Annotated in this window: 48 protein-coding genes (1 of these 48 only partly in view); 26 read left to right on the top strand and 22 right to left on the bottom strand. The window is 71.1% G+C overall.

From position 1 onward, the window contains the following. The 9 genes in view from U1T56_RS12405 to atpD are tightly spaced (at most 12 nt apart) and all read right to left on the bottom strand, a layout consistent with a single transcriptional unit that may run on beyond the window. Positions 1–735 carry the 5' portion of a F0F1 ATP synthase subunit gamma gene (locus tag U1T56_RS12405; protein ID WP_418159795.1) on the bottom strand. The gene continues 111 nt to the left of window position 1, outside the view, so only the first 735 of its 846 coding nucleotides appear in the window; it begins with the start codon at positions 733–735; its stop codon lies beyond the left edge, outside the window. After that, positions 735–2270 (bottom strand): F0F1 ATP synthase subunit alpha, encoded by a 1536-nt coding sequence (locus tag U1T56_RS12400; protein WP_418159794.1) that lies wholly within the window; start codon positions 2268–2270, stop codon positions 735–737. The genes U1T56_RS12405 and U1T56_RS12400 overlap by 1 nt, the downstream gene beginning before the upstream one ends. Beyond that, the gene (locus tag U1T56_RS12395; RefSeq protein WP_418159793.1) at positions 2155–2997 is read right to left on the bottom strand and encodes a F0F1 ATP synthase subunit delta; all 843 of its coding nucleotides are present in this window, start codon (positions 2995–2997) and stop codon (positions 2155–2157) included. Before U1T56_RS12395 ends, U1T56_RS12400 begins: the two co-directional genes overlap by 116 nt. Positions 2998–3009: 12 nt before the next feature. Then, positions 3010–3255, bottom strand: coding sequence for a F0F1 ATP synthase subunit C (locus U1T56_RS12390; RefSeq protein ID WP_418159792.1), 246 nt, complete (start codon positions 3253–3255; stop codon positions 3010–3012). 4 nt (positions 3256–3259) lie between these two features. After that, on the bottom strand, positions 3260–3940 hold the full coding sequence (locus tag U1T56_RS12385; protein WP_418159791.1) for a F0F1 ATP synthase subunit A: 681 nt from the start codon (positions 3938–3940) through the stop codon (positions 3260–3262). Then, complete coding sequence (locus U1T56_RS12380; RefSeq protein WP_418159790.1) at positions 3937–4197, bottom strand: N-ATPase subunit AtpR; 261 nt, start codon at positions 4195–4197, stop codon at positions 3937–3939. Before U1T56_RS12380 ends, U1T56_RS12385 begins: the two co-directional genes overlap by 4 nt. Further along, positions 4194–4475: an AtpZ/AtpI family protein gene (locus U1T56_RS12375; RefSeq protein WP_418159789.1), complete on the bottom strand. Its 282-nt coding sequence runs from the start codon at positions 4473–4475 to the stop codon at positions 4194–4196. Before U1T56_RS12375 ends, U1T56_RS12380 begins: the two co-directional genes overlap by 4 nt. Continuing rightward, a complete protein-coding gene (locus U1T56_RS12370; protein ID WP_418159788.1) occupies positions 4472–4891 on the bottom strand; it encodes a F0F1 ATP synthase subunit epsilon in 420 nt (139 codons plus the stop codon). The genes U1T56_RS12375 and U1T56_RS12370 overlap by 4 nt, the downstream gene beginning before the upstream one ends. Next, entirely contained in the window at positions 4888–6306 is a 1419-nt protein-coding gene (gene atpD, locus U1T56_RS12365; RefSeq protein WP_418159787.1) for a F0F1 ATP synthase subunit beta, read from the bottom strand. The genes U1T56_RS12370 and atpD overlap by 4 nt, the downstream gene beginning before the upstream one ends. Before the next feature lie 510 nt (positions 6307–6816). Here atpD and U1T56_RS12360 point away from each other — a divergent pair. Further along, positions 6817–7356, top strand: a complete 540-nt coding sequence (locus tag U1T56_RS12360) for a hypothetical protein (protein WP_418159786.1) — start codon at positions 6817–6819, stop codon at positions 7354–7356. A 420-nt stretch (positions 7357–7776) separates the two neighbouring features. On the opposite strand, the gene U1T56_RS12355 is transcribed toward U1T56_RS12360, so the two are convergent. Both U1T56_RS12355 and U1T56_RS12350 read right to left on the bottom strand, forming a co-directional pair. Then, positions 7777–8019, bottom strand: coding sequence for a hypothetical protein (locus tag U1T56_RS12355; RefSeq protein WP_418159785.1), 243 nt, complete (start codon positions 8017–8019; stop codon positions 7777–7779). 130 nt (positions 8020–8149) lie between these two features. Beyond that, entirely contained in the window at positions 8150–9559 is a 1410-nt protein-coding gene (locus tag U1T56_RS12350) for a S8 family serine peptidase (protein ID WP_418159784.1), read from the bottom strand. A gap of 407 nt (positions 9560–9966) precedes the next feature. Between U1T56_RS12350 and U1T56_RS12345 the strand changes: the two genes are divergently transcribed. Next, positions 9967–10350, top strand: a complete 384-nt coding sequence (locus U1T56_RS12345) for a hypothetical protein (protein WP_418159783.1) — start codon at positions 9967–9969, stop codon at positions 10348–10350. Positions 10351–10437: 87 nt separating this feature from the next. On the opposite strand, the gene U1T56_RS12340 is transcribed toward U1T56_RS12345, so the two are convergent. Next, the gene (locus U1T56_RS12340) at positions 10438–12657 is read right to left on the bottom strand and encodes a BTAD domain-containing putative transcriptional regulator (RefSeq protein WP_418159782.1); all 2220 of its coding nucleotides are present in this window, start codon (positions 12655–12657) and stop codon (positions 10438–10440) included. Between the two features lie 228 nt (positions 12658–12885). Between U1T56_RS12340 and U1T56_RS12335 the strand changes: the two genes are divergently transcribed. Further along, on the top strand, positions 12886–13386 hold the full coding sequence (locus U1T56_RS12335) for a hypothetical protein (protein WP_418159781.1): 501 nt from the start codon (positions 12886–12888) through the stop codon (positions 13384–13386). A gap of 126 nt (positions 13387–13512) precedes the next feature. Here U1T56_RS12335 and U1T56_RS12330 read toward each other — a convergent pair whose 3' ends face one another. Continuing rightward, positions 13513–14664 (bottom strand): MBL fold metallo-hydrolase, encoded by a 1152-nt coding sequence (locus U1T56_RS12330; protein WP_418159780.1) that lies wholly within the window; start codon positions 14662–14664, stop codon positions 13513–13515. A gap of 392 nt (positions 14665–15056) precedes the next feature. Here U1T56_RS12330 and U1T56_RS12325 point away from each other — a divergent pair, with 392 nt between their 5' ends. Continuing rightward, positions 15057–16388 (top strand): arylsulfotransferase family protein, encoded by a 1332-nt coding sequence (locus U1T56_RS12325; protein ID WP_418159779.1) that lies wholly within the window; start codon positions 15057–15059, stop codon positions 16386–16388. A 60-nt stretch (positions 16389–16448) separates the two neighbouring features. Here the strand turns inward: U1T56_RS12325 and U1T56_RS12320 are convergent, their stop codons facing one another. The 3 genes from U1T56_RS12320 to U1T56_RS12310 form a co-directional block, all read right to left on the bottom strand. Continuing rightward, complete coding sequence (locus U1T56_RS12320; protein ID WP_418159778.1) at positions 16449–16868, bottom strand: SPW repeat protein; 420 nt, start codon at positions 16866–16868, stop codon at positions 16449–16451. A 388-nt stretch (positions 16869–17256) separates the two neighbouring features. Further along, positions 17257–18219: a trypsin-like serine peptidase gene (locus U1T56_RS12315; protein ID WP_418159777.1), complete on the bottom strand. Its 963-nt coding sequence runs from the start codon at positions 18217–18219 to the stop codon at positions 17257–17259. A 257-nt stretch (positions 18220–18476) separates the two neighbouring features. After that, positions 18477–19742: an AGE family epimerase/isomerase gene (locus U1T56_RS12310; protein ID WP_418159776.1), complete on the bottom strand. Its 1266-nt coding sequence runs from the start codon at positions 19740–19742 to the stop codon at positions 18477–18479. Between the two features lie 207 nt (positions 19743–19949). Between U1T56_RS12310 and U1T56_RS12305 the strand changes: the two genes are divergently transcribed. Beyond that, positions 19950–20963 carry a hypothetical protein gene (locus U1T56_RS12305; RefSeq protein WP_418159775.1) on the top strand — a complete coding sequence of 338 codons (1014 nt, stop codon included), beginning with the start codon at positions 19950–19952 and terminating at the stop codon, positions 20961–20963. Between the two features lie 22 nt (positions 20964–20985). Next, positions 20986–22530, top strand: a complete 1545-nt coding sequence (locus U1T56_RS12300; RefSeq protein ID WP_418159774.1) for an FGGY-family carbohydrate kinase — start codon at positions 20986–20988, stop codon at positions 22528–22530. A gap of 59 nt (positions 22531–22589) precedes the next feature. Here the strand turns inward: U1T56_RS12300 and U1T56_RS12295 are convergent, their stop codons facing one another. Beyond that, a complete protein-coding gene (locus U1T56_RS12295) occupies positions 22590–23960 on the bottom strand; it encodes a selenium-binding family protein (protein WP_418159773.1) in 1371 nt (456 codons plus the stop codon). Positions 23961–24269: 309 nt separating this feature from the next. Here U1T56_RS12295 and U1T56_RS12290 point away from each other — a divergent pair, with 309 nt between their 5' ends. Next, positions 24270–25415 carry a PQQ-dependent sugar dehydrogenase gene (locus U1T56_RS12290; protein WP_418159772.1) on the top strand — a complete coding sequence of 382 codons (1146 nt, stop codon included), beginning with the start codon at positions 24270–24272 and terminating at the stop codon, positions 25413–25415. 7 nt (positions 25416–25422) lie between these two features. On the opposite strand, the gene U1T56_RS12285 is transcribed toward U1T56_RS12290, so the two are convergent. The 4 genes from U1T56_RS12285 to U1T56_RS12270 form a co-directional block, all read right to left on the bottom strand. Then, the gene (locus tag U1T56_RS12285) at positions 25423–25611 is read right to left on the bottom strand and encodes a hypothetical protein (protein WP_418159771.1); all 189 of its coding nucleotides are present in this window, start codon (positions 25609–25611) and stop codon (positions 25423–25425) included. Between the two features lie 11 nt (positions 25612–25622). Then, entirely contained in the window at positions 25623–26006 is a 384-nt protein-coding gene (locus tag U1T56_RS12280) for a response regulator (RefSeq protein ID WP_418159770.1), read from the bottom strand. A gap of 24 nt (positions 26007–26030) precedes the next feature. Then, positions 26031–28088, bottom strand: coding sequence for a PAS domain S-box protein (locus tag U1T56_RS12275; protein ID WP_418159769.1), 2058 nt, complete (start codon positions 28086–28088; stop codon positions 26031–26033). Between the two features lie 267 nt (positions 28089–28355). Then, the gene (locus U1T56_RS12270; RefSeq protein ID WP_418159768.1) at positions 28356–31508 is read right to left on the bottom strand and encodes a two-partner secretion domain-containing protein; all 3153 of its coding nucleotides are present in this window, start codon (positions 31506–31508) and stop codon (positions 28356–28358) included. Positions 31509–31905: 397 nt separating this feature from the next. Here U1T56_RS12270 and U1T56_RS12265 point away from each other — a divergent pair, with 397 nt between their 5' ends. Next, complete coding sequence (locus tag U1T56_RS12265; protein WP_418159767.1) at positions 31906–32727, top strand: glycoside hydrolase family 5 protein; 822 nt, start codon at positions 31906–31908, stop codon at positions 32725–32727. Between the two features lie 46 nt (positions 32728–32773). Here U1T56_RS12265 and U1T56_RS12260 read toward each other — a convergent pair whose 3' ends face one another. Next, positions 32774–33484: a GntR family transcriptional regulator gene (locus tag U1T56_RS12260; RefSeq protein ID WP_418159766.1), complete on the bottom strand. Its 711-nt coding sequence runs from the start codon at positions 33482–33484 to the stop codon at positions 32774–32776. A 106-nt stretch (positions 33485–33590) separates the two neighbouring features. On the opposite strand from U1T56_RS12260, the gene U1T56_RS12255 reads away from it, so the two are divergent. The 18 genes from U1T56_RS12255 (at position 33591) to iolD (ending at position 56738) form a co-directional block, all read left to right on the top strand. Then, a complete protein-coding gene (locus U1T56_RS12255; RefSeq protein ID WP_418159765.1) occupies positions 33591–34706 on the top strand; it encodes a sugar ABC transporter substrate-binding protein in 1116 nt (371 codons plus the stop codon). 73 nt (positions 34707–34779) lie between these two features. Continuing rightward, positions 34780–36318, top strand: a complete 1539-nt coding sequence (locus tag U1T56_RS12250) for a sugar ABC transporter ATP-binding protein (RefSeq protein ID WP_418159764.1) — start codon at positions 34780–34782, stop codon at positions 36316–36318. Next, a complete protein-coding gene (locus U1T56_RS12245; RefSeq protein ID WP_418159763.1) occupies positions 36315–38384 on the top strand; it encodes an ABC transporter permease subunit in 2070 nt (689 codons plus the stop codon). Before U1T56_RS12250 ends, U1T56_RS12245 begins: the two co-directional genes overlap by 4 nt. A 20-nt stretch (positions 38385–38404) precedes the next feature. After that, on the top strand, positions 38405–39181 hold the full coding sequence (locus U1T56_RS12240) for an SDR family oxidoreductase (RefSeq protein WP_418159762.1): 777 nt from the start codon (positions 38405–38407) through the stop codon (positions 39179–39181). 7 nt (positions 39182–39188) lie between these two features. After that, the gene (locus U1T56_RS12235) at positions 39189–40139 is read left to right on the top strand and encodes a 3-hydroxyacyl-CoA dehydrogenase (protein ID WP_418159761.1); all 951 of its coding nucleotides are present in this window, start codon (positions 39189–39191) and stop codon (positions 40137–40139) included. A 15-nt stretch (positions 40140–40154) separates the two neighbouring features. Then, the gene (gene kce, locus U1T56_RS12230) at positions 40155–41087 is read left to right on the top strand and encodes a 3,5-dioxohexanoate:acetyl-CoA acetone transferase (RefSeq protein ID WP_418159760.1); all 933 of its coding nucleotides are present in this window, start codon (positions 40155–40157) and stop codon (positions 41085–41087) included. A gap of 23 nt (positions 41088–41110) precedes the next feature. Then, entirely contained in the window at positions 41111–41983 is an 873-nt protein-coding gene (locus U1T56_RS12225) for an SMP-30/gluconolactonase/LRE family protein (RefSeq protein WP_418159759.1), read from the top strand. 635 nt (positions 41984–42618) lie between these two features. Then, entirely contained in the window at positions 42619–43215 is a 597-nt protein-coding gene (locus U1T56_RS12220) for an SCO family protein (protein ID WP_418159758.1), read from the top strand. A gap of 47 nt (positions 43216–43262) precedes the next feature. Beyond that, the gene (locus U1T56_RS12215; RefSeq protein ID WP_418159757.1) at positions 43263–45095 is read left to right on the top strand and encodes a multicopper oxidase family protein; all 1833 of its coding nucleotides are present in this window, start codon (positions 43263–43265) and stop codon (positions 45093–45095) included. Between the two features lie 121 nt (positions 45096–45216). Next, positions 45217–46236 carry a hypothetical protein gene (locus U1T56_RS12210; protein WP_418159756.1) on the top strand — a complete coding sequence of 340 codons (1020 nt, stop codon included), beginning with the start codon at positions 45217–45219 and terminating at the stop codon, positions 46234–46236. Between the two features lie 158 nt (positions 46237–46394). Continuing rightward, positions 46395–46955, top strand: coding sequence for a hypothetical protein (locus U1T56_RS12205; protein WP_418159755.1), 561 nt, complete (start codon positions 46395–46397; stop codon positions 46953–46955). A 40-nt stretch (positions 46956–46995) separates the two neighbouring features. Next, on the top strand, positions 46996–47931 hold the full coding sequence (locus U1T56_RS12200; protein WP_418159754.1) for a hypothetical protein: 936 nt from the start codon (positions 46996–46998) through the stop codon (positions 47929–47931). 62 nt (positions 47932–47993) lie between these two features. Beyond that, positions 47994–48836, top strand: a complete 843-nt coding sequence (locus tag U1T56_RS12195; RefSeq protein WP_418159753.1) for an endo alpha-1,4 polygalactosaminidase — start codon at positions 47994–47996, stop codon at positions 48834–48836. A 601-nt stretch (positions 48837–49437) separates the two neighbouring features. Further along, the gene (locus U1T56_RS12190; RefSeq protein ID WP_418159752.1) at positions 49438–50793 is read left to right on the top strand and encodes an ATP-binding protein; all 1356 of its coding nucleotides are present in this window, start codon (positions 49438–49440) and stop codon (positions 50791–50793) included. Positions 50794–50896: 103 nt separating this feature from the next. Further along, a complete protein-coding gene (locus U1T56_RS12185; protein WP_418159751.1) occupies positions 50897–52258 on the top strand; it encodes a sensor histidine kinase in 1362 nt (453 codons plus the stop codon). 11 nt (positions 52259–52269) lie between these two features. After that, on the top strand, positions 52270–53664 hold the full coding sequence (locus U1T56_RS12180) for a sigma-54-dependent transcriptional regulator (protein WP_418159750.1): 1395 nt from the start codon (positions 52270–52272) through the stop codon (positions 53662–53664). Between the two features lie 134 nt (positions 53665–53798). After that, a complete protein-coding gene (locus U1T56_RS12175) occupies positions 53799–54707 on the top strand; it encodes a MurR/RpiR family transcriptional regulator (protein WP_418159749.1) in 909 nt (302 codons plus the stop codon). A 183-nt stretch (positions 54708–54890) separates the two neighbouring features. Next, positions 54891–56738: a 3D-(3,5/4)-trihydroxycyclohexane-1,2-dione acylhydrolase (decyclizing) gene (iolD, locus tag U1T56_RS12170; protein WP_418159748.1), complete on the top strand. Its 1848-nt coding sequence runs from the start codon at positions 54891–54893 to the stop codon at positions 56736–56738. Positions 56739–56886: the final 148 nt, after the last annotated feature.

Here is a 56886-nt window from a genome sequence, read left to right as displayed (position 1 = left end):
GCCTTTCGCCGCCGCCGTCGTCTCGAGCCGTGCCGCGTTCTCGGCGGCGAAGCTCTCGGCCGCGGCGGCACACAAGGTGGCGAAGACGTACTCGGTCGCGAGCCGGGCGAGAAGGGTCGCGGGCGGCAGCGTGATCAGCGGCGGCAGGTGCCCTGCGGGGACCGCGAAGGCGCGCAGGTCGAGCGGCAGCAGCGGGCGGCGCACGACCTCGACCGCGCCGCCCGTTCCGGGCCGGGCGTGGACGAGATCGGCGCGCACGATCCGGCCCGCGGCGACCCGCGCGTAGAGCGCTTCGGCGAGCCGGTCGGCGACATGGGCGATCCGGCCGGCCTGGGTCGCCATGGCGAGCGCGACCGCGGGCGCGAGGCCGCGCTCGGCGAGCAGGACGGCACCGCGGCAGCCGGCGACGAGCAGCGTGGCGCTCGCGAGATCCGGCCCGGCCGCCTCGAGGATGCGCTCGCTGAAGATGCCGGCGAAGCCCTGCTCGGCGCAGAACAGGACCAGCGCGAGCGGCGGCGTCCCGCCCCGACCCGGCGGCGGCTCGCCGCCGTCCTCGAGCCGGAGCGCTGTGGCGATGGCACGGCCGACGAGCCCGGCATGGGCCTCGATCCCCGGCAGGAGCGCCCGCGCCTGCTGCAGCCGGGCGGCGGCGATGCCGCGCATCGCCGTCATCACCCCGCCGAGCTGCTCGACGCTGCGGATCCGCGCCGTGACCTCGGCGAGCCGGCCGCCCATCAGGCCGCGGCCCCTTCGGCCGGCCGCAGGCGGGCTGCGAGCCGGCGCAGCGCCTCGATCAGGACTGTGCGGTCTGCCGGCGGCAGCTCGCCGGTGCGCTCGAGAGCCTGCGCCACGCTGCCCGCCTCGGCGTCGAGCCAGCCCGGCAATGCCGTCGCGAACGCCGCCACCTGCTCGACCGGCAAGGAATCGAGCAGCCCCTCCTGCACCGCCAGCACCAGCGCCACCTCGTCGGCGAGGCGTTTCGGGGCATAAGGCGGCTGGGCGAGCACGGCGCGGATGCGCTGGCCGCGGCCGATCCGGGCCCGCACGCGCGCATCGACCATGCCGCCGAAGCGGGTGAACATCTCGAGCTCGAGGAACTGGGCGTAGTCGAGCCTCAGGCTCTCGGCGGCGCTCCTCAGGGCCGGGGCCTGGGTCTTGCCGCCCACCCGGCTGACGCTGCGGCCGATGTCGACCGCGGGCTTGTGCCCCTCGTTGAACAGCCGCATGTCGAGCACGATCTGGCCGTCGGTGATCGAGATCAGGTTGGTCGGGATGTAGGCGCTGAGATTGCCGGCCTCGGTCTCGGCGATGGGAAGGGCGGTGAGCGAGCCGCCGCCCTTTTCGGGTGCGAGCTTCGCCGCGCGCTCGAGCAGGCGCGCATGCAGGTAGAACACGTCGCCTGGATAGGCCTCGCGGCCGGGCGGCTGGCGGGTGAGCAGCGCCAGCTCGCGATGGGTCGCGGCATGGCGCGTGAGATCGTCGATCACGACCAGTGCGTGCCGCCCGCGATCGCGGAACCATTCCGCCATGGTGAAGCCGGCGAAGGGGGCGATCCACCGCAGGCCCGGAGCACGCGCGGCCTCGGCGACGACGAACAGGCAGCGCTCGGGCGCGCCGTGCGCCCGCACGGCCTCGATCACGCGCTGCACCGCCGCCGACTTCTGGCCGACGGCGACGTAGACGCAGACCACATCGCTCCGCTTCTGGGCGATGATGGCATCGGTCGCGAGCGTCGTCTTGCCGGTGCCGCGGTCGCCGATGACGAGCTCGCGCTGGCCGCGGCCGAGCGCGAAGAGGGCATCGACGACCAGCACCCCGGTCTGGACCGGTTCGGTGACGAGGTCGCGCTCGATGATGGCGGGGGCGGGCCGCTCGATCGGCGCGAAGCCATCGGCCGCCACCGGCCCGCCGCCGTCGAGCGGCCGGCCGAGCGGGTCGAGGATGCGGCCGAGCAGGCCGCTCCCCACCGGCACGTGCACGACCTCGCCCGTGCCGCGCACCACGTCGCCGGCCGCGACCCCCGCCACGTCGTCGAGCAGCACGCAGCCGATCGTGTCGGCATCGAGGGTGAGGGCGAAGCCGAGCTGGCCGCGCTCGAAGCCGAGGAGCTCGTCGAGCCGGGCGCCCGGCAGGCCGGAAACGAGGGCGATGCCGTCACCCACCTGCAGCACCCGGCCGATCTCGTCGATCCTGGGCTCGAGCGGGGTGGCGCTCACCCGGGCGCTGGCCCGCTCGAGCCAGCGGCTCGGAAGATCCGTTGCGATGGTCATCGCCGGTCAGCTCCGTCTCGATGCGCTCGAGGTCCGCGGCCCAATTGTTGCGGACCACGAGATGCGGGGCGCGCAGTTCCACGCCCGCGATCAGGTCGGGATCGACCCGGAAAGAGAGGCGCACGCCGTCGCGGCCGAGCGCTTCGGCCAGCAGCGCGGCGGCACGCTGCGCCTCGGCCTCGCCCAGCGGCGCGGCGGTGACGAGCTCGACCGGCTCGCCGGCGAGGCCCGCGCGCGTCGCCTCGGGCAGGCCCGCCACCGCCCGCTGCAGCCCGTCCAGGAACAGCTCGAACGTGGCCGCCGGCGGCAGACGGGCGAGCAGCCGGCGCGCGATCGCGACCGCGAGCCGGCCGGCCTCGGCCGCGAGCGCCGCTTCCAGCGCTGCGCGCTCATGGGCGATCCCGGCTTCGGCCTCGGCCCTGAGCCGGGCGATCTCGGCTTGTCCTTGCGCGAGGATCGCGTCCCGCTCGGCCTCGGCCGCCCGGCGCGCTTCGGCCAGCACCGCCTCGCGCTCGCGGGCGATGCCGGCACGGGCGGCGGCGAGTGCTTCCTTCTCCTCCAGCGCCTGCCGGCGGGCGGCTTCCGCATCCTCCAGGAGCCTCGTCGCCTCGGCCTGGCGGCGGGCGACGATGGCGACGACCGGGCGCCAGAGAAAGCGCTGCAAGAGCCAGAGCAGGACGAGGACGTTGATCGTCTGGAGAAGGAGCGTGGTCCAGTCGAGGTGCAAGGCCCTTCGCCTTCAGCGTGCGAACGGGTTCGCGAACAGGACGAGAAGGGCGACGACCAGGCAGTAGATCGCCATGGTCTCGATCATGGCGAGGCCGACGAAGAGGGTGCGCGAGATCGTGCCCGCGGCCTCGGGCTGGCGGGCGATCGCCTCCATGGCGGCCGCGACCGCCCGGCCTTCGGCCAGCGCCGGGCCGATGGCGCCGAACGAGACCGCGAGGGCCGCGGCCAGGATGCTGACGTGCGGGATCCAGTCCAAGGGCTCACTCCTTCGGGGGCGGCGCGCTCTCGCCGACGGCGCTGCCGATGAACACCATGGCGAGCACGGTGAAGATGTAGGCCTGGACGACGCCGGTGAGCGCGTCCAGCGCCATGAGCGGAACGGGAACGAGCAGGCCGGCGAGCGAGAGCACGATGCCGATCACGAACACGCCGCTCATCACGTTGCCGAACAGCCGGACCATGAGCGAGAAGGTGCGGGTGAAGGTCTCGACCAGGTTGAGCGGGGCGAGGAGCAGCGTGGGCTCGGCGAAGGTCGCAAGATAGCCGCGCAGGCCGCGGGCACGCACGCCGAACCAGACCGTGGCCGCGAACACGACCAGCGCCAGGGCGGCATCCGTCTCGAGACGGGCCGTGGGCGGCTCGATGCCGGGGATCAGGGAGGAAAGGTTCGCGGCGAGGATGAGAAGGAACAGGGTGCCGAGCAGCGGCAGGTAAGGCTCGGGTGCCGTCCGCATGGTCTCTTGGATCTGCTGCCGGAGCGCGTCCACCAGGAGCTCGAGCGCGGCCTGACGCCGTCCGGGCCGGAGCGCGAGCCGACGCGTGGCAACGAAGCTCGCGAGGACGAGGGCCGCCATCAGCGCCCAGGTGACGGCGACGGGTGCGCTGATCGCGACAGGGCCGAGCCGGAACAGGATCTCGGTCGCAAGTGGCGAGCCGTTCATGCCGTGGCTCCCGTGCCGCGGATCACGACGTGGCGCGCGAGCAGGAGGCCGAGGGCGGCGAGCAGCAGCGGCAGGGCGCCGTGCCGGGCGGCGAGGACGAGGCCCGCCCCGGTGGCGGCGAGGCGAAGGAGCTGCAGGCAGGCAGCGCGGGCGAGCGCGCTCCGGGCGAACAGGGCCGCGTTCGTGCGCAGGCCCAGGAAATGGAGCGATCCGAGCGCGAAGCCGATGCCGGCCCAGAGGAGGTCCGTGGCGCTCACGGGCTCTGCATCCGCTTCCAGGCCGACCAGCAGCCCAGGGCCAGGCCCAGGAACAGGAGGGTCGCGGCCCAGAACACGCCGGTGCCGAGTGCTCGGTCGAGCCAGCGGCCGATGAAGGCGCCGAGCAGCAGCGGAGTCACGATCGTCCAGCCCAGAACGCCGATCTGGGCGAGATGCCGGCCGAGGGACGGCCCGCCGCCGCTGCCGCGCGCCCGCTCCCGCCGGCGGCGCGCGGCTTCCGCGAGGCCGTCGGGCCGCCCCTGCCAGTCGCCGCTCATGACGTGCCCTTGTCCTGCGCGCCGCTGGGGCGGAGATAGCGCACGATCTGGCGCACGGCCTCGAGATGCATCCGCGTGCCACCGAGCCGGGCGGCGCGCTCGGCCTCGACCGCCTCGTGATAGCGGGCGAGAACCTCGTGCTCGAGCCGGTCGAGATCGTCGCCGACCACGGCATCGCGGGTGGCGATCGCGACCTCGCGGCCGCCGGTCACGGTGAGGACCCCCTGGCGCACGGCGCAGTGGCCGGTGCCGCCGTCGACAGCGCGCCAGCTCACGACCGAGACCGCGAGCACGGTCAAAAAATCGGCGTGACCCGGCAGGATGCCGAAGGCGCCGGTCTCGTCCTCGGCGCGGACCGCGACGACGTCGTCGCGGTCGGCCGCGACCGCGAGGGGGGTGGTGATCAGAAGCCTCATGACGCCCCGACCTCGGTCTGGGCCGCCTCGCGGGCGCGCGCCTCGTCGAGGTCGCCCACCATGTAGAGCGAGCTTTCGGCCCAGCCGTCGCATTCTCCCTCGAGGATGGCGCGGCAGCCCGCGAGGGTCCGCGCGAGCGGCACCGAGCGGCCGGGCTTGCCGGTGAAGGCCTCGGTCACGGCGAAGGGCTGGGTCAGAAAGCGCAGGAGCTTGCGCGCCCGCGCCACGGCGAGCCGGTCGGCGGCGCTCAGCTCCTCGGTGCCGAGCAGGGCGATGATGTCTTGAAGCTCGCGGTAATGCGCGATGATCTCGCGCACGCGCTGGGCGAGCGCGTGGTGCTCGCGGCCGACGACGAAGGGATCGAGCAGGACCGAACTCGAGGCGAGCGGATCGACCGCCGGGTACATGCCCTCCGCCGCCTGGGTGCGGCTCAGGACGATCACGCTGTCGAGATGGGTGGCGATCGCGGTCACGGCCGGATCGGTGAAGTCGTCGGCCGGGACGTAGACCGCCTCGATCGCGGTGATCGCCGCCCCCGCGACCGAGGCGATGCGCTCCTGGAGATCGGCGACCTCGCTCTCGAGCGTGGGCTGGTAGCCGACCCGCGACGGCAGGCGGCCGAGCAGCCCCGAGACCTCGCTGCCGGCCTGGACGAAGCGGAACACGTTGTCCATCAGGAGCAGCACGTTCTGCCGCGCCGCGTCGCGGAAATGCTCGGCGATGGCAAGGGCGGTGAGGCCGACGCGCCAGCGCGCACCCGGCGGCTCGTTCATCTGGCCGTAGACCAGGACGGTGCGGGGAAGCACGCCCGAGCGGCGCATGTCGAGCAGGAGCTCGTGGCCCTCGCGCGAGCGCTCGCCGATGCCGGCGAACACCGAGATGCCGCGATAGCCCGCGACCATGGCCCGGATCAGCTCCATGACCAGCACGGTCTTGCCCACCCCCGCCCCGCCGAACATCGCCGCCTTGCCGCCATGGGCGAGCGGGGTGAGGAGGTCGATCACCTTGATCCCGGTCTCGAACACCGTGGCGGTGCCGCTGCGGGCGGCGAGCGGCGGGGCCGGGCGGTGGATCGGGCGGCGCGGCGTGCCCGCGGGCAGCGGGCTGCCATGGTCGCCGGGACGGCCGGTGACGTCGAGCAGGCGCCCGAGCACGGCCTCGCCCACCGGCACGGTGATCGGCGCGCCGGTCGCGACGACGGGCATGCCACGGGCGAGGCCCGCCGTCGCCTGGAGCGCCACGGCGCGGACGGTGCGCGCGTCGAGATGGCTCTGCACCTCCAGCACCAGCGGCTCGGCCTGATCGGTGAGGACGTGCAGCGCCTCGTCGATGACGGGCAGCGGCAGGCCGTCGTCGAGCCGCACGTCGACCACGGCACCGCGCACGGCCACGATCCGGCCGCAGGGCTCCGGCATGACGCTCTTTCCCGGACGGTCCTTCGGGTTGCGGGAGCGATCCTATACGAGCGGCGGCCGACAGCCACCTTGATCCACGTCAAAGCAGTCCATCGCTGCAACCCTGCCCACCGCCTGATGCAAGACTGGAGCGCGTCCGAGGCCGCCATCCGAGAGTGTTTGCTACTTGTAGGAGACCGCTGATTTAGAGTGTAGAGACTTATGCTGGAATCGAAAATGTCCGGGATTATTCTAATGACTTGACCGATATTAAATGATCGGTAGGGTATGCGCGCTGTTGCAGCAGCCATCGCCAATCGTAAGGAGCACCTCGAAGGTAGAGATCGAAACACCGTCCACATTCGGTGCGGGACGACAGCCGCGAGCAGCGTATGGCTGCACGAAGCGGCGTTTCATGCCCGATTCCTCAATTTATAGCCAACGAACGACGTGTCGACAGCGGCCATCCATGATTGGCACGCCGTCCGATTCGTCTCTCAGGATCCACGACGCTTGAACGGGAGTAATTCGATGCTGCGTCGTTATTTCGGAATGCTGTCCGCAGCGGCCCTGATGCTGCCCGTCATCGCCGGCTCGGCCTCCGCTGCCAGCGCCGATCCTCCCCATCGCGGCCTGCCTTACGTGAAGCTCGCCGGCGTGGTCCACATCGAGAATCTCGGCGACAAGCCGCTGCGCGACGGCCGCTGGGCCGGAACCATGGGCCGGTCGCTGCGCCTCGAGGGCTTCCAGCTCGCCTCCGCGGGTCGGCTCGGTGGCAACACCCACCTCGAGTACATGTGCCACGTCCAGGATCTCGGCGATCTCCCGGCCCCGAATCAGTGGTACGCGCGAGGCGAGTTCTGCGGCACGCGCGGCCAGAGCAAGCGGCTCGAAGGGTTCGCGATCCGGGTGGCCGGCAGGAATGCCGCCCTCTACGACGTGCTCTACCAGTGCCACGTCCAGGACCTCGGCACCTCCGACGTGAAGAAGAACGGCGAGTTCTGCGGCACGCGCGGCCAGCAGAAGCGGGTCGAGGCGATGCGGGTCGTCGTGCTGAAGAACTGGTACTGAGCCTTCCCGACCGGGTCCGCCCCGATCGGCGGCGCCGCACGGGCGAAAGCCGCGCCCGTGCGGCGCTTGTCGCCTTTCACGGCACCACCCGCCCCGCGGGGCGGGCATCGTGACGGGCCGACACGTTTCGGCCTGGTCCTTGATCCGGAAGAGTTTCTGGAATTCGTTCGTGCAATTTCCGTCGACCCCACCGCCGATTCCCGCGTCGCGCCCGCCACAAGGGCGGCTGGGAATATTATCTGGAGCGGTGGTCGCGTACAAGAACGGCGCCGGAGCGGATGCCGGGAGGGCGGCGGTAGGGTTCGACGGCGAGCGGGAGTCGGGGGAAGGCACGGGGCGCGCTGCGCCCGACCCGAGCGCGGCGGCCATGACGGGCCGCTGCTTCGTCGCCTGCCGGTCCGCCGCGAAGGACGGCCGGCGTCACTGGACCTTGCTGTGCGGCGGCGGGACGTGGAAGCTGCGGGTCCGCTCGACGTGGGCGACACCTTCGATCGCCTGCAGCCTGGGCAGGGCCTGCTCGCTCAAGGAGCCCGCGACGGTCCCGATCGCCGCCATCTCGCTCTCGACCTGCAGGCCGGCGCGGCGCATCGCCTGAACCATGCGCGGGAAGTCCTTCAGCCGGCCTTCCTCGACCGACACCACCACGCTCACCTTATCCGCCATCGCCCGTCTCCGAACACCGCCGATCCCGACACGCGGCTGACCGATAGGTATCACCCGCCATGCCGGATAGGAAGTGCAGCGGGGGTTCGAGACGTTCCATGGCGCGGCGCCGCGACGGCACCGCGTGCGGCTAGGGTGCCTGCACCAGCCCGGCGCCCACGTCCCGCGCGGGCAGCGGCAGGCGGCGCGCGTTCTGCACGAGCAGTGCCCAGAGCGCGTAGCCGCGGGCCGAAGGGTCGGCCTCGGCGAGGAGCGCCGCGATCCCGGCGACGTGCGGTGCCGCCATGCTGGTGCCGTCGAGCGTGGCGTAGAGCTGTGCGCCGGGCCAGGCGGAGCGCACGGCGACACCGGGGGCGGCGACGTCGATCTGGCCGCCCCGCGGGTCGAGGCCGGCGCAGGAGAACCAGGCCACCTGCAGGTTCCGGTCCACGGCACCCACGGCCATGATCGAGGCGCAGTTCGCCGGATGGCCCACGGGGCGAACCTCGTCCGGCCGCCGGCTCTCGTTGCCGGCCGCGGCGACGAGGAGCGTGCCGCGCCGGAGCGCGCGTCGGCCGACCTGCTCGAACACGGCCGAGGGCGGATCGCCGAGCCGCACCGGTGCTCCCAGGGACAGCGAGACCACGGCGCAGCCCTGCGTCAGGGCCCAGTCGATGCCGGCGAGAATGCCGGCATCCTCGCCGCGGCCCCTGCTGTCCAGCACCTTGCCGGCGAGGATCTCCGCACCGCCGGCGACACCGTAACGGGGTGGCTGCCGCGGCGAGAGCGCCCCGCAGGCGGTGCCGATGCAATGGGTGCCGTGGCCGTGCCCGTCCTCGGGCCCCTCGCCGGCCACGAAGCTCACCGCCTCGACCGGCCGGCCGCCGAGATCGGGATGGCCGAGATCGAGCCCGGTATCGAGCACCGCCACCCGGACACCGCGCCCGCTCCAGGTCGAGAAGCCGGCGCGTGTCGCCTGCAGGCCCCAGGTGAACTCGGCCTCGGCGAAGGCCGGCGCTTCCGCCATCGGCGCGTCCGCGGCCGGCATGCCGCGCAGGAGCCGGCCCGTGAGATCGTTCACGCCGTCGCGGTAGCCGCGCAGATACGCGGCCGCGACGGCGCTCCCGGCCGCTCCGGCCTCGGCCGGGCCGCCGATGGGATGCTCCGGGATGCCCACGGCACCGTGCGGGAGGGCGTGGACGACCCGCTCGGGCTCGACCGCCAGGATGCCGGCGCGGGCATCGGCGGCGGCGAGGACCTGAAGCGCGTCGGGCGGGGCGTGCACCACGGCGACCCGCAGCTCGTCCAACACCAGCCCGTCGGCCTCGTCCAGCGCCGCGAGCGCCGGCCGTCCGGCATAATCGCCCGAGCGCGCCACGCGCAGCCCGGCGACGTTCCGGAGTACTGGCACGGCGGCGCGGTCCTCCTCCTCCGCCAGGAGGATCAGGAAGCGGCCCGTGCAACCGGGCGGTGGCGGCGGCTCGCGGACGTTGCGGGCACCGGCCGGCGTCTCTGCGGCCGCCCCGAGGGAGCCGCGGCGTGAGCTGGGGCTTTTCGGCATGTCGCCTCCCGAGGAAAGGGCCGGGAAAGCCGTGCCGGAGCCGGGTCGGGAACGGCTCCGGCACCGCAGCGCCAGCGTACGATGCTGGCGCGAGGAGCAGGCGTCCTGCCGCGCGCGCCGTCGTTCGGGCCGGGAGCGAGGGCAGAGGCCCGGCAGCCGGCGGCCATGCTCGGCCGGGCCCGCTTTCGCGTCGTCGCGCGCCGGGACGGTTCGGGTCGGGCATGGATACGCGCGTGATCCTCGCTAGCGGGCATGACGGATGTTCGCTGAATGTTCTCGTCATGAGTACCGGGAAGCGCTCGTAGCGTCAAGCGGCTCGAGCCGCCGCCATTCATAATTGAAAGATGATTGCGAACGCAGTAAATCTACCTTGTGGCGATAATGCATGGTCGTCGACGATGGATCGCATGGAGCATACGGGTGCTTTCGAACGGCTGCAGCGTTGCCTCGCGGCCTTCCAGCGGGCGACGCACGGAGCCGTCTCGATCCAGCTTCTCGTGACCTTCCTCGAGGTGGCGCGCGGAGAGGGCCGCACCCAGGTCGAGATCGCGAAAGCGATCGGGCTGCCCGAGAGCACGTCCTCGCGCCAGCTCCTCGACCTCGGCCCGTTCGACCGGAAGAAGCAGCCCGGCTTCGGCCTCGTGGACGGACGGATCGATCCCATGGACATGCGGGTGAAGCGCTACATGCTGACCCCGCGCGGCAAGGCGCTGGCCGAGATCATGGCCGCGCTGCTGGCTGGCGAGGCGCCGACCGCCCTCGCGCGCGAGCTCGCCGCGCTCGAAGGCTGAACTCTCTGTCCGGCGGCTGCCGGAAGGTCTGGAAGAGCAAGGGCGGGTGACGGAAAGCCGGCGAGCGCCGCGCCTGCTGCCGACCCGCTACGAATCGGGCATGCCCGCCCTGCGCACGCCGACATCGAAGGTCCGCTTGCGCAGCGCCGCAAAAGCGGGATCGTTGAACTGCGGCATGGCCGCCTCGATCGCTGCCAGCGAACGGAATTCCGGCCTCAGCCGCAGGTGCTCCGCCAGCGCCCGTTTCGCCTCGTCGAGGCGCTGGGCGAGACCGTAAGCGGCAGCAAGGTTCAGATGGATGTACCACAATCTGGGGCTGGAGGAACGGGCCTTCTCCAGCATCGCGATCGCCTCGGCCAGTCGCCCGGTCAGCAGATGAGCGGCGCCTATCAGCCAGAAACATTCGCCGATGTTCGGATCGCGCGGGCTGAGACGGATCGCGTGCTCCGCGAGCGGGATCGCCTGCTCCGGATGTCCGAGGGCGAGCAGCGTCGTGCCCAGCTTCAGGTAGGCGCGGGCGTAGTTCCGGTCGAGTGCGATCGCCGTGCGGAACGCGTCCGCCGCCTCCTGAAGGCGCCCTTGCGATCGGCGGACCTGCCCGAGCACGAAGTGCACCGTGGCCCGGTTCGGCTCCAGATCGAGCGCGCGCCGCAGCAGGGCGTCGGCACGCTCCCTGCTGGCCGGCGAGGCGCCCCGACCTTCCAGCACGTGCGCGAGCCCGGTCAGCGCGCCGACGGTGTCCGGGTCGGTGGTCAGGGCGCGCTCGAAGAGACGGCGCGCGTTCTCGAGATTCTCCTGCGAGTAGGGCCGGTCGAGCAAGGCCCAGCCATGCATCGCGTCGTCGAGCGCCTCGGGGCGGTTGCGGCGCTCGTGCTCCAGCCGGCGCCCTTCGGCTTCGATCAGCTCCAGCCGGAGCGTCGCCGCGATCCGGCCGGTCACCTCGTCCCGCAGTATCGGCAGACGGTCGCGCGCGTCCTCGAACCGCTCGGCCCAGAGCGTCCCGCCGGTGACGGCGTCGACCAACTGCACGTTGAGCTGCACCCGGTTGCCCGCTCGCTGCACGCTGCCGTCGAGCACGTAGCGGACCCCGAGCTCGCGGCCGACCTCGCGCACGTCGATGCTGCCGATCCGGCTCTTGTAGGTGACGGCCGTACGGCGGGCGATGACGAAGCTGTCGTCGATGCGCGAAAGATCGATCGTCACGTCGTCGGTGAGCCCGTCGGCGAAATACTCCTGCTCCGGGTCGCCGCTCAGGTTGTCGAACGGCAGGACGACGATGGAGAGCCGCGGCGCCGCAAGCGGGACCGCCTCCCCCTGACCGGTAGGCGCCGCACGCGTCGCCGCGACTGCGGTCGGCGCCGGCGGCGCTCTCCCCGGCCACCAGAGGCTCGCGCCGGCCGTGATCACCATCAGTGCCGCGAGCGGTCCCGCCAGCCTCGCGACCATGGCCTTGCCGCGGTCACGGGTGGGGCCTCTCGGGACCGTCCGCACGACCGTGGGGCCGCCCGGCCCGGTGCCGTGCCGGTCTGCGGCCGAAGCTGCCGGCGCGACCGTGCGGCCGGCGGGTGCCGGGCGAGGGTTCGCGCCGTGCGCACCTGCCTCCTCGCCGCAGGCGATGGCGTCACGGAGCGCTTTCGTATCGCCATCCGGCTCGACGCCGAGCTCGTCGGCCAGCAACTGCCGCCCGATCTCGTAGTGACGCAGGGCATCGGCCCGCTGGCCCAGCGCCGCCAGAGAACGCATCACCTGACGGTGGGCATCCTCGCGGAGCGGATCGAGCATCAGGGCCCGGCGCGCCAGCGCCAGCGCATGCTCGGGCCGGGCGGCCGCTTCGTCTCTCGCCGCGAGCGTCAGCAGCGCCTGCAGAACCCGCTCGAGCAGCTCGCTGCGGCGACCGGCCAGCCAATCCTCGAAAGCGGCGGATGGCGACCGCTCGCCAGCGAGCAGCGGCCCGCGATAGAGCTCGACCGCTTCGTCCAGCGATTCGCGATCGCCGCGCACGATCGCTGTCTGGAAACGCCCGACGTCGCTGACCAGCGAGGCCTTACCGAGGCCGATGCGGTCTTGCACGGCAACGATGAGGTCACGCCGGATCGCGGCTCTTCTCGCCACATAGACCGCCTGTCGCAGCGCGGCCCGCTGGTCCTGCTCGTCGCCTTCCGAACACAACAGCTCGGCGAGCGCGATGCGCGGCACCGGTCCATCGGCCAGGGCGAGGTACGCGAGCAGACAGCGCGCCTTCCGGTCCGGGACACGGACCACGCTCCGCTCGGCGCTGTACAGGCGAAACCCGCCGAACAGCTCCAAGACAAGGGCCATGCCCCTCTCCAAAGGAGGGGAACCCGAAACTTGTGGATTTTATGCCCCATGTCTGCAAACGGTCAAGGCCCGCCAGGGAGCCGATGCATCCACGTCGTTGGCACGACGGCGCGGCGACGGTTTTTCCGACGCGAGCGCGCGAAGCTCCATGCCTCGGGCCGCCCGCGGATCGATCGCCAGCTCGGCCCGCAACACATCCGGAGTCGGGAGCGTGTCATGCGTCTGAGACTGTCTGTCGTCGCATTCTGCCTTCTCGGCGTTGCATCGGCGCGAGCGGACTGGCTCGACGACCTCTGGAGCGACGAGGCCGTCGCCGAGAACGGCAATCCCTCGATCACCCTGCGCGCGCACGATGCCGACGTCGTCGTTCCTGCTGCCATTCTCGACGCGGCCTACAGCCAGGGATCGACGAGCCGGGACGTGGTGCTCGCGATTCTCCGGCGGTATGGGCCATGCTCGGATCTCCTCGATCTGAACAGGACCCACGAGCACCTCACCGTCCGGCTGTTCGTGCAGCGCGAAGTACCCCATGAGGACAGCGTGGTCGCGAACCAGGATGCCGTCATCGCCTGGGCACGCCGAGGAGGAGAGGAGAAGCCCGGCATGCCCAGGATCACGAAGGCGTTCGAGGTGGCGTCCGGCTTCGAGCGCGTCGTGCTGCGCTACACACCGGGCCTCAGGAACGCGCGCTGCGTGGCGGTCGAGCCGACGAGCTGACGGACCGCCTGCGGACGAGAACCGGCCCGCGCCCGCAGCGATGGTCCGGCCCGATGCCCGCAGGCCCGGGCTCCTTTCTCCTCCTGGCGGACGTCCCGAGCCCTTCGCCTCTCGTCGCGGGAGCCGTCAGGCGCCGAACACGAAACGCGTCCCGGTATGGGAGCGCAGGACCCGTCCCGGCATCTCGGTCCTGGCGATGTCGTAGAACGGCTCGCCCGTGCAGTGCATCGGCACGACGTAGCCGACGTCCATCCCCTTCAGCCCGGCCACGACCTCGCGCACATAGTCGTCCTGGTAAGGGGCGAGATGGAAGCCGCCCAGGACCGCGTGCACCTTCTGCACGCCCGAGACCGCCCGGGCCTGCCGGACGATGTTGAGCACGCCGCGATGGCTGCACGAGGTCAGCACGACGAGGCCTTTGCCCGCGAGGTTGTAGACCGTCGCGATCTCGTGCCGGAACTGATCCGGGATCACGGCCTGGCTCCGCTCGTCCTCGGGCAGCCGGTCGGCGTAGCAGCCGTGGCCGTGCTCGATGCCGACCTTCATCCGGCTCGGCGAGAGCACCTTCTCGAAGGTCGTGGCGGGCACCTGGCCGGTGGTGAAGGCGTGATCGGCGACGAGCGCCGGCCCTTCGGCGAAGGTCACGACGACATCGGCCTCCTCCAGCGCCTGTCTGTCCAGCGCGCCGAAATCGCCCGCTCGAGGCGGGGCGGTCCACTCGCGCGCGCAGAAGCACTCCTCGCCGCCGACATAGAACGGCAGCTTCGCGCGCAACCGGCCCCCGTTCTGCCGCAGGAAGCCGGCGAGGCCGCCGAAATGGTCGTAGTGGCCGTGGCTCAGGACGAGCGCGTCCAGCGCCTCGGGCGCGATGTCGAGCAGCTCGACATTGTTGATCAGCGCCTGCGGGGTGAAGCCGTAATCCACGAGCACGCGGCGGACCTCGTCGCCGCGCCGCGATTCGGCGTGCATGGACAGGCCGAACTCGCTGATCAGCGTCCTGCCCGGCGGTCCCTCGCCGAGATCCCAGCCGAAGCGCTCGATCGCGACGTCGCCCACCCTCGTGCTCGGCGCCACGGCGAGCTGGTAGCTGTCGATCACGACCCGGACGGCCAGGCGGTCGACCTCGGGCACGGCGCCGGCGACGGGCTCGGCCCCGACCGGCGCCGCGTCCCCGAGCAGGGCGGCGAGCAGGGTGCCGAACATGGCGGCCCCGCCGCCGCACACGACGTCGCGGCGGTGCAGCAGCCCGTCATGATCGTGACCGTGGATCGGGCTCATGGCGCGACCTCCCTGGCCGCACCGCCGCTGCGACAGGGAGGTCGCGCGGCGTCGCGAGGTGCGGAGACGCTGCATGCCGCGATGTCGTCGGCATCCGGCGGTCCGTGTTCCGTCCTTGATATCGGGGATCGCCGGGACACGCCATCGCGATGGAATGGCCGGCCCGTGAACGCGCGGCCATCTCGCGAGGCGCACGTGCTGCCGGCGATGATGCCGCGCCACAGGCCGTCGGCGACCAGACCACCCAGCGCCGTGCGGGCCGCACGGGCGGCAAAGTATCATATTTCCTAAACCATCAGGGATGATAACCCTGGCGCATCCGCGAGCACCGTGGCGCGGGCTGCCGAAGCGGTGCCGTGGGCAACACGAATTCGAGCGCTCGGTCGGTTCTCATGTTGAGTGCCCTGCGGCGGAACGCCGAGAAGATCGTCTTCGCCTTCGGCGCCGCCCTCATGGTGTTCGGTTACGGCCTCGCCGTCGGCAAGCTGCGGCTCTTCCCCCACGACATCATCGAGGCCGCGGCCGAGGCGGGCCGCGACTGGGAGGAGAACTGGCGGCACTATCTCGGCGTGCGCTCGCGCTGGCTGCAGCCGACCGGGCGGCAGAGCCGACTGCCGGTGCACGAGCCGGCACGCGTCTGGGCCGGCGACACCTTCGTGACCCAGTATCGGGACGGAGCGTTCGGTGCCGATCTCCTCGCCATGGACGGCACGGTGCTGCACCACTGGAAGCTGCTCTTGCCCGAGATCTGGCGCGCCGCCGGCTACACGGCGCCGCCGATGGCGGACGAGGACGCGACCACCCACGGCGCGGAGCTTCTGCCCAACGGCGACGTGGTGGCGAGCATCGGCGGCTACGTCGTGGCCCGGATCGACGCCTGCTCGCGCGTGGTCTGGGCGAAGCGGATCGCGGCGCACCATACCCTGCACGTCCTGCCCGACGGCGAGATCCTGGCCCCCGGCACGATCCGGCACACGCGACCCAACCCGGCCTGGCCACGCCTGCGGCTCGGGCCTTCGGGCTACTTCGACGACCAGACCGTGCTCCGGATTTCGCTCGAGGACGGACGGGTGCTCGAGGAGTTCTCGATCATCGACACGCTCTACAAGAGCGGCTGGGAAGGGCTCCTGTTCGCGGGCCGCGGCTCGAGCTATGCCATGGCCGAGAACGATCCCTTGCACATGAACGACGTCGAGATGCTCCGGCCCGAGATCGCGGCGGCGTTTCCGATGTTCAAGGCGGGGGATCTCCTCGTGAGCCTGCGCAACCTGCAGACGCTCGTCGTGCTGGACGGCGAGACGCGGCAGGTGAAATGGAGCATGACCGGGCCGTTCTACGGCCAGCACGACCCGGACTTCACGCCGGACGGCCGCATCGTCGTGTTCGACAACCGGATCTCGGGCACGCCGCCACAGCTCGGCCCGAGCCGGGTGCTGGCGATCGATCCGGCGACGCACCGGGTGACGTGGTCCTTCCAGGGCTCGCCGGAGGAGCCGTTCTACACGCCGGTCGCCGGCAAGGTGCAACACCTGCCCAACGGCAACATCCTGGCGCTCTCGCCGCAGGACGGCACGATCATCGAGCTCGCGCGCGACGGCGCCGGCCGGAGCGAGATCGTCTGGGAGTACGTCAACCTCGTCGCGCCGGGGACGGTCGGCATGCTGTTCGACATGACGCGGGTGCCAAAGGTCGAGGCCCCTTGGGTGGGAGCGGCCTGCAGCTGAGCTGCGATCCCGGCGCCGCCTCTCCGGTTCCGCGGCGGCACCGGGATCGGGGTGCCGGGCTCAGGTGCTGGCGATCGTCCGCCCGTCGATCGCCATGGCCCGCCAGATCGCCAGCCCGGCGACGACGATCCCGACCACGATCTGGTTCCAGAGCGCCGCGGTCAGACCCGTGAAGCCGAGAAGCCACGGCGAGACGACGAGCCAGGCCCCGAGCACCGCGTTCACCCACTCCTCCCAGCGATGGAAGGCCGTGAGCGCCGCGATCCCGGTCACCGCGATCACCACGCCCAGCACCCAGGCGTTCCAGGCCGGCGTCGTCGCCGTGGCGTAGCCCAGGACCCAGGGCGACACCACGAGCCAGACGCCGAGCACCGTGTTCACCGCATCCTGCCACTGACGCGACAGGACGTTCCAGCCGTTCGACATGGATACCTCCATCAGCGCCGAGACATCGTGGACCTCGGACGAAGCAGAGACCAAGTCCTTGCTCCGTCTCGGCTTATCGAGATAGTCGCAAGCTGCGGCCATGCAAGACCGCGGGCGCGGCCCGTGCCTTCGCTTCCTTGTAGTGGGGTCCGACGTGAATGGGTCCGTAGGGACATCATGAGAAATGCAAAGGGTACGGGAGCATTCATGGCTGCGACCGCAAGAACGGGAATCCGTCAGATCGGCGACGGCAACGGGCGGGGGGCGTTCCATGCCGTCTCCGCGACTTCGTGAACGAATGGCTGGCGGCTCGACGTGGCCGAGCGCGAAGCCGCGGCGATGATCGGGCGGTCGGCGCAAGGCACCGTCGACGAGATCGCCTCCGGCGCGTGGCTGCGGGCGAACGGCTTTCGCGAGGAAGGCCGAGCCCCGTCCGCTCCCGTCAGGGCGCGTTCTGCCAGGCGACCAGGTTGTCGTACACGGCCCGCGTGATGCGCGTGCCGTGGTTATTGGTGCTGAACGGCGGGCTGCCGTAGAGGCCGTAGGTGTGCACCGCCATCGCGCAGACGCCGCAGCCGGAACGGTTGTAGTAGACGGGCGAGCCGCTCATGCCGCCGGTCGTGTCGTTCTGGTAGAAGAGGCGCTGCGCCTGGGTGAGCCGCACCAGATCCGTGCTGCGCCACTGGGTCAGGGGCTTGTCGCCGGGATAGCCGTTGATCACGGTCGGCAGGCCGGTGAGCGTCGTCGCCGTCCAGAAGAACCCGTACCAGCCGGTCGTCCGGCCGATCTGGCAATTCAGCCTGATGGCGCCGTAGTCGTACCGGTCGTCGCCGTTCGCGGCCCAGCCGTTGGTCGTCACGGTCCAGCGTGCCGTGCAGGAGCCGTAAGGGGCGGACGTGCCGTTGTAGCCGGGGGAGACGCGGTAGCTCGAGGTCGGGTAGAACGCGCCGCCGGATCCTCCCGGATGGATGCAGTGGCCGGCGGTGACGACGGTGTTGGCGTTGATCAGCCAGCCGGTGCAGCGGCCGTCGGAGAAGGTGATCAGCACGGTCGCCCGTGCCGGGTAGCTGGTGGTCGGACTGACCCGCGTCCGGGTGTCGGCGCCGATGATCGTTTCCCGCCCGACGGGAGCGGTGACCGGCTTCAGGTGTGTCTTGGCGGCGGCCTCCGCCGCGGACTCGCTGCGCGCCTTGAAGTTGGCGAGGGCGTCGAGAGCCTGGCCCGGCACGACGCGTCCCGGCGAGGAGGGCGAGAACGTCCGCGCGGCCTTGGGCGCCTTGAGCATCCTGCCGGTGCTCAGCACGCCGAGATCGGGATCGAAGGCGCGCTCCTCCTGGGCGCGAGCATCGATGGTCGCCGTCAGCGTCGAAAATGTGACGGCAAGGCCGACGACCGCTTTTTTCATCCACTCTATCCTTACATAAGACAGTATATCTTGGCGCTGTATCGACGTCGTTTCGGATCCGATCGAAACATCGTCACACGATATCAGGCTGCCGCGAGCCGCTCAATTGGGCATATTTCGTCACGACGGGCTCCAGGGCGAAACCGGCAGGATAAATATCCCAAGCTCGCGCGCGGCGACGGCGGCCGATCCACGGTTCGGAACCGGCACTTCGTCCGGCTGCCGTGGCGGGAGCGGCTGCGGCCCGCCCCGCGACCTCACAGATGCAGCCCCTCCGTCACGAGGCCGCGGGTGATGCTGCCGGTCGTGGGCAGGAGCGGAATCAGGCAGGCCTGGAAGGCGTGGTAGAGGTCGGGCTTGCCGAAGAAGGGGCCCGTGGTCGGCAACAGATCGTCGTCGAGCTGGTGACGCCAGCCGCCGCGCTCGCGGTCGATCAGATGGTCCGCGGCCCAGCTCCACAGACGGCGATACCAGCCCTCGTGGAACGGGTCGCGGTCGATGGCGCCGAGGAAGGCGGCAGCACCGATCGCTTCCGTGACCGGCCACCAGTAGCGGTCGCGCACGCGCGGGCGGCCCTGCCAGTCGAGCGTGTAGTAGAAGCCGCCCGTTCTGGGGTCCCAGGCGTCCTGCACGGCCTGACGGAACAGGTTGCGGGCGGCATCGGGCAGCCAGTCGAGCCTGCGGCCGCCGAGCTCCCAGAGCTGGAGGAGGAGCCGGCTCCATTCCAGCCAGTGGCCGGGCGTGGTGCCGTAGGGGCGGAACATCGGGTTGCCGTCGTACTCCCAGTCGATCCGCCACTCGGCGTCGAAGTGCTCGGGCAGCCGCCAGCCGTTGGGGCCGGTGATGCGGCGGATCAGAAGGTCGGCGATGCGCTCCGCCTTCTCGAGATAGGTGCTCTCGTCCGTGGCCTCGAAGGCCGCCATCAGCGCCTCGGTCAGGTGCATGTTGGCGTTCTGGCCGCGATAGGGGCCCAAGGGCTGCCAGTCGGGCGTGAACGCCTCGGCGGCGGCGCCGTGGCGCTCCTCCCAGAACCGGTCCGCGAGGACGGCCGTGACGTCGGCCAGCAGCCGGTCGGCGTCGGGATGGCCCGCGACCTTGGCACTCGCGGCGGCGAGCAGGACGAAGGCGTGGCCGTAGGCCTGCTTGGTGGGATCGACCGGGCCGTCGTGGCCCGCGACCCAGAAATAGCCGCCGTGGGTCGGGTCGCGGTGGCCCTGCCAGAGAAAGCGCATCCCGTGGTCGATCAGCCGGTCGGCGCCGGGGCGGCCCATGAGCCAGGCGATGGAGAAGCAGTGCACCATGCGGGTGGTGACGTGGAGCCCCTTGCCCGGCGGTGGGGCGGAGGCGGCGCCGACACGGAGCGGGCGGCCGTCGTCGTCGAGCTCGAAGAAGCCGCCTGCGGGGTCGATCGCGGTGAACTGGTAGAAGTCGAGCAAAGCCTCGGCCTCGGCCAGGAGCCGGGCGCGGTGGCTCGCCTGCTCCACCCAGCGCCGTCCCGTCGGCGTATATCCGGCTGCGATCATGACACCCTCCTCCTGGCCGCCGTTCCGCTGCCGTCTCTAGCGCCGTCCGCCGGCGGGTTGAAGGGCTGCCGCCCCGGGCCGTCCCGCGGAGCCGCCGGCAGCGCATGGCGGCGGTACCGATCGGGCATGGGAGAACTTGCTGCGCGCGCGGGCAAAGGCTGGTATCGCGGGTCCATCGATGCGGAACGGGGCAGGGGAGGCCGAGCCATGACCAGTCGGATGGACGAGAAGCTCGCACGGATCAGGAAAGATCCCACGGGGAGCGACGATTTCCTCATCTGCGATGCGGCCGATCCCGACATGGGCGGCGGCGTGCCGGCGATGGGCCCCAAGGCCGGCAGCGAGGGCCGCTTCCGCTCGCGCGCCGAGTTCCTCGCCATGGTGAAAGCGCTCGTCGCCCAGGACGTGGTCGACCTGATGCTGACCTCGGTCTCGAACCTCGAGCTCCTGCAGCGCGAGGGAGCCTTCGAGGGCAGCCGCGTCGGCACGGCGGTGCGCGCGAACGACACGACCGACATCTGGAACGTGCGCCACGGCACCTATGCCGCCACCGCCTCGCGCCCCTTCCGCACCGCGACCGTGCCGCACATGATGTACGGCAGGAGCGACGTGCGCAAAGGCACGCCCGCGACCCTGACCGATCTCGGCCTCTACTCCGTCACCTTCGTCAACGACGCCGACCGCGACCGCGAGGCGCTCGAGGCCTACCGGCAGTTCCGGATCGAGGCCGAGGAGTGGGGCTTCCGTCACTTTCTCGAGGTGTTCAACCCCAATGTCGGCAGCGACAGGCTGAGCCGGGCCGAGGTCGGTGCGTTCGTCAACGATTCGATCGCGCACGCGCTCGCCGGTGTCCCGCTCGCGGCGCGGCCGCAGTTCCTGAAGATCGCCTACAACGGCCCGAAGGCGCTGGAGGAGCTGGTCGCCTACGATCCGTCCCTGATCGTGGGCATTCTGGGCGGGAGTGCCGGCACCACGCGCGACACGTTCGAGCTCCTGCTGGCGACCAAGCGCTACGGCGGGCGGCTCGTGCTGTTCGGGCGCAAGATCAACCTCGCCGAGGACCCGCTGGCGCTGGTCGCCCTCATGCGCCGGGTCGTGGACGGCGAGGCGACGCCGGCGGAGGCGGTGAAGGCCTATCACGGCGCGCTCCAGAAGGCCGGCATCGCGCCGAAGCGCAGCCTCGAGCAGGATCTCGAGATCACGGAGGAGGTTCTGCGCTGACCGGCGGGGCGGCCTCACGACCATGCGCGGGTCGGACCCTCTTCTGCTTGGCATCGACGCCGGTACCACCAACACGAAGGCGGTGATCGCCGCCCCGGATGGCAGGGTGGTGGCGGCGGCGAGCGAGCCCACGCCCGTCATCTACCCGCAGCCGGAATGGGCCGAGTACGAGCCCGAGGCGCTGTGGCGGAGCTGCATCGCCGCCATCCGCGCCGCGGTGGCGCAACTCGACGATCCGGGCCGGGTGCGCGGGCTCGCCATCGCCAGCATGGCCGAGACCGCCGTGCCGCTCGATGCCGCGGGCCGGCCGACCTTTCCCGCCATCGCCTGGTTCGACAAGCGCGCACGGCCCCAGCTCGATCGGCTCGTCGCGAAAATCGGGGCCGAGCGCCTGTTCGAGATCTCGGGCCTCGCGGCGGAGCCGATCTTCGGCCTTCTGAAGCTGCTCTGGCTTCAGGAGAACGCGCCGGAAGCGTTCGCGCGCACCCGCCGCTGGCTCAACGTCGCCGACTATCTCGCCTGGCGCTTCTGCGGGGTGGCAGCGACCGACCACAGCCTCGCCTGCCGCACCTTCGCCTACGATCTCGCGCGCACCCGCTGGGCCGAGGACCTCCTGCACGCGGTCGGGATCGACCCCGGCCTGATGGCGCCGCTCGCCCGCAGCGGCGAAGCGCTGGGCCGGCTCCTGCCCGAGGCCGCGACCGCGACGGGGCTCGCCCCCGACTGCGTCGTGGCGGTGGGCGGGCACGACCACGTGGTGGGGGCGCTCGCCGCCGACGCGCTCCGGCCCGGCGTGCTCCTGAACTCGCTCGGCACGACCGAAGCGCTCTTGCGGGCGGTCGAGCGGCCGGTCATGGACCGGGAGCTCGCCCGGCGCGGGCTCTCGCAAGGGGTGATCGTCGTCGACCGCCCGTGCTGGTACGTGGTGGGCGGGCTGTTCACGGCCGGAGGGGCGGTCGAGTGGTTCCGTCGCGCCATCGCCGCCGGCGCACCTTACGAGACGCTGGTGGCCGAGGCCGAGGCGGCGCCGGTCGGCAGCCTGGGAACGGGGTTCCTGCCGCATCTGCGCCTCGGCACGCCGCCGCACCCGGACGGCCAGGCGCGCGGTGCCTTCTTCGGCCTCAGCACCGACACGACGCGCGGCTGCCTGTTCCGCGCCCTGCTCGAAGGGATCGCGGCCGACGCGCGGCTCTGCGCGGAAGCCATGCAGTCGCTGGTCGCGAGTGCCGGGCCCGAGGAGATCCGGGTGATCGGCGGCGGCAGCCGCAACGATCTCTACCTGCGGATCAAGGCCGCGACCTGGAACCGGCCGCTCGCCGTGCTCGACATGCCGGAAGCCGTGGCGCTGGGTGCCGCCTGCCTCGCCGGGATCGGGGCGGGCATCTACGCCGGCCGGGACGAGATGCGCGCCGGCCTGCGCCGGGCCGAGCGCGAGGTGCGTCCCGATCCGGCCTGGGCGGCGCTCTACGGCTGCCTGGTCGAAGAGGTCTACCGCAAGGGCTACCCGGCACTCCGCCCGCTGCACGAGGCGAGCCGGGCGTGCCTTGCGAGGCAGGGGACGGGCTAGGGCGTGCTCACGGTCACCGCGAGCACGGGCGCGGCTGCGGCAGGCGTGCCCATGCCGCTTCAGAGCCAGATGTCGGACGTGCAGTCCCCGCCCGGATAACGCATCTCATGCGCCCGCGCCGGCCCTCTCGGCTCCTTGCCGAAGTCGACGAAGAAGGCGGGATTGATGCGCATGCCGCCGTTCTCGGTGTCGCAGTCGATCTGCAGGAGGCACGAGCCGCGTTCGTCGAGCTCGGGATAGAACTGGTTGTCCCAGCTCGACAGCAGGCTGGTCGTGCAGTAGAGCCGCTTGCCGTCGAGCGAGAGTTGCAGCATCTGCGGCCCGCCGGCGATGGCACGGCCGTTCACCTCCCTGCCCCTGCCGAGCAGCCCGCCGATCCAGACCTGGCCCGTCAGCCTGGGTCGTGCCGGATCGGTGATGTCGTACTGGCGCAGATCGCCGTGCAGCCAGTTCGAGAAATACATGAACCGGTCGTCCATCGACAGCAGGATGTCGGTGATCAGCGGCGGCACGGGAATCGGCCAGCCCGCGAGCTCGGCGGGCTCTTCCTGGATCACCTTGTCGAGCTGCCAGCCGCCGTCGTTCTTGTGCCAGTGATAGACGTTCGAGCTCAGCGCCACGCCGACATAGCCGTGCGAGCTGTCCGGATCGTGGTGGAAGCGGACCTCCAGCGGCACCAGGCCGTCGGCGCCGAGATCGAAGGTCCGCTCGATGCGCCGGTCGCGGAAGTTCCAGAAATGGAGCCGCTGGCCATAGCGCCCGGCCTGCACGTCCTCGAGCCTGAAGCCGGGATAATAAGCGTTGGGGGCGCCGAACTCGCTCGATACCATCACGTTGTGCCGCGGCTGGTACCAGAAGTCGTAATTGTACTTCATGCCGTCGAGCCCGGCCTCCCAGCGGCCGGTGACCTCGAAGTCCTGATTCATGGTGAGGAAGCCGCCCGGCCCTTCGCCCTCCGCGTCGCCGAGCATGGAGACGATGATCTCCTTGCCGAGGCAGTGGACGGTGTGCGGCGCGGTCAGCCCGGTCCTGCCGATCACCTCCTCGGGCTCGACCACCTTGTGCAGCCTGGGCGCTCTCGGCTCGCCGGTATCGACGATGTGGATCCGGCTGGAGCGGAAGCCCGGCACGATCAGGAACCGGCGCTCGGCGCTGGCGTCGCCGTGGCAGGAGCTGCAGGCGTTCCAACCGAAATGATGCAGCTCGTCGCCCTTGTTCGGCATCTCGAGGCGATGGATCACCTGCGCGTAGGTCGGGCTGTCCGGGTCGACGTCGACGGTGGCGAGATAGTCGGGTGCGTCGACCCTGGTGCCCGTGTAGAGGCCGATGACGTAGAGCAGCTTCTCGCGTGGTGCTCGCATCGCCGCTTCGGGCGAGGCATAGCCGGGGCCACAGCAGGCGTTCGCGTCGTGGCCGGTGCTCGTCGACATGGCATGCCTCCCGTCGTGGATCGGTCCGGGTCTCTCCGGATTCGGGACTCTGCTCGCCGGCGGCTGCCGGGTCAATGCAGCGATTCCCGCAGCGGTTCGATGGCGGGGCGACACGAGGCGCGCAGGATTTCTCGCCGTGAATTTCGCCGCGGCCTCTTCGTCCGCGACACCGGACCGTCAGCAGGGGCGCCGCGGGCCGCGGGGGCGTTGACCCTGGCCCGCGACCAGGGCGAAGGTTCGTGGATGGCTCACGCCCGCCCCCGGGGGCCGTGCCGGCTCCCGGGTCGAGGAAGACGGGGGAAGCGATCCATGGTCATGCACTCGTTGCGGGTGGCGCTCGCCCTCGCCATGCTGGCCGGCACGACGACGGCCGCCGCGCCGCGCGCGGCCGAGCGGCCCATCGCAGGCGAGGTCCCGGCGATCCGCCTCGTGCCGGTGACGACGCGAGGTCTCGCGGCACCGCTGTCCGCGACCCATGCCGGGGATGGCAGCGGGCGGCTGTTCGTCGTCGAGCAGGGCGGGCGCGTGCGTCTCGTGAAGAACGGCGCGCTGCAGCCGCGGCCGTTCCTCGACCTTTCCGGCCGCGTCCTGTCGGGCGGCGAGCGCGGGCTTCTGGGCCTCGCGTTCCATCCGCGCTTTCGCGACAACGGGCGCTTCTTCGTGAACTACACGCGGCGGCCCGACGGGGCCACGGTGCTCGCCGAGCACCGGGTCTCGGCCGACCCGGATCGAGCACTGCCCACGGGACGGGCGCTCCTGGTCGTGCCGCAGCCTTTCCCCGACCACAATGGCGGCATGCTCGCCTTCGGCCCGGACGGGCGGCTCTATGTCGGGCTCGGCGACGGCGGCGACCACGGCGATCCAGGCGACCGGGCCCAGGACCGCTCCTCGCTCCTGGGCAAGATCCTGCGCCTCGACGTCGACCGCGGCAGCCCTTACGCGATTCCGCCCGACAACCCGTTCGCGGCCGGCGGCGGCCGCGGCGAGATCTGGGCCTTGGGCTTTCGCAACCCGTGGCGCTTCTCGTTCGACCGTGCCAGCGGGCGGCTCTATGCCGGCGATGTCGGCGAGCGGAGGCTCGAGGAGATCGACCTCGTCCGCCGCGGCGGCAACTATGGCTGGCGAATCATGGAGGGGAACCGCTGCTTCGCGCCGGCGACGGGATGCGACCGGCGCGGGCTCGTGCTGCCGGTCGCCGTTTACGCGCACACGGACGGGCGCTGTGCCGTCACGGGCGGCTACGTCTATCGCGGCCGTGCCGTGCCGGCGCTCGCGGGCGCTTACGTCCACGCCGACTTCTGCAGCGGCGAGATCTTGGTACTCAGGGGCGGTCGGCCCGGCGTGCTCCTGGACACGAGCTTGCGGATCGCCTCGTTCGGCGAGGACGAGGCGGGGGAGCTTCTCGTCGTCGACATCGGCGGCGGGGTCTACCGGCTCGCGCGATCCGGGACCTGAACGGCGCTCACCGGCCCAGCGCCGGCCCGATGCCGGTGTGGAGGAAGTCCTCGCCCTTGAACAGAAGCGGCTCGCCCGTGGCCTCGACGAGCGCGTAGGCGAAGCAGTCGCCGAGATCGAGACGGACCGGGTGGCCGCTGCCGCAGCCGAAGGCGCGGCAGGCCCGACGGGCAGGGGAGCTTCTGGTCGTGATCATGGCGGCAGGGTCTACTGGTCGGCGGGCACGGCGTCGTAGGGAGCAAGCAGCACGGCGGCGCAGGCGCGGTGGAGACGATTCCGCGCGAACGGCTTCACCACCACCGGGTCGGCCTCGCCGACGAGCAGGTCGGGACTGCCGGTGACGTAGACCACCGGCACCCGGCCCCAGACGGCGCGGATGGCGCGTACGGCGCCGAGGCCGGTGCCGCTGGCGAGACGGTAGTCGGCCAGGATCAGGTCGGGGCGCTGCTGTCGCGCCGCCGCCACCGCCTGCGCCTCGTCCCTCGCGAAGGCGAAAGAGGCGAAGCCGAGTTCTTCCATCTGTTCTTGCAGATCGAGGGCCAGCAGGAAATCGTCCTCGATGATCAGGACGTGCGCGAGCCCCGGTCTCATGGCGTGTGCTTTCCCCCTCGTCTGTCAGGCCGCTGCGGCGAGCGGCACCTCGGTCCGGCAGACCAGTCCCCGGGCCTGCCAGTCCAGCGTCACGCTCCCGCCGTGTTGGCGGGCGAAGAGCTGGCCCAGGAGCCGGGTGCCGAAGCCCTGCCGGGCAGGCGCCGTGACCGGCGGCCCACCCTCCTCGCGCCAGACCAGCCGCAGGGCCGTGCCGTCCTCGACCGGTCCGGCCTCGATCACCACCCGGCCCTCCGGCACCGAGAGGGCACCATACTTGACGGCGTTGGTCGCGAGCTCGTGCAGCGCCAGCGCCAGGTCCTGCGCCAGCGCGGCGCTCACGGGCAGGCTCGCGACGCGCAGCGCGAACCGCCCCTCCTCCAGGCCGTGCGGCAGCAGCGCCTGCCGCAGCAGGGCGGCGAGGCCGGTCGCCTGCCAGCCGTCGCGCACCAGCAGCTCGTTGGCCCCTGCGAGCGCTTGCAGGCGGCCGTCGAACGCCTGCAGGAACGCGCCGACCGTCTCGGCACCCTTGCCGGTCATCAGCGCCACGCTCTGCACCACGGCGAGGATGTTCTTGACCCGGTGGTTCAGCTCGCGCCGCAGCAGCGCCTGCCGTGCCTCGGCCTGCTTGCGCTCGGTGACGTCGCGCAGGACGACGAGGGCGGCACGCCGCTCGCCCCAGGTGATCGGGGTCGGGTGCGCCTCGACCGGAACCTCGCTGCCGTCGAGCCGGCGCGTTCTTACCTCGATCGGCGGCTGCGTGCCGCCCTCGGCCGCGATCCGACCCTGGTATTCCCGGATGAGGTGATGGTCGGCAGGGTGGACCAGCTCGAACAGCGGACGGCCGAGGAGCTGCTCGACGCGCGTAGCACCGTGCAGGCGCATGTAGGCGGGGTTCAGGTAGACGATCCGCCCGTCCATCTCGTGGATCAGGATCGGGTCGGGACTGGTGTCGACCAGGCGCTGGTAGCGCGCCTCGCTCGCGGCGAGCTCGGCGCGCAGCCGCGCCTCGCTTCGGGCCAGCGCCGCCTCGGCCCGCTTGCGCTCGGTGATATCACGCACGATCCCGGTGAACAGGCGCTTGCCGGCCACCCGTGTCTCGGTCACGGCGAGCTCGATGGGAAAGGTGCTGCCGTCCTTGCGCAGGCCCAGGACCTCGCGGCCGATGCCGATGACCCGCCGCTCCCCGGTCCGGCAGTAGCGCTCGAGGTAGCCGTCGTGTGCGGTGCGGTAGGGTTCGGGCATCAGCACGCGCACGTTCCGCCCGATCAGCTCCGCAGGCGCATAGCCGAAGAGCTTGGCCACGGCAGGGTTGGCGGTCTCGATGGTGCCGCGCTCGTCGATGGTGAGGATGCCATCCGCGGCGGTATCGACCACCGCCCGCAGCCGCGCCTCGCTGTCCAGCATGCGCGCCTGCACGCGCCGACGCGCGAGGAGGATCACACCGAAGAGTGCGCTGGCCATGGCCAGGACACCCTGGAGCGCCGTCATGCGGGCGATCCGGGCTGCCGACGCCTCCTCGTGCGCCGCCCGTTCGGCCAGCAACTCCTGCCCGACTGCGGTCATCCTCTCGATCGCGGCCGCGATCTCCTCCATCAGCTTCTGGCCGAGATCGGTGCGCATCGCCGCCAGGGCCGCATCGAAGCTCTGTGCCCGCAGCGCCACCACCCGGGCCAGCTCGGCGAGCTCGGCGTCGATCAGAGATGTCAGCTCCTGCAGGCGGGCGATCTGCGCCGGGTGCCGCACGAGCCCGCGAAGCCGGTCGAGGTCGGCCCGGATCCGGCCGATGGCCTGCTCGTAGGGAACGAGATAGCGGCGCTCGCCGGTGAGGATGTAGCCGCGCTGTCCGGTCTCGGCCCGCCGGATATGGGCCTCCAGCTCGGCCAGCCCGCGCAGAATGGCATTGCTCCGGACCATCTCCGCGCGATGATCGCGCAGCCGCGTCAGGGTGACGTTCGCGGTCAAGGCGCTGCCGGCCAGGAGAGCCAGGGCGAGCAGGAGCAGCGCGCCCGCGCCGAGCGCAGCGCCGAAGAAAGGCTCAGGAGCGGAATGGGCGGACCTCCGTGCCGCCGCCCGCCAGCGCATCCAACCCAGGCGCGTATCTCCCTGACCGGCCGCGGCACCGCCGGCTCGTGTCCTTATCGGCATTCGTCCGTCCATTGTCGCGGGCGGCGCGCAGCCATGAAGCCGTGTAGACTAAAGGTTGCCAAGCTTCGAACAGCTGCGAACCCGCCGGATCTTGCATTAATTCAGGCGATACGCATGCAAAGCGAAAAGAGGCAACTTTGCCGCAGCACGAGGTTGCGCAACGACCTCTGCCGGCATCGCGTTCCCGCCGCCGGACGGATGGTCCTAGCCGCCCCCGTCCGCCCTGCAGCCCTCGGCGAAGCGGGCGGCGAGCACCGGCCCGGCCCGGCCGGTTGCCGCGGCCCGGGCATGAGCGCCGGGGAGCGCTGCCGCCGGATCGCGCGGCAGCCCGCCGCGGCCCATCGCCGTGAAGCTGCTGGCCGCGGCCGTCCGCCGCGCGGCGCAGCTCGCCCGCAGCAGCTCGCCGGCATTCAGGAACACCCCCTGCGGCACCACCAGCCGCGAGCCGAGCGCGCTTTCGAGCCCGGTGATGCTCACCCCCGAACTGCCGGCGACCAAGCTGTCGAACGAGAGCACGGTGGTGCCGCCGAACAGCCGCACCAGCCCGCTGCCCGCGAGCGGCGCGCCGGTCCCGGTCAGCGCCGTTACCCGGCTGCGGTCGACCGCGATCAGGGGGGCTGCGAGCGTGATCACGCTCCGGCCCGCCTTGGGCGTGATCCCGCTCGCCGTCACCTCCGCGTCCTCGAGCCCGATCAGGTCCGAGGCACTGGCCGCGATCGTCCCGCCGCGGCTGCCGGCGCCGGCGGTGCGAATGCCCGCATCCTCCACCGTCAGCGTGTCGGCCTCGATGCTGACGTTGCCGGCCGGACCGCTGCCGGTGCCGGACGAGCCGATCAGGCCGCCGTCGCGCACCGTCAGCCGCCCCGCTCGGACCGACACGTCCCCGGCCTGCCCGGCGCCGTCACTATTCGTCTCCACGGCACCTTCGTTCGCCACGATCATGCGCCCGGCGGCGACGCGCACCTCGCCGGCGTCGCCCGGCCCGAAGGTGGCGCTGCTGATCTGGCCGGTGTGATCGATCTCCAGGGTGCCGGCGTCGACCGTCACCTCGCCCGCCTTGCCCGCACCGCCGGTCGAGCTGCTGATCTCGCCGGTGTCGCGCAGCTCGAGGCTGCCGGCCCGGACCGTCACCCGCCCGCCGGCGCCGGCGAGGCCGCTGCTGTCGGGGAAAGCCTGGCTCGTGATGCCGGCAGGGTAGAGGGCCGCATCGTCGCCGACGACGGTGAGCCGGCCGGCGGTGACCGCGATCTCGCCGGCATCGCCCGGCCCGAAGGTGGAGCTGCTGATGCCCGCCATGCCGAGAAGCGTGATGGCGTCGGCGCGGACCGTCACCCGCCCGGCATCGCCGGTGGCGCCGTCGACGGCCTGGCTCGTGATGCCGGCGGTGCCGGACGACGAAGGGGCGCCGACGATGTTCAGGGAGCCGGCCGTGACCACGATCTCGCCGGCATCGCCCGCACCGCCGGTGGAGGTGCTGATCAGGCCGGTGTCGCGCAGCTCGAGGCTGCCGGCCCGGACCGTTATCCGGCCGCCGGCGCCGGTCGGGCCGCCGGCGCCGGAGAAGGTCTGGCTCGTGATGCCGGCGGCGTAGGGCGCCGCATCGTCGCCGACGACGGCGAGCCGGCCGGCGGTGACGACCACGACCTCGCCGGCATTGCCCGGCCCGAAGGTGGAGCTGCTGATGGCCGCCCTGTCGAGGATCTCGATGCTGTCGGCGCGGACCGTCACCCGCCCGGCATTGCCGGTGGCGCCGTCGCCGGCCTGGCTCGTGATGCCGGCGGGGTAGGGTGCCGCGACGTCGCCGAGGATGGCGATGTGGCCGGCGGCGGTGACGGCCACCTCGCCGGCATCGCCTAGCCCGGAGGTGGAGCTGCTGATCAGGCCGGTGTCGCGCAGCTCGAGGCTGCCGGCCCGGACCGTCACCCGCCCGGCATTGCCGGTGGCGCCGTCGCCGACGTCGCTGGAGATCCCGGTGCCGGAACGCGGCGAGACATCGCCGATGACGGCGAGGCGGCCGGTGGCGGTGACCGCGATCTCGCCGGCATCACCCGATGCGGCCGTGGCGCTGCTGATCGTGCTGCCGGTGCGGAGCTCGATGGTGCCGGCCTCGACCGTGACCGGTCCGGCCTCGCCCGACCCGGCCGTGGAGGTCGCGATCACGCCCCTGTCGCGCAGCGCGATCGTGTCGGCCCGGACCGTCACCCGGCCGGACCGGCCGGTGGCGCCTTCGCCGGCCTCGCTGGTGAGACCGGCGAGAAACGGGCTCGGCCCACCGGCGGCGAGCAGGTGCCCGACCTCGACCGTGACCGACCCGGCATCGCCTGCCCCGGTGGTGGTGCTGCCGATGGCACCGTCGCGAAGCTCGACGGTGCTGGCCAGAACCGTCAACGTGCCGGCGCTGCCCGTGCCGAAAGCATCGCCGGTGATCTTCGATCCGGCGGCGACCGTGACCCCTCCGGCCTCGATCGTGATCCCGCCGGCGGCGTCGGTCGGGCCGTGGTTGTCGGCGAAGATGAAGGACCGGTTCTCGACCGCGAGTCTGCCGCCGCGGATGCGCACCGTGCCGCCGCCGTCGCCGCTGGCGTCGACCAGCGCCTGGTCGGTCAGGCGGATGTCACCGGACACGTCGCCACTGGCCCGGCCCGTGGCGACGGCGACGGCTCCGGAGCCGCCCAGGGCCGCCAGGGTGATCCGCCCCGCCACCGCCTGCAGCATGCCGGCCGAGCTCCCGCTGGCTGCACCTTGGTTCCGGGCCGTGATCGTGACGTCGCCGCCGATGAGCGAAAGGGCCTGGCCTTGCGGCACGGCGAGCACGCTCCGGTCGACCGTGATCGGCGCCGGCCTCGCACCCAGAAACCCGAACGCCTGTGGCGCCGCCACCGAGAGCACGCTCCCGCCCGGCGCACGCGCGCTGAACACCGCCCCGTCGGCAAAGCGCAGCTCGTCGGCGGTGCTGGCATGGAACGAGCCCTGCACCGCCAGCCGGGCATCGGGGCCGAACAGGATGCCCGCGGGATTGAGCAGCCACAGATCGGCGCCGGGAACCTTGGAGCGCAGGGTGCCGTCGATGGACGAGGGCTCGCCGCCGGTGACCCGGCCGATGACGTTCCTGAGCCCCGAAGGCCCGGTGAAGGTGACCCGCTGCCCCTCTTCGACCCCGAAGCGGGCGAAGCTGTGGAACAGGTTTTGGCCGCGGGTCTGGCCGAGCCGGGCGGGGATCGTCACCTCCGGACCGGCAAGGCGCAGCCTGGGCCCGAGCGTGCCGTCGGTCGCCACCTCGGCCGCGCCCGCGACCGGCCACAGCAGCGTGCCCAGCGCGAGCCCGACGAGCCGGCGGTAGCCGCCCTGCCGTGCCATCGCATCCTCTTCGGCCCGTGATCGGGTCGGACATTCTCTCGTGCCGGAGCATGCATGACAAGACGGCTTTCCGGAACCGTCCGGCAAGCCGGCGCCTGTCTCTGCTCGATCGGGCGGCTCGTGAAACAGTTCACAGCGGCTGCCCAGCCTTTCGTCATATCCGTGACGAAAGGCCCAGCGCAGGAAAGATCCCATGGCCAGAACGGAAACCGCATCCTCCAGAACAGCCGGCCGGGTGGGGCTCACGCGCCGTCGCGCACTCGCCCTGATCGCGGGCAGCGCCGCGGCGCTGGGCACGGGGAAGGTCGGGTACGGCGGCGCGCTGCCGCCCGCCAACGGCATTCCCTGGCTGGCGACGGCCGGGAATCGGATCGTGACGGCCGGTAGCCGTCAGGTCGTGCTCCTGCGCGGCGCCAACATCATGCATTCGGAATGGGTGGCGCAATGGGGGATGGATATGGAATGGGAGCGGCGGGCGATACCTGCCCTGTCCGGAAGCTGGAACGGCAACATCTGCGTCAGAGGATTTGCCGCCGATCCGGTCGATGCCGACAACCCGCAATATCTCGGCATGTTGGACGAGTACGTGTCGTTAACGGCGCGCAGCCGTATCTATCTCATGTTGTCGTTCCGCTCCTACGGCATCAACGGCGAGCAGCCGGAGATGCCGGACGACCGTGCCGCCCGGGCGTTAGCGAAGCTCGCCGCCCGCTATCGCGGCCGATCGCATGTCCTTTATTCCCTGCAGGTCGAGCCGCACGATGTCGATTGGGCCACGCTGCGCCCTCTGTTCGAGGACATGGTCGATGCCGTCCGGACGGCTGCGGCGCCGCACGTGCCGCTGATCATGGTGCCGGGGACCGACTGGTCGCGCGATCTCACCGGCGCCATCGACGATCCCGTCAGGAGGGAGAACATCGTCTACAACTCCCATCCCTACAATCCCAGCTCGGATTTCCAACGGCTCTTCGGCCGTGCCCACGATGCCGGACTGCCCGTCTTCGTCGGCGAATTCGGACCGTTCGACCCTATGACCATGGCCGATGTCGTCGATCTGTTGAGCTTCACCCGGCAGCGCGGCATCGGCTGGGCCGCCTGGTCGTTCGATCACGACGACCCGAACCCGCTGCACAAGCTCGTCCACCAGTCGCTGCTGCCGACCACCCCTTACGGCACGACCGTGAGGAGCGAGATGCTCGCGACGCCTCCTCTGCCTTGAGCCGATGTGCCTCCGGCATGGCGGGGCAGGAGCGTCGCGCTGCCGGTCAGCCCTCGAGCAGCCGTGCCAGGATCAGGGCCGCCTCCTCGATGTCGGCGCGCAGCGCCGCGCGCGCGGCGCTGCCGTCGCCGCGGGCGAGCGCGTCGCGGATCAGGCGGTGCTGGCGGTTCGCCGTGCGCCAGTTGCCGGAGCCGCGTAAGAGCCCGAGATAGGGGCCGATCCGCAGCCACAAAGGCTCGATGAGCGACATCAGGGTCTCCGAGCCCGCCGCACGGTAGATCGCGAAGTGGAACTCGCGGTTGGCCGGGACGAACGAGCGGCGGTCGGCCTCGGCCGTGCTGCTCTCCATCTCGGCGATCAGCGCGTCGAGGCGGGCGAGCAGGGCAGGTGTGCAGCGTGCCGCGGCCCACTCGGCGGCGAGACCCTCGACCTCGACCCGCACGCGCTTCAGGTCCATGAGCCGCTCGACGCTCAAGGGCGGGATGCCGACCGAGCGGCCGGCGACGACGGTGAGGGCACCCGCCGCCGTGAGCCGGTGCAGCGCCTCGCGCACCGGCATGGCGCTGACCCCGAACGCCTCGGCGAGGCCCTGGATGGTCACGGTCGCACCGGGCTCGATCTCGCCGTCGAGAATCAGCGCCTCGAGCTGGCGATGCACCTGGTCCTGCACGGTCGCGCGCGCCACCGGGCGATAGGGCAGCGGCCGCGCCGCCGCATCGCCGGCCAGGGCCGTGGCACCCCCTCGCTTCGCCGCCATCCCGCCTCCGCGCCGGAAACCCTGTTGCGTGATCTTCGATGTGTGATCTATGATCAAAAACGGTCGGGCGTCAATCGCAGCGCCGCCGATCGGGGAGGCAAGAAGGATGCGCAAACACGTGCTGGCCGCCGGTGCCGCGGCTCTGGGGCTGCTCGTCGGTGCAGGCGACGGTCACGCCGCCGGGAAGTTCAAGATCTTCCTGTCGATGAGCTACATCGGCAACGACTGGCAGGCCGAGGCCGCCAACATGGTGAAGGCCATGGCGGCGAGCAAGGACATGAAGGACAAGGTCGACCTGCAGATCCAGGTCGCCGGCCCCAACGCCCAGCGCCAGATCCAGCAGATCAACTCGATGGTCCAGGCGGGGGCGCAGGCGATCGTGGTCTACCCGATCTCGCCGACGGCGTTGAACCAGGTGGTCAAGAACGCCTGCAACAAGGGTGTGACCATCATCGCCTACGATGCCGAGATCACCGAGCCCTGCGCCTACAACGTCACCATCGACCAGGAGGAGGCGGGCCGCGTCACCGCCGAATGGCTGGCGAAGACGCTGAACGGCAAGGGCAACATCGTCATGCTCACGGGCGTGCCCGGCACGTCGGTGGACACCCTGCGCACGAAAGCGGCGAAGGAGGTGTTCGCCAGGTATCCCGACATCAGGATCGTGGCCGAAGCGCCCGGCATGTGGAGCCAGGCAGTGGCGAGAACCGAGCTCTCCAAGATGCTCGCCACCCGTTCCTGGGACCAGATCGACGGGCTCTGGCTGCAGGTCGGCTGCTACACCGCCAACACGATGCAGATCGAGGCCGGCATCAAGCCCGAGCGGCTCAAGCCCTGCGCCGGCGAGGGAGCGAACGGCGGGCGCATCCAGATGCTGCCGGCGGGCACGGAGGTGGAAGGGGCGAACGGCACCTACGCGCCGATGGGAGCGCCCCGCATCTCTTATGCCTCGCCGCCCTATTCCGGCGGCCTTGCCCTCAAGCTCGCGGTGCAGAAGCTCGAGGGCAAGGAGATCGAAAAGCACACCACCCTGCCGCTGCCGGTCGTCACCAACGAGACGGTCAAGCTCTGCAAGGAGGGCACCTGGCAGGAGATGGCCGCGGGCTGCAACGTGTTCCAGCCCGCGATCGTCACCAACCCCGGCTGGTTCGCCTCGATCTACTCGCCCGAAACACCGGAGATCGGGCTGCAGGCGGCACTGGTCGGTCAGCCCGAGTACTGAGGCCGGCGCACGGCCTGGAGCAGGCGGGAGGGATAGCCCCTCCCGCACCCTCTTTCCCCTGGAAGGTCGGGCGATGGCGGCGAGCGGCGACGCGCTCGAGGTCGAGCAGGTCAGGAAGGCCTACGGCGCCACGGTGGCGCTGGACGGGGCTTCCTTCGCCGTGAGCCGGGGCGAAGTCCACGCGCTCCTGGGCGAGAACGGGGCCGGCAAGTCGACGATGGTGAAGCTCCTTTCCGGGCTGATCCGGCCCGATCGGGGCTCGCTCCGCCTCTTCGGCGCGGCCGTCCGGCTGGGATCGCCGGCGGACGCGCACCGCCTCGGCGTACAGACCGCGTTCCAGGAGATGACGCTCGTCAAGGACCTCACCGTCGCCGAGAACCTGCTGCTGCCCAATGCCCCCACGGGGCCGCTGGGCCAGCTCAGGCGGTACCAGGGCGAGCGGCTCGTGACGGAGCATCTCGAACGGCTGGGGCTCGGCGGGATCGATCCGCGGGCGGAAGTGCGCGACCTCGAGCTGCCGGAGCGGCAGAAGATCGAGATCGCGCGCGCCGTGTTCAGGAGGCCCCGCATCCTGCTTCTCGACGAGCCGACCTCCACCCTCTCGGGCCGCGACATTGACTGGCTGGGCGGGCTCATCGAGCGGATGCGGAACGAAGGGGTCACGGTCGTCTTCATCTCGCACCGCATGCCCGAGGTGCGCCGGTTCTGCGACCGGCTCACCGTGCTCCGCAACGGCAAGGACGTCGGCACGGCCGAGGTCGCCGACGTGGGCGACGACGAGGTGATCCGGATGATCATCGGCCGCTCGCTCGCCGCCACCTTCCCGCCGAAGCCGAGAGCGCGGGCAGGCGCTGTGGCCGTGCCGCCGGCGCTGGAGGCGCGCGGCATCGCGACCGATGGCAGGCTCGAGGAGGCGAGCTTCGCGCTTCGGTCCGGCGAGATCCTGGGCGTGGCCGGGCTCCAGGGCATGGGCCAGCAGGACCTGTTCCTCGCCTGCTTCGGTATGGCGCCGCTCACGAAAGGCGAGATCCGGGTCGACGGCAGAGCCGTGACCCTGGCCTCGCCCAAAGATGCCGTGCGCGCCGCGGTCGGCATCAGCCTGGTTCCCGAGGACCGCAAGACCGAGGGCCTGTTCCTCGAGCTCGACGGGCGGTTCAACGTCTCCTTGCCCGTGATCGACCGCTTCGCGCGCGCGGGCCTGATCGACACGGCGGCCGAGACCGCGGCCGTGGCCGAGATTTTACGCGAGGTCGAGATCGCACCCCGCGCGCTCTACACGCGGGCCGGTGCGTTCAGCGGCGGCAACCAGCAGAAGATCGCGATCGCGAAATGGCTGCTCGCCGGCAGCCGCATCCTTCTGATGTTCGATCCCACGCGCGGGGTCGACATCGGCACCAAGCACCAGCTCTATCTCCTCATGCGCCGGCTCGCCGACGCGGGAGCGGCGATCCTGTTCTACTCGACCGAGATCCCGGAGCTCGTGAACCTCTGCGAGAGGGTGCTCGTCATGTACCAGGGCCGGATCGCGGCCGAGCTCGTGGGCGAGGCGATCGACGAGGAGGCGATCATGCGCGCCGCCTTGGGCGAGCGGAGCGAGGTGCGGGCCGCATGAGCACCGCCATCCTCGGAACCGCGCCGTCCGCACGCCCGCGCCGCGGGCGCGTCTGGCTCTCGCGCCATCGCGGGCTCCTGATCGCCCTTGCCGTGTTCGCGGCCCTGTTCGCGACCGTGGACGCGATCACGCCGGGGCCGTTCAGCTATTTCGAGCTCAGCTTCATGTCCTCGGGCGGCGCCACGCTGGCACTGGCCGCGATGGGGCAGACCGTCGTGGTGCTGACCGGCGGGTTCGACCTCTCGGCCGGGGCCGTGGTCGCGCTCGTCAACGTGGTGCTCGCGGGCTTCATGGGGCCGGACCTCGCGAGCCAGGTGCTGCTGGGCGTGGCGGCGCTCGGGATCGGGGCGGCGGTGGGGGCCGTGAACGGCTTTTTCGTGGCGGTCGTGCGGCTGCAGCCGATCGTGGTGACGCTCTCGACGATGTTCATCGTCCAGGGCATCACGCTCCTGATCATGGACAAGCCGGGCGGCATGATCGCGCCCGAGTTCTCGGCCGTGCTCGCCGGCGATGCCATCCCGGGCGTGCTGCCCTCGGCGATCGTGGTGCTGCTCGCGGCGGCGGCGTTCTGGCTCCTGCTCAAGAACTCGCGCTTCGGGGTCGGGCTCTATGCCGTCGGCAGCGACGAGGACGCGGCCAGGGCCGCGGGCGTGCCGACGCGAAAGGTGGAGTTTCTGGCCTATGTCGTGGCCGGCCTGTTCTACGGGGCGGCGGGCGCCTTCGTCTCGGCCCAGACCGGCTCGGCCGACCCGCTGGTCGGACGGCCGCTGCTGCTCCAGATATTCGCGGCCGTGGTCTTGGGCGGCACGCTCCTGGGCGGCGGGCGCGGCGGGGCGATCGGCTCGATCGTCGGCGCCTACACGCTGATGATCGTCGTCAACATCCTGCTCGTGCTCAACGTCTCCGCCTACTACAGCTCGGTCGCCGAAGGGGCGATCCTGATCCTGGCGGTGCTCGGCGCGTCCTTGAGCCGGCACTCGCCGCTGGCCGGCTATCTGCGCCTCGCTCGGCTGAAGCTGCGGGCGCGGCGCGATCGCACGCTGCCGGTCGCCCATCCCGGTGCCCCGACGCGGTTCGTCCTGCCGCACACGAAGGAGCCGGGCGCGGAGGTGCCGGCGGCCGGCTGGCTCGAGCGGCATCGCGAGCGGCTGCGCTACATCCTGCCGGCCTATGCGGGCTTCGTCCTGGTGCTGCTGGCGACGCATCTGGTCTACGGCAACACGCTGACCAACCCGGGCTACTTCGACGCGCTGATCGTGCTGGCCTCGTTCCTGGTCGTGCTGGCGCTGGGGCAGGGGGCGGCGATCCTCACGGGCGGGCTCGACCTGTCGCTGCCCTGGATGATCGGGCTGTGCGGCATCCTGGTGGCGGGGCTGGTCCGGGGCTCCGACGTGGCGGCCTTGTGGGCGATCCCGCTCGGCCTGGCACTGGGCACGGGCCTGGGGGCGCTGAACGGGGCCGGGATCGTGCTGCTCGGCCTGCCGCCGATCGTCATGACGCTCGCCATGAACGGCATCCTGCAGGGGGCCGCTCTGGTCTACAGCAACGGCACGCCCGACGGCTTCGCCTCGCCCGCCATGCGCTGGTTCATGACCGGAAGGCTCGTGGGTGTCACACCCGTGATCTGGTTCGTCGTCGTCTTCGTGGCGGCGGCGCTGCTGCTCCTGAACCGCACCAGCTTCGGCCGGCGGGTCTATGCCGTGGGCAACAGCCCGCTGGTCGCGAAGCTGAGCGGGGTCGGCGTCGGGGGCACGCTGATCGGCGTCTACGCGCTCTCGGGTTTTTGCGCGGCACTCGTGGGCATCATGCTCGCGGGCTTCAGCGGCCAGGCCAGCCTCGGCATGGGCGACGAGTATCTCCTGCCCTCGATCGCGGTGGTGGTGGTCGGCGGCACGCTGATCACGGGCGGGCGCGGGCACTATCTCGGGATGCTGGGCGGCGTGCTGCTGCTCACCGCCCTCTCGACGCTGCTCGCAGGGACGACGCTGCCCAGTGCCGTGCGCGACATCATCTACGGCCTCGTCGTGCTGGGCGCCGTGCTGGCGCTGCGCGAGAGGCGGACCTGAACGGACGGGGAGGGAAGGGAATGGTCGAGCTCAGGGCCGACGGCCAGCGCGTGCTGGTCACGGCGGGGGCGTCCGGCATCGGCCGGGCCATCGTCGAGGCGCTCTTGGACGCGGGGGCACGCATCCATGTCTGCGACGTGGACGCGGCGGTGCTGGCGTCGTTCCGGCAGAGCTTCGCGGGCGTCGGCGCCACGCGCGCCGACGTCGCCGACGAGGCGGACGTGGACCGGCTGTTCGCCGAGGTCGAGGAGCGTCTGGGCGGGCTCGACGTGCTCGTGAACAATGCCGGCATCGCCGGACCCACGGCGGCGGTCGAGGAGATCACGCCGGCCGACTGGCGGCGCTGCATCGAGGTCGACCTCACCGGCCAGTTCCTGTGCGCCCGCCGGGCGGTGCCGATGCTGAAGCAGGCCGGCGGCGGGGCGATCGTCAACATGTCCTCGGCGGCGGGCCGGCTGGGCTACGCCTATAGGACACCCTATGCCGCCGCGAAGTACGGGGTGATCGGCTTCACCGAGAGCCTCGCGAAGGAACTCGGACCCTTCAACATCACCGTGAACGCGATCCTGCCGGGGATCGTGCAGGGCCCTAGAATCGAGCGCGTGATCCGGGCACGCGCCGAGCAGCTCGGCCTCTCCTACGAGGAGATGGAGAGACGGTATCTCGAGAAGGTCTCCTTGCGCCGCATGGTGACGGCGCAGGAGGTGGCGACGATGGTGCTCTATCTGGTCTCGCCTCTGGGCCGCGGCGTGTCGGGCCAGTCCCTGGGCGTGTGCGGCAACGTCGAGACGCTGTGAGGCTGCCATGAGCGGGAAGGTCGCCATCGTCGGCTCGGGCCTGATCGGCCGGGCCTGGGCCATCGCCTTCGCCCGCGCGGGCTGGGAGGTGCGCTTGTGGGATCCGGTCGCGGCAGCGCCGGGCAGAGCGCTCGCCACGATCGAAGGTCTCCTGGCCGATCTCGAGGCGCAGGACATGCTGAACGGGGCCACGGCCGCCGCGGTGCGCGCCCGGATGAACCCGGCCGGAACACTCGCCGGGGCGCTGGAGGGGGCTGCCTGGGCGCAGGAGAACGCGCCCGAGGACGTCGCGGTCAAGCGCTCCTTGTGGCGCGAGCTGGACCGGCTCGCGGCACCTGCCACCATCCTCGCGAGCTCGACCTCGGCGATCGTGCCCTCGCGCTTCACGGAAGACCTCGCGGGCCGCGGCCGCTGCCTCGTCTGCCATCCGATCAACCCGCCTTATCTGGTGCCGGCCTGCGAGCTCGTGCCCGCACCCTGGACCGAGCCCGCGACGATGGTGCTTGCCGAGCAGATCATGCGCGGGATCGGGCAGGCGCCGATCGTGATGAAGAAGGAGCTCGACGGGTTCGTCATGAACCGGATGCAGGGTGCCTTGCTCGAGGAGGCGTTCCGGCTCGTGGCCGACGGCTACTGCTCGGTCGAGGACGTCGACATCGGCATTCGCGACGGCCTCGCCCTGCGCTGGGCGTTCATGGGGCCGTTCGAGACCATCGACCTCAACGCGCCGGGCGGGGTGCGCGACTACTGCGAGCGCTACCAGCAGATCTACGCCCGGCTGTTCCCCTCGATGCAACGGCGCGTCGACTGGTCGGGCGAGGTCATGGACGTGGTCGAGGCGCAGCGCCGGGTGAGGCTGCCGGCGGAGAAGCTGCAGGAGCGCCAGCGTTGGCGCGACCGGCGGCTGATGGCGCTGCTCCGTCACCGGCGCAAGGCCGCGAGCGAAATCGGTTCCTGAGAGGACGGAAGAGCCATGGCGCAAAGCCGGAAAGTGATCATCACCTGCGCCGTCACCGGTGCTATCCACACGCCCTCGATGTCGCCCTACCTGCCGGTGACGCCGGCGGAGATCGCCGATGCCGCGATCGGCGCCGCCGAGGCCGGGGCCGCCATCGTGCACCTCCATGCGCGGAACCCGCAGGACGGCCGGCCCGACCAGTCGCCGGAAGCGTTCGCACCCTTCCTCAAGGTGATCAAGCAGCGCTCGAACTGTGTCGTCAATCTGACGACCGGAGGCGCTCCCTACATGACGGTCGAGGAGCGGGTGCGGCCGGCTGCGACCTTCAAGCCCGAGGTCGCGTCGCTCAACATGGGCTCGATGAACTTCGGCCTGTTCCCGATGCTGAACCGCTACCAGGATTTCGAGCACGAGTGGGAGCGGCAAGCACTCGAGAACAGCCGCGATCTCGTCTTCAAGAACACCTTCCGGGACATCGAGTACGTGCTTCGGACCTGCGCCGAGAACGGCACGCGGTTCGAGTTCGAGTGCTACGACACGGCGCATCTCTACAACCTCGCCCACTTCCTCGACCGCGGGCTCGTCGAGCCGCCGCTCTTCGTCCAGACCGTGTTCGGCATCCTGGGCGGCATCGGCCCGCATCCCGAGGACGTCCTGCACATGAAGCGCACGGCCGACCGGCTGTTCGGGAACGCCTATCGCTGGTCGGTCCTGGGTGCGGGGCGCAACCAGATGCCGATCGCCGCCATGGCGGCCGCCATGGGCGGCAACGTCCGGGTCGGGCTCGAGGATTCTTTGTGGGACGGACCGGGGCGGCTCGCCGAGAGCAACGCCCAGCAGGTCCGGCGCGTGCGGCAGATCCTGGAAGGGCTCGGGCTCGAGATCGCGACCCCGGACGATGCGCGGGCGATCCTGGCGCTGAAAGGCGGCGATCGGGTCGCGTTCTGAAGAAACGCAGGGAGGTAGAAAACATGCGGATCGAGGTTCTGGTCGACGTCAAGACCACGCTGGGCGAGGGTCCGTTATGGGACGTCGACGAGCAGCGGCTCTACTGGATCGACAGCTTCGACGGGCGCGTCTTCCGCTGCACGGCGGACGGGCGCGAGGTCCGGTGCTGGGACGTGCCGCAGAAGATCGGCTCCATGTGCCTGAGAAAGGGCGGCGGGGCCGTGGTCTCGCTGCAGCGCGGCTTCCATTTCCTCGATTTCGCGACGGGCGAGGTCGAGCTCATCCACGACCCCGAGCCCGACAAGCCCAACAATCGCATCAACGACGGCAAGGTCGACAAGCGCGGCCGCTTCCTCGCGGGCTCGATGGACACGATGGAGGAGGGCGGCAACGGCGCCCTCTACCGGCTCGACCCGGATCTGAAGGTGACGAAGCTCGAGGGCGGGATCGTCGTCAGCAACGGCCCGTGCTGGAGCCCCGACGGCCGGACGTTCTACTTCACCGACACCTGGTCCGGCCGGATCTCGGCCTACGACTACGACCTCGACACCGGCAGCATCGCCAACAAGCGCTGCTTCGCCCGCAACCAGTGGGAGGGGGCGGGCTTCGACGGCGCCACGGTGGACGAGGAGGGCTGCCTCTGGAGCGCCCTCGTCTATGTCGGCAAGCTCGTGCGCTACACGCCGGACGGCGAGGTCGAGCGGATCATCGACATGCCGGTCAAGAAGGTGACCTCGGTGATGTTCGGCGGCCCGAACCTCGACATCCTCTACGTCACCTCGATGGCCAAGCCCCCCTTGCCGCGCTTTCCGGGCGATCCGGCGCTCAGAGGCGCTCTGTTCGCGATCCACGGCCTCGGTGTGCGCGGCCTGCCCGAGCCGCGCTTCGCCGGCTGAAGCCTGGCCGCGGCATCCGGCTCCCCCCTGGCCGCGGGGAAAAGACGCCCGCAGCCAGGGGACCACGACCGTCATCGCCCGAACGTTCCGGACCGCGGCCGGAAATTGCTAGCTTTCAAGGAGAGCAGACGGCGGCCGCCGCGAGTCGACCGCGTGTTCTCACCATGAGGGCGCGGCGGATTTCCCGCGCGCCCGTCACCGCCGACCGAGCCTTCCCTTCACCTGCGGCACCTGCGCCCGCACCCACCCGCTCGGGCGGGGAGCGAGGACTTGGCACGCCTCGTGCATCAGATCGGATGCGGCTGGCGAACCGCCGGACCGAGAACCGACCAATGAACCAGCAAGGGTAGGAACGCATGCAGAACCGGGTCATGCCCCCCCGCCCGAGGTGAGCGATCCTCCGGCCGTCTCGTGACGACGGCTGACCGGGCAGGCTGCTCCAGGACAGAACGTCACGCCGGGCGGCGCCGCATCTCCCGATGCCGGCCGACGGCGTTCCACGGCATCCCCTCGAGGATGCCGGAGGGGAAGCTCGTACCCGGCGGAGGATCGGGCTCCATTCGAGGCGGCGATGCCGCGCTCTCCACGGTCGAACGGAAGCGGCGGCAGCAAGGCGATTGCAGGGAGTGGACGACATGCAACGGCGGATGTTCTTCGCCACCGGCGCGGCCGCGCTGGCCGGCGCCGCGACCGGCGGCGCGGATCGGGTGTGGGGCGCTTCGGCGCCGGCCGCATCGACGCACAGCATCATCCCCAACGTCCGGGTGCTGGACCAGGACGGGCGGGAGCATCGCTTCTACGACGGTCTCGTCAAGGATCGCGTGGTACTGATCAACTTCTTCTACACGAGCTGTGGCGAGACCTGCCCGCTCGTCACCGAGAACCTGCGCGCGGTGCAGGATCTTCTGGGCGAGCGAGCGGGGCGAGACATCTTCATGTACTCGGTCACGCTCCAGCCCGAGCTCGAGACGCCCGCGATCCTCGCGGACTATGCAGCACTCTGGGACATCAGGCCGGGCTGGAAGTTCCTGACCGGCGCACCCGACGAGATCGAGCGGCTGCGCCGGGCGATCGGCTTCGCCAGCGCCGACCCCACCTACGATCGGATCAAGGACAACCACACCGGCATCGTACGCTACGGCAACGACCGGCTCGACCGCTGGGCCGGCACCGCCGGGCTCGGCCGGCCGGCCTGGATCGCCAAGGCCGTGACGGCGCTGGCGGAAGCCTGACGCCGGCGGCTCCATTCCCATCGGTATTTTTCGAGAGGTAGCACCCTATGTTCGGGTTGGATCGTCAGGTCGCGCGCGCGCTCGAGCTCGGAAAGGAGCTCGACGCCGCCAAGCTCAGCCGCCGCGAGCTCGCGAAGCTCGGGCTCGTCGCCGGCAGCGCACACTGGGCCAAGGGTGCGAGCCTGCGCGCCGCACTCGCCCAGACCGTGCCGGCGATCCCGCTCACGCCCTGGCGGGACGAGCTGCCGATCCCGCCCAGGCTCGGCGCCGGCGGCTACAGCTACAACCCCGCCGACCACCAGTGGTGCGACCGTTACCCGGCGCAGTCCGCGCAGTGCTACGAGCTGCGGATCCGCGAGCACGGGCACAGCTTCCACAAGGACCTGCCGCAGAGCACGGTCTGGAGCTTCAACGGCACGTTCGGCGGCCCGGTGCTCGACGTGCGCTACGGCCAGCCGTTCTGCCTCTACATCGAGAACGACCTGCCGGCCGATCATGTCGGCTACGGCAACCCCGAGACCACCTCGCACCTGCACAACTTCCACACCGCCACCGAGAGCGACGGCGGGCCCTGGAACTGGCTGAAGCCCGGCGAGCACCGCATCCAGCACTACACCATGTGCCGGGCCGGGTTCAGCGACCCGCAAGGGGCCGGCAATCCCTACTACCGCGACACGACCGGCCTGGCGCCGGGCGGCACCTGGTGGGCGCAGGACGGCGGCGACGGCGACCTGCGCGAGACGCTCACCACGCTGTTCATCCACGACCATCGGCCCGAGTTCACGGCCCCCAACCTCTACAAGGGCCTGTTCATGATGGTCCGGGCGTTCGACCAGCAGGACACGGGCGACGAGAGCACGGGCTGGAAGCTGCCGAGCGGCGACTACGACGTGCCCTTGCTGTTCCAGGACAAACGGATCGTCCCGGACACGGGCGAGATGACCTATAATCAATTCGCGGTCGACGGCTTCCTCGGCAACTATCTCACCGTCAACGGCAAGATCAGACCCTATCTCGAGGTCGAGCCTCGGGCCTACCGCTTCCGCCTGCTCAACGGAGGGCCGTCGCGGTTCTACCGCTTCGTGCTGCGCGCGGGCGGCAGGAACGTCACCTTCGCCCAGATCACCGAGAGCGGCAACCTACTCTACGTGCCGCGCCGGAATCTTCAGGAGATCGATCTCTGGGTCGCCGAGCGCTCCGACATCATCGTCGACTTCAGCGGCATGGCCGACAGAACCGAGATCATCATGAGCAACACGCTCAAGATGCGCGACGACGGCCGCGGCGAGGACGTCGGCAAGAGGCTCAATCCCGATGACCCGGCGAACCAGATCCTGAAGCTCGTCGTCAAGAGCAAGGGCAGGAACTATCCGCGCTTCTCGCTGCCGAACTATTTCCGCCCGCTGCCGCCTCTGCCCGACCTGAGCAAGGTCAGGCGTCGCCTGTTCAAGTTCGAGCGCAAGAACGGGATGTGGGCGATCAATGGCAGGTTCTGGGATCCGGACCTCGACCACGCCAACGCCGCTTCCCACATCGATCCGCCGCACGTGGTCGCGCGCGACTCGGCCGAGATCTGGACGCTCGACAGCAGCTCGGGCGGCTGGGACCACCCGATGCACATCCACTTCGAGGAAGGCCAGATCATCGCCCGCAACGGCGTGTCGATTCCTGCGGCCAGCCGGCACCGCTACGATATCTACCGCCTGCGCCAGAGCCGGCTCGACGTGCTCCTGCGCTTTCGCGACTTCCCGCAGACCGATTTCCGCTCCACCGGCGCCGTGCCGCACACGCGCGACGATCACGGCCGCTACGTCATGCACTGCCACAACGTCGTCCACGAGGACCACGCGATGATGGTCACGTGGACGATCCGAGCGTGAGCGGGAGGCGAGCGAGATGCGTAGGGCCTGAACGCCGCCTCCCCGGGCGGAGGCGCAGCCGGCAGGGCCGCCTCGTCGTCCGGCCATCCGACATTCACCTCATCTTCCGGAGAGCTTCGCCATGCATCGCATCCTTCTGAACTCCTCGGCCCTCGGCCTCGCTCTCGCGGCGACGATCGCCGCCGGCGCGGCCCGTGCCGGCACCGATACCGTCGTCAACCTCGCGACCGCGCCGGGTGGGATGGTCATCGTGCCGCCGGCCAGCAACGCTCCCGCCGGCTCGACCACCCAGCTCTGGGTCTCGGACCACCTGCAGGGCTTCTGCCGCGTGGCGAGCACGACCCTGACCGGCTGCCTCACCATCGGCGCCCCCGGTCAGCCGGCCTACAAGGCCGACACCCGTCAGGTGTTCGTCCCCGACCTGTCCTCGAAGTCGATCGGCATAAGGCGCCTGACCTTCAGCGCTTCCGGCACCACGACCTCGGGCGGGCGCAGCATCAACCCGACGCTCACCGTGGCCGACGGCGGCGGCAAGACCGGCAGGCTCGGCGATGTCCGCCCCGATGCGGTGGTGGTGGACAGGAACGGCAATCTCTACGTCTCGGCCAACCGCAACGGCAACATCTACAGGATCACCTACACGGCATCGAACGACACGTACGCCGCCAGGGCGCGGGTCATCGGGCAGAGCTCCGACGGTGGCCGCGTCCTCGGGCTGGCTCTGGATGCGGCAGGCAACCTGTACCTCGCCGAAGCGGCCGGCGTCACCGTGATCACGGGTGTCGGCAGCTGCACGCCCGCGAACCCGTGCGTGGCGGACCCGTTCGAGATGCCGGACGTGTTCGCCCCGCAGGCGCTGGCCTATGTCGCGCCACATCTCTACGCGGGCGAGACGACCTACGTGGTGGTCAAGGATCTCGAGACCGGCGAGGTGGCGACCCTGACCGGCGACGCCAGCCATCCGATCATCAATGCCTCCGGCCTCGCCGCCACCAAGGGCACGCCGGCGACCGTCGACGGCAACGGCGTCCCGATCTCCCCGTCGCTCACCGGCAACATCTACGTGGGCGTGGACCGGACCGGCGGCAGCGGCAACCTGCAGGGCTTCTGGTACCGGTTCGACCCGATCAGCGTGCCCTGACCTTTCTCCGCCGGCTTCCCGACGCGGAGCGAGCCGGTTCTTCACCCCTCCATGTCGGCGCGCTCCCCCGCCCGGCCGGGCGGGGAAGTGCGCCGGACGGACGCTCCGGAGCGCGACCAGGCCTCCGCTTTCGCCCCCCTTCCAGGGAAGGATCCGTCATGAGCCGTTCCAAGGCCATCGCAGGCCTCGCCCTGACGCTCGCCGCCCTCGCCCCCGCGCTCGCCCACGCCAGGGGCGGCAGCGACGACGGCGGCCACATCGTCGCCATCCCCGCCGCCGCCTGCATCGAGATCGCGGCCGATCCGGCCGACGGCGGCCGCACCACGCTCGGCGGGGCGATCGCCCTGCAGGGCCGGCCCGGCGGCGTGTCGTCCGTGGCCCTGCGCTGCCCGCTGGCGCTCGATCGCGGCGGCGCGTCCGGCGACGACCGCCTCGCGGGCCTCGAGGTCCACTATCTCGACGGCGACGGACCGGGCGCGGACGCCCGTGTCGGCGTCTCGCTCGTCCGCACGGCGCTCGCACCCGCCGCGGCCGACGGCTTCGCCGAGACGGTGGTCTGTAGCTGGAGCTCGGCGAGCAGCGGTGCGATGGCCCCCGCCAGGGCCACGATCCCCTGCGCGTCGCCCGCGACCGATGCGTTCTACCACGTCGACGTGCTGCTGACCGTCCAGCCCGGCCCGCAGCGGGCAGCGTTCGTCGGCCTCAAGGTCATCCGCTAGCCCGCCCCAAGGAACTATTCCCTACTTCAGGAGGAAGATCATGCCTCGTCATCCGGCTCTCGGCGCTTCGGCCTGCGCCACCGTCCTGGCTGCGCTCGCCGCGGCGGCCTCGCCGGCCCGCGCGCAGGTGCCTCCCCCGGATCTCGTCATCGAGGGGCCGATCGACGGCATAGCCGAGGACGGCAAGGCGATCCATGTGATGGGGATCAGGATCCGCGTCGACAGCGGCACCTTCGATACACCCACCCGACTGGGCGTCCCCCTCGCCGACATGACCAAGTCGCTGCCCGGGCGGCCCTCCGGCTTCCTGCACGGCACCGCCATCGTGACCGGCGGCAGCAACGGCCGCGACGTCTACGCCACCAACGTGTTCTCCGATGTCAACGAGAACGTCATCGTCGGAGAGGTGACGCAGAAGGACCCGCTGGAGGTCAACGGCCTGCCAGTGGTCCAGCTGCCCCAGAAGCCCGCCGCCGGAACGTCCGACTTTCCGATCCCGTCCAGCCAGCCCCGGAACATCTTCGGCTTCGACATCAACCCGAGCACGATCGACGAGGGCACGCTGGTCTCGATCGAAGGCTATCTCGGCACCGATGGCAGGCTCTACTGGCACACGCTCGAGGCCGACGCGGGCCGGCCGCTGAACCTGAAGGCCGAAGTCAGCATCCTGCGCGCGCAGTGCCGCAGGAACGGCAACGGCAAGGACGAGCTCGAGGTCCGTGGCGCCGTGCATCCCGCCTCGGGCAGAACGCTGACGAGCCCGGTGCCGAACGTCGAGATCTATCTGCAGGGGGCGACCTCGCCCATCCTCCGGGCGACCCCCGTGATCGTGGCACCGGCACCGGCGACGATCGCCGGGTTCTACGCCGAGTACACGGCCCGCAGCAACAAGCTCACCCTCGGCAGATGTCCGCAGACGATCACCGTCAAATGGGGGGGCGACACCGACGCTCAGGTCGCGACCGTCGCGCCGTGACATCGGATCGCCCTCGCGACCCGAGAGCCGCCTGCCGGCCGGCCGCGGACGAGCCTGTGCCCATGTTCCCGCGTGCCGCCCCATCGCCGACCCGCTCCGCAGCCGCGCTGCGCCGGCGGCGCCGGCATGGCCGCGTCATCGCTCGCCGGCACGGCCTCGCGGCCATGCTGGCGGCCGTGCTGGCGGCGTCGACCGCATCGGCCGACGGGCCCTGGCGGCCGGCGCAAGGGCAGCGGCTCGATCTGCAGATTCTGCCGCCGCTCGATCTTGCCCGCCCCGTCGACGTGCTGGCGCTCGATCCGTTCGCGACCTCCCCCGACCAGGTGCGCCGGCTCTCGGTCAAGGGGATCGCCACGGTCTGTCATCTCGCGGCGGGGGTATGGGAGAGCTGGCGGCCGGATGCCTTCGCCTTTCCGCAAGGCGTTCTCGGCCGCAACGTCCCCGGCCGGCCCGGCACGCGCCGGCTCGAGGTCGGAGACCCGGCCGTGCTGCCGCTCCTTGAGCGCCGGCTCGACCTCTGCCGCGAGCGCGGCTTCGCGGGCGTGCTCCTCGCCGGGTTCGAGAGCGGGCCGGCGGCACCGGCTCTGCCCGGCTTCGTCGGGGCGCTCGCCGCCGCCGCCCGCGCGCGCGGCCTCGCGGTCGGGGCGTTCGGGGAGCCGGCATCGATCCAGGGTCTCGCGGGCGTGCTCGACTTCGCCGTGGCGGCGGACTGCCTCGCCGCCATGCCGGGCTGTGTCGCGGCCGCGCGCACGTTCCGGGCTGCGGGCAAGCCGGTCTGGCTCGTCGCCTACACCAACGCCACCGCCCGGATGACGGCGCTGTGCGCCGAGGCCGCCGGTGCCGGCGCGACCGTGCTGTTCAAGACCGCAACGCTCACCGGCAGGCTGCACCGCCGCTGCGGCTGAGGCCGCGGGCTCATCCCCTGCCGATCCGCCCTCGCGGCACCGTCTCGCACCCGGCGATCCGAAGCGGCGCCGTCCGCATGGACCGCGCTCCGGCATCGCCCGCCGATCCCCGAAGGAGCCGTTCCCGCAGGACAGAAACGGAGGAAGAGCAGTGAGCGCCCGATTCCGTGAGGACATCTTCGACAATGTTCGCGCCGAAAGGCCAGCAGAGACGACGATGTCCCCAATGATCGAGCCGGCATGATCCGCAAGAACGATCGGATGTCTTCACCATGACGGCGAATCGGTTCATCCGCCTCTCCGATCTTGCGGCCCGATGCCACTGTCCGATATGGGCGAATGTCCGATACCGGGTCGTCGGGGCAGGGAAAATCCGCGGCCCGGTGCGGATGATCGCACGATGTGCGTGGGGGATCGGCGTGGACGGGGCCCGAGACCCGGGCCGGGAACCGCGAAAAGCCTGGGCCTGCATGGGCTGCCGCCGCCGCATCGGCGCTCTGGCACGGCTCGTGCAACGACCGGGGCAGGGGTGCACGGCGCCGAACCCGAAGGTCCTCGCGGTCGGGCTGCCGGCGTGCCACGCCCGACCGGAGCGCCCGTCATGAGCTTCGCTTCGCTCTCGAGGGTCAAGGACCATATGGCCGCCCGCGCCGGGTCCGCCGCGGCCTCGGTCTCCATCCGTCCGTGGCGGCGGGCGGGTCTGCTCGCCTGGCCCCTCGCGGGCGTCCTGTCGTTCGCCGGCTTCAGCGGCATCTCGGCCTATCTGCTGCACCGCCACCTCGTCGTCCATCTGCTGACGCTCGACACCGAGCGGACCATGGAGCTCGTGAACGATGCCTTCGCCGCCGGGACGGCTGATCCGGCGAGGGCCGAGCGCCTGCTCGCGGCCGTCGCCGGCCTGCCCGACGTCGCTCGTGCCGTGCTGCGGGCACCCGACGGCAGCATCGTGCGCTCGTTCGGCGGGCACGGCGTCGCGCAGGCCGAGGACGGGAAGGAGCTCGTGGCCGAGGCGGCGGCCGGGCGGCCCGCCTTCGCGTTGGACCCGGCCGCGCAGGGCCTCGTCGCGAGCTACGTGCCGCTGTTCCGGAGCGGCGGAGCGGACCACGCGGTCGTGGGCGTGCTCGAGCTCCACCGCACCCCCGACCACGCGCTCGCCCTGCTCGCCGGCAGCGGACGCTGGATCGCCGCAGGCACGGGCCTCGGCACGCTGCTGATCCTGGGCGGCCTGTGCGGGGCGACGCGCCGTGTCGATGCCGAGATCCGGCGGCAGGCGGCGACGACGCTGGACGAGTGCCTCGCCACGGCCGCCGCGCTCACCACCGCCGCCGGCCATGGGCTGCGGGATCCGCTCGCCGCGATCCGCTCTTGCGCCGAACAGGCCGTGCGCGCGCCCTCGCCCGAGCGGGTTTCGGCCCTGCTCGACGAGATCATGGCCCGTTCCGACCAGATCGAGGCATGGATACGGCGCTACCTGCTCGAGGTCCGGGCCGAGGGTGCGCCCGCGGGCGCATCGCTCGGGACGGCGCTCGCCGCCGTCCGTGCAGCCCGCGCGGCCGAGCTTTCGCGCCGCAGGATCCGTTGGGAGGAGAGGGAAACGGCGTGGCCTGCGGTCCGGCTCGACCCGGAAACCCTGGAACAGGTGCTGAACGGTCTCGTCGCCGACGCGATTCACGCCATGCCGTGGGGCGGGACGATCAGGATCGGCGCCCGCCCGGCCGGGGACGACATCGTCGAGCTCGAGATCGCTGCCATGGGCCACGGCCCGAGCGAGGAGCGACTCGCCCGGGCCTCCGCCGCACCGGCGGCCGGGCCGCCGGGTCCGGGCCTGGCCGCGATCGAACGCATCCTGGAGCACCGGAATGCAGACATCGCCCTCGCAAGCGGGACAAGCCGCGGCACGGTCGTCATACTCCGGCTGCCGGTCGCACGCGAGGTCGGCCTGTCGCGGGGGCAGTGATCCCGCCGAAACGTGCCGGGACATGATCAGGTTTGCTCGGGCTCCATGGGCGAGGGCCACTGCCGCGGGTGCTGCATGCACCCCCGGTACGAAAGGATCGCTCGTGCCGCCGCGGCCGGCCGTGGGCAGGATCAGCCTCGTCGCCTGGTTCCTGATCCTGAGCCTGATCTCGGTCGCGGCAGTCAGCTTCACCTCGGCCTGGCTCCTGCAGCGCTTCATGAGCGAGCGGATGTTGGCGCTCGACGTCAAGGTCACGACCGAGTTCATCAACCACGTCTTCGGCATCGAGGACGCCGACCGCTACTTCGCCGCGGCCAGAGCGGGCGAGCCGGCGGACGAGCTCGCGCGTTTCTTCGTCCATGTCGGCCAGATGCCCGACGTGCTGCGTGCGAACATCTACCGCCTCGATCACACCGTCGTCTGGTCGACCGCGCCCAGCCTGATCGGGCGGCGCTTCGCCCGCAACGAGGAGCTCGAGGAGGCTGCGCGCGGCGAGCCGATCTTCGCCTTCGGCATCGCCGGCGAGGAGGACGCGAAGGACGAGCACGTCGACTTCGTCGAGCCAGGGCGTCCTTACGTCGAGAACTACATCCCGATCTTCCGCGGTGGAAAGAGCAGAGGCGAGGTCGTGGGCGTGGTCGAGATCTACCGCAGCCCGCACGCCCTGTTCGAGGCGATCCGCTCCGGCCAGCGCCTCATCTTCACCAACGCGGCGCTCGGCGCCTTCCTGATCGTCACGGCGCTGATCTGGCTGGTCCGGCGGGCGGATCGCGTCATGCGCGCGCAGGCGAAGGCGATCGCCGAAGGCCAGCGGCTCGTCACCGCCGGCGAGATGGCGGCCGCGGTGGCGCACTCGCTCCGCAATCCCCTGGCCTCGATCCGCTCTTCCGCCGAGCTCGCGGCCCGGCTGCGCTCGCCCGAGCGGGTCCAGGCCCTTCTCGACGACATCATGGCCCAGTCCGACCGGCTGGCGCAGTGGGTGCGGCAATATCTGAGCGCCGACCCGCCCGAGACCGGGAACAAAGGCGCCGATCTGCGGCAGGTGCTCGCGAGCGTGCGCGCCAACAACGCGACCGAACTCGAGCGGCACGGAATCGCCTGGCACGAGAGCCCGGCCGCGACCGTGCCCGCGGTCGCGATCCCGCCCGGTGCGCTCGAGCAGGTGCTGAACGGCCTCGTCACCAACGCGATCCACGCCATGCCGGAAGGCGGCAGCATCACGATCGCGCTGCGGCCCGTCGGCCGGAGCGCCGTCGAGCTCGTGATCGCCGACACGGGCTGCGGCATGAGCGGGGAGCAGCTCGCGCGCGCCTTCACCCCGTTCGTCACCTCCAAGCCCTCGGGCCTGGGCCTGGGCCTGGCGCTGGCACGACGCATCGTGGAGCGCCACGGAGGACGCATCACCCTGGAAAGCGTGCCCGCGGCCGGCACATCGGCGATATTGCTCCTACCGGTTGCGAGATAGCGGGCGGTCCCATGGCGCACGGCATCCTGATCATCGAGGACGAGACCTCGCTGGCGCGCAACATCAAGGACTATCTCGAGGAGGACGGATTCGAGGCACGCTGCTGCGGCGACGGCGAGAGCGGCCTGAAGCTGGCCGAGAGCTTCCGCCCCGACTTCGTGATCCTCGATCTCCAGCTTCCCGGCATGAACGGGCTCGCCGTGCTCCGCCACCTGCGGGCGCGCGAGTCCGGCATCAAGGTCGTCATGCTGACGGCGCACGGCAGCGTGCAGACCGCGGTCGAGGCGATCAAGGCCGGCGCTTACGAGTATCTCGCGAAACCCGTGGTCCTGAGCGAGCTGAAGCGCGTGATCGACCGGGCGCTCGAGGAGGAGCGCACGACGACGGCTCTCTCCTATTTCCGCCGCCGCGACGAGAGCCGGGCCGGAATCGACCGGATCGTCGGCGAGAGTCCGGCGATCCTGGCGCTCAAGACACGCATCCGGCAGCTCGTCGCGGCGGAGGCGTCGATCCAGGGCGTGCCGCCGCCCGTGCTGATCAGCGGCGAGACCGGCACCGGCAAGGAGCTGATCGCCCGCGCGATCCACGTCGCCGGGCCGCGCCGGCAAGCCCCGTTCATCGAGCTCAACTGCGCCACGCTGCCAGCGCACCTGATCGAGGGCGAGCTGTTCGGCCACGAGCGCGGTGCGTTCACCGACGCCAAGGAGAAGCGGATCGGCCTGTTCGAGGCGGCGGGTGGCGGCACCATCTTCCTGGACGAGATCGGTGAGCTCGACCCTTCGCTGCAGGCGAAGCTCCTGCGCGTGATCGAGACCGGCCGGGTGCGACGGCTGGGGGCGAGCCGCGAGATCGCGGCCGATGTCCGGGTGGTCGCGGCGACCAACCGGCCCCTGAAGGAGCTCGCAGCGGAAGGCCGGTTCCGGCCCGATCTCTACTACCGCCTCTCGGTGGTGACGCTGGAAGCGCCTCCCTTGCGCGAGCGCGGCGAGGACATCGTGCTGCTCGCGGAGCACTTCCTGCGCCAGCACGCCCGGCGCTACGGCCGCCAGCCGCCGGGCCTGGGCGCGCAGGCGCGGCAGGCCCTTCTGCGCTACGGCTGGCCCGGCAACGTGCGCGAACTCAGGAACCTGCTCGAGCAGATCGTCGTGTTCCACCACGGCGACGAGATCGAGGCCGCCGTCCTGCCGTTCGCGCGCGACGGCGCCGCGCAGGTCCTGCCGGCCGAAGGGTTCGTGCTGCCGGAGCAGGGAGTCGACCTCGAGGAGCTCGAGCGCAGCCTGACGCTCCAGGCCCTGACCCGGACCGGCTGGAACATGACCCAGGCCGGGCGCCTGCTCGGCATGTCGCGCGATGCCATGCGCTATCGGGTCGACAAATACGGCCTGCGCCTCGAGGACGGCTCCTGAAGCCACGTGTCCGCCTTGCGGATCGAATTTTCGTTTCATCGCAGCGGAATTCGTGGAAAATGTCCGCCGACATCCCTGGTCGGGCGATCGCGACGATCCGCTCCGGCCGAGCTTCCCGCGGAGGACGATGGACGGTGACCACGAGCTACGACCTGCTGAAGGCCGAGATCGCCGCCAGATGCCCGAGCCTCAGTCCGCGCCTGCGCCAGGTGGCCGAGTTTGCGCTCACCCATCCCGACGACATGGCGCTCGAGACCATCGCCGTCATCGCCGAGCGGGCCAAGGTCCCGCCGTCGAGCCTGATCCGGTTCGCGAACGCCTTCGGCTTCGACGGGTTCAGCGCCATGCAGCGCGTGTTCCGCCGGCAGCTCGTCGAACGCTCCAGCGACTATGCCGCGCGCATCCGCGCCTTGCGGCAGTCCGATGCCGCGGCCTCGCCGGCCTCGCTCCTCGACCGGCTGGTCGAGGCCGGCATACGCTCGCTCGATCAGCTCCGTCACAGCACCCGGCCCGAGCAGCTCGAGCGGGCGGCCGCGCTGCTCGCGCGCGCCGAGGTGATCCACGTCGTGGGCCAAAGGCGTGCCTTCGCGGTGGCATCCTACCTGAGCTATGCCTTCGGCCAGCTCGGTCCGCGCACCCACCTTCTGGACGGGATCGGCGGCACGACGCTGCAGCAGGCCAACTTCATCGGCGAGCGCGACGTGCTCGTCGTGATCTCGTTCGCGCCTTACGCTCCGGAGACCTTGGCCGTGGCGCACCGGGCGGGCGAGCGCGGCGTGCCGATCGTGGTGCTGACCGACGGGCCGCTGAGCCCGCTCCTGCCGCTGGCCGAGGTGGCGTTCGAGCTGCAGGACGCGGAGCTCCAGGGCTTCCGCTCGCTCTCGACCACGATGTGCCTGGCTCTGGCTCTCGTGGTGCAGCTCGGCCAGAAGCTCGGCGAGGACGGCAAGGGCCGGCGGTCCTCTCGGCCGGCGCGGCGCGCGCGGGTCGAAGCGCGCCGGGCGGAAACCGAAGCGCCGGAGCCCGCGGACGCTGCCGGCTGAAGCCGGACGGGACCGCACCCGTGCCGGCAGCGTGGCGCCGTGCAAAAAAGTGAAAAAAATGTTCCATTCAACCTTGCATTCCGAATGAAAATTTTGTTCTATGGGCGCGCCCGATCGGAGCACGCAGGAGAGGCGAAAGCCGCCCGCCGGGATCGGCAAGGAACGGGATTGGGGAGAACGGGCATGGAGAGGACGGTGCGGCTCACGACGGCGCAGGCTCTGGTGCGCTTCCTCGCGGCGCAGCGCACGATGATCGACGGACGCGAGGCGCCGCTGTTCGCCGGCTGCTGGGCGATCTTCGGCCACGGCAACGTCGCCGGGATGGGCGAGGCGCTCTACCAGGCGAGGCAGACCCTGCCCACCTATCGCGCCCACAACGAGCAGGGCATGGCGCTCGCCGCGGTCGCGTTCGCCAAGGCGAAGAACCGTCGGCAGATGATGGCCTGCACCACCTCGATCGGGCCGGGCGCCATGAACATGTTGACCGCGGCCGGTGTCGCGCACGTCAACCGCCTGCCGGTCCTGCTGCTGCCGGGCGACGTGTTCGCGAACCGCCGCCCCGACCCGGTGCTGCAGCAGATCGAGGATTTCAACGACGCCACCCTGAGCGTCACCGACTGTTTCAAGCCGGTCTCGCGTTGGTGGGACCGGATCACCCGGCCCGAGCAGCTCCTGACCTCGCTGCCGCGCGCGGTCCAGGTCCTGACCGACCCGGTCGAGTGCGGACCCGTCACCCTCGCCTTGTGCCAGGACGTCCAGGCCGAAGCTTGCGACTATCCGGAAGCGTTCTTCCGTGTCCGGGTCCACGTTCCCCGCCGGCCCGGTGCGGACGCCCCGGAGCTGGAGCGCGCGGTACGCATCCTGCGCGAGGCCGAGCGACCCCTGATCGTGGCGGGCGGCGGCGTGCTCTACGCCGAGGCCGCAGAGACGCTCCAGGCCTTCGCGGCCGAGCACGGCATCCCAGTGGCCGAGACCCAGGCCGGCAAGAGCGCGATGCCCTGGACCCATCCCATGGCCGTGGGTGCCATCGGCGTCACCGGCACCTCGGCCGCCAACGCGCTGGCGCGGGAGGCCGACGTGATCCTGGCCGTGGGCACGCGCCTTCAGGACTTCACCACCGGCTCGCGGGCGCTGCTGCCGGGCTCGGCCACGCTGATCCAGCTCAACGTCCAGCCTTACGATGCCGGCAAGCACAACGCGGTGCCGCTCGTGGGCGACGCGAAACGCACGCTCGAGGATCTGACCGCGGCCCTGGACGGCCATGCCACCAGCAGGGCATGGCAGGAGCGGGTGAAGGCGCTCGTCGCCGAATGGAACGCAGCGGTGGACGAGGTGACGGCACCCGGCAATGCGGACCTGCCGACCGATGCGCAGGTCGTGGGGGCCGTGAACCGGGCGGCGGGCGCCGATGGCGTCGTGGTCTGCGCCGCGGGCGGGCTGCCGGGCGAGCTGCACAAGCTCTGGCGGCCCCAGCGGCCGAACGGCTACCATCTGGAATACGGCTTCTCCTGCATGGGCTACGAGATCGCGGGCGGGCTCGGCGTGAAGATGGCGCTGCCCGAGCGCGAGGTGTACGTCATGGTGGGCGACGGCTCCTACATGATGTTGAACGCGGAGCTGCAGACCTCGGTGCTGCTCGGCAAGAAGCTGATCGTTACCGTGCTCGACAACCGGGGCTTCGGCTGCATCAACCGGCTGCAGCAAGCCTGCGGCGGGGCGCCGTTCAACAACCTGATCGAGCACGTCGACCACAAGGCGAGCGATGCCTGGATCGACTTCGCGGCCCATGCCCGGGCGATGGGGGCCGAGGCCGAGAAGGTGACGGGCATCGGCGAGCTCGAGCTGGCACTGGAGCGCGCCAGGGCGGCCAAAGGCACCTATGTCGTCGTGATCGACACCGATCCCCTGGCGACGACCGAGGCGGGTGGTGCCTGGTGGGACGTGGCCGTGCCCGAGACCTCGCCGCGCGCAGAAGTGCGCAAGGCGCGCGAGGGCTATCTCGAAGCCCGCGCGGCGCAGGCCATGGGCTGAGGAGCGGGTCGCGGCAGGCCGCGGCCGGCAGCAGGGATCAACGGAGGACAGGCGCCATGCCGAGAGAGATCCAGCACTTCATCGGCGGCAAGCTGGTGGCGGGCCGCAGCGGCCGCACCGCGCCGGTGTTCGACCCGGCGACCGGCGA

This window comes from Benzoatithermus flavus, assembly GCF_037908215.1.
Taxonomy (GTDB): Bacteria; Pseudomonadota; Alphaproteobacteria; order Geminicoccales; family Geminicoccaceae; genus Benzoatithermus; species Benzoatithermus flavus.
The sequence above is the reverse complement of the archived record's forward strand: the minus strand, read 5'-3'. Positions and strand labels throughout refer to the sequence as shown.

What these genes read in the sequence shown, in the direction of transcription:
- U1T56_RS12385 (WP_418159791.1), bottom strand. Translation starts at nt 3,940, where the DNA reads ATGAACGGCTCGCCACTTGCGACCGAGATCCTGTTCCGGCTCGGCCCT.
- U1T56_RS12360 (WP_418159786.1), top strand. Translation starts at nt 6,817, where the DNA reads ATGCTGCGTCGTTATTTCGGAATGCTGTCCGCAGCGGCCCTGATGCTG.
- U1T56_RS12350 (WP_418159784.1), bottom strand. Translation starts at nt 9,559, where the DNA reads ATGCCGAAAAGCCCCAGCTCACGCCGCGGCTCCCTCGGGGCGGCCGCA.
- U1T56_RS12325 (WP_418159779.1), top strand. Translation starts at nt 15,057, where the DNA reads ATGTTGAGTGCCCTGCGGCGGAACGCCGAGAAGATCGTCTTCGCCTTC.
- U1T56_RS12245 (WP_418159763.1), top strand. Translation starts at nt 36,315, where the DNA reads ATGAGCACCGCCATCCTCGGAACCGCGCCGTCCGCACGCCCGCGCCGC.
- U1T56_RS12180 (WP_418159750.1), top strand. Translation starts at nt 52,270, where the DNA reads ATGGCGCACGGCATCCTGATCATCGAGGACGAGACCTCGCTGGCGCGC.
- U1T56_RS12255 (WP_418159765.1), top strand. Translation starts at nt 33,591, where the DNA reads ATGCGCAAACACGTGCTGGCCGCCGGTGCCGCGGCTCTGGGGCTGCTC.
- U1T56_RS12275 (WP_418159769.1), bottom strand. Translation starts at nt 28,088, where the DNA reads ATGCGCTGGCGGGCGGCGGCACGGAGGTCCGCCCATTCCGCTCCTGAG.
- U1T56_RS12205 (WP_418159755.1), top strand. Translation starts at nt 46,395, where the DNA reads ATGAGCCGTTCCAAGGCCATCGCAGGCCTCGCCCTGACGCTCGCCGCC.
- U1T56_RS12190 (WP_418159752.1), top strand. Translation starts at nt 49,438, where the DNA reads ATGAGCTTCGCTTCGCTCTCGAGGGTCAAGGACCATATGGCCGCCCGC.
- U1T56_RS12215 (WP_418159757.1), top strand. Translation starts at nt 43,263, where the DNA reads ATGTTCGGGTTGGATCGTCAGGTCGCGCGCGCGCTCGAGCTCGGAAAG.
- U1T56_RS12270 (WP_418159768.1), bottom strand. Translation starts at nt 31,508, where the DNA reads ATGGCACGGCAGGGCGGCTACCGCCGGCTCGTCGGGCTCGCGCTGGGC.
- U1T56_RS12305 (WP_418159775.1), top strand. Translation starts at nt 19,950, where the DNA reads ATGACCAGTCGGATGGACGAGAAGCTCGCACGGATCAGGAAAGATCCC.
- U1T56_RS12355 (WP_418159785.1), bottom strand. Translation starts at nt 8,019, where the DNA reads ATGGCGGATAAGGTGAGCGTGGTGGTGTCGGTCGAGGAAGGCCGGCTG.
- U1T56_RS12290 (WP_418159772.1), top strand. Translation starts at nt 24,270, where the DNA reads ATGGTCATGCACTCGTTGCGGGTGGCGCTCGCCCTCGCCATGCTGGCC.
- U1T56_RS12400 (WP_418159794.1), bottom strand. Translation starts at nt 2,270, where the DNA reads ATGACCATCGCAACGGATCTTCCGAGCCGCTGGCTCGAGCGGGCCAGC.
- U1T56_RS12330 (WP_418159780.1), bottom strand. Translation starts at nt 14,664, where the DNA reads ATGAGCCCGATCCACGGTCACGATCATGACGGGCTGCTGCACCGCCGC.
- U1T56_RS12210 (WP_418159756.1), top strand. Translation starts at nt 45,217, where the DNA reads ATGCATCGCATCCTTCTGAACTCCTCGGCCCTCGGCCTCGCTCTCGCG.
- U1T56_RS12285 (WP_418159771.1), bottom strand. Translation starts at nt 25,611, where the DNA reads ATGATCACGACCAGAAGCTCCCCTGCCCGTCGGGCCTGCCGCGCCTTC.
- U1T56_RS12260 (WP_418159766.1), bottom strand. Translation starts at nt 33,484, where the DNA reads ATGGCGGCGAAGCGAGGGGGTGCCACGGCCCTGGCCGGCGATGCGGCG.
- U1T56_RS12295 (WP_418159773.1), bottom strand. Translation starts at nt 23,960, where the DNA reads ATGTCGACGAGCACCGGCCACGACGCGAACGCCTGCTGTGGCCCCGGC.
- U1T56_RS12240 (WP_418159762.1), top strand. Translation starts at nt 38,405, where the DNA reads ATGGTCGAGCTCAGGGCCGACGGCCAGCGCGTGCTGGTCACGGCGGGG.
- U1T56_RS12315 (WP_418159777.1), bottom strand. Translation starts at nt 18,219, where the DNA reads ATGAAAAAAGCGGTCGTCGGCCTTGCCGTCACATTTTCGACGCTGACG.
- U1T56_RS12250 (WP_418159764.1), top strand. Translation starts at nt 34,780, where the DNA reads ATGGCGGCGAGCGGCGACGCGCTCGAGGTCGAGCAGGTCAGGAAGGCC.
- U1T56_RS12345 (WP_418159783.1), top strand. Translation starts at nt 9,967, where the DNA reads ATGGAGCATACGGGTGCTTTCGAACGGCTGCAGCGTTGCCTCGCGGCC.
- U1T56_RS12300 (WP_418159774.1), top strand. Translation starts at nt 20,986, where the DNA reads ATGCGCGGGTCGGACCCTCTTCTGCTTGGCATCGACGCCGGTACCACC.
- kce (WP_418159760.1), top strand. Translation starts at nt 40,155, where the DNA reads ATGGCGCAAAGCCGGAAAGTGATCATCACCTGCGCCGTCACCGGTGCT.
- U1T56_RS12310 (WP_418159776.1), bottom strand. Translation starts at nt 19,742, where the DNA reads ATGATCGCAGCCGGATATACGCCGACGGGACGGCGCTGGGTGGAGCAG.
- U1T56_RS12370 (WP_418159788.1), bottom strand. Translation starts at nt 4,891, where the DNA reads ATGAGGCTTCTGATCACCACCCCCCTCGCGGTCGCGGCCGACCGCGAC.
- U1T56_RS12280 (WP_418159770.1), bottom strand. Translation starts at nt 26,006, where the DNA reads ATGAGACCGGGGCTCGCGCACGTCCTGATCATCGAGGACGATTTCCTG.
- iolD (WP_418159748.1), top strand. Translation starts at nt 54,891, where the DNA reads ATGGAGAGGACGGTGCGGCTCACGACGGCGCAGGCTCTGGTGCGCTTC.
- U1T56_RS12225 (WP_418159759.1), top strand. Translation starts at nt 41,111, where the DNA reads ATGCGGATCGAGGTTCTGGTCGACGTCAAGACCACGCTGGGCGAGGGT.
- U1T56_RS12235 (WP_418159761.1), top strand. Translation starts at nt 39,189, where the DNA reads ATGAGCGGGAAGGTCGCCATCGTCGGCTCGGGCCTGATCGGCCGGGCC.
- U1T56_RS12200 (WP_418159754.1), top strand. Translation starts at nt 46,996, where the DNA reads ATGCCTCGTCATCCGGCTCTCGGCGCTTCGGCCTGCGCCACCGTCCTG.
- U1T56_RS12195 (WP_418159753.1), top strand. Translation starts at nt 47,994, where the DNA reads ATGTTCCCGCGTGCCGCCCCATCGCCGACCCGCTCCGCAGCCGCGCTG.
- U1T56_RS12335 (WP_418159781.1), top strand. Translation starts at nt 12,886, where the DNA reads ATGCGTCTGAGACTGTCTGTCGTCGCATTCTGCCTTCTCGGCGTTGCA.
- U1T56_RS12375 (WP_418159789.1), bottom strand. Translation starts at nt 4,475, where the DNA reads ATGAGCGGCGACTGGCAGGGGCGGCCCGACGGCCTCGCGGAAGCCGCG.
- U1T56_RS12220 (WP_418159758.1), top strand. Translation starts at nt 42,619, where the DNA reads ATGCAACGGCGGATGTTCTTCGCCACCGGCGCGGCCGCGCTGGCCGGC.
- atpD (WP_418159787.1), bottom strand. Translation starts at nt 6,306, where the DNA reads ATGCCGGAGCCCTGCGGCCGGATCGTGGCCGTGCGCGGTGCCGTGGTC.